Source organism: Ferrimonas balearica (assembly GCF_019802085.1).
GTDB lineage: Bacteria > Pseudomonadota > Gammaproteobacteria > Enterobacterales > Shewanellaceae > Ferrimonas > Ferrimonas balearica_B.
In genome coordinates, this window is sequence record NZ_JAHVHV010000005.1 from 56773 (window position 1) to 112278 (window position 55506).

52 protein-coding genes and 11 tRNA genes (2 of these 63 cut by a window edge) are annotated in these 55506 nt (G+C 64.6%); 35 read left to right on the top strand and 28 right to left on the bottom strand.

From position 1 onward, the window contains the following. The 4 genes from tyrR to gltS form a co-directional block, all read left to right on the top strand. Positions 1-1448, top strand: the 3' portion of a protein-coding gene (gene tyrR / locus KUV81_RS16975; RefSeq protein ID WP_222545087.1) for a transcriptional regulator TyrR. It extends 103 nt beyond the left edge of the window; the window shows 1448 of its 1551 coding nt (coding positions 104-1551); its start codon lies beyond the left edge, outside the window; it ends in the stop codon at positions 1446-1448. A 166-nt stretch (positions 1449-1614) separates the two neighbouring features. Next, positions 1615-2691: a 4-hydroxyphenylpyruvate dioxygenase gene (gene hppD, locus KUV81_RS16980; protein WP_222545088.1), complete on the top strand. Its 1077-nt coding sequence runs from the start codon at positions 1615-1617 to the stop codon at positions 2689-2691. 217 nt (positions 2692-2908) lie between these two features. Beyond that, a complete protein-coding gene (gene maiA / locus KUV81_RS16985; RefSeq protein WP_222545089.1) occupies positions 2909-3550 on the top strand; it encodes a maleylacetoacetate isomerase in 642 nt (213 codons plus the stop codon). Positions 3551-3871: 321 nt separating this feature from the next. After that, the gene (gene gltS, locus KUV81_RS16990) at positions 3872-5068 is read left to right on the top strand and encodes a sodium/glutamate symporter (protein WP_222545090.1); all 1197 of its coding nucleotides are present in this window, start codon (positions 3872-3874) and stop codon (positions 5066-5068) included. On the opposite strand, the gene KUV81_RS16995 is transcribed toward gltS, so the two are convergent. From KUV81_RS16995 to KUV81_RS17005, 3 genes are all read right to left on the bottom strand, one after another. Beyond that, the gene (locus KUV81_RS16995) at positions 5069-5944 is read right to left on the bottom strand and encodes a LysR family transcriptional regulator (protein WP_222545091.1); all 876 of its coding nucleotides are present in this window, start codon (positions 5942-5944) and stop codon (positions 5069-5071) included. It abuts the gene before it with no gap. 102 nt (positions 5945-6046) lie between these two features. Continuing rightward, positions 6047-7255 carry an MFS transporter gene (locus KUV81_RS17000; RefSeq protein ID WP_222545092.1) on the bottom strand — a complete coding sequence of 403 codons (1209 nt, stop codon included), beginning with the start codon at positions 7253-7255 and terminating at the stop codon, positions 6047-6049. Positions 7256-7318: 63 nt separating this feature from the next. Next, positions 7319-7546, bottom strand: a complete 228-nt coding sequence (locus KUV81_RS17005) for a hypothetical protein (RefSeq protein ID WP_222545093.1) — start codon at positions 7544-7546, stop codon at positions 7319-7321. A 183-nt stretch (positions 7547-7729) separates the two neighbouring features. Here KUV81_RS17005 and gltX point away from each other — a divergent pair, with 183 nt between their 5' ends. The 12 genes from gltX (at position 7730) to KUV81_RS17065 (ending at position 10441) form a co-directional block, all read left to right on the top strand. Next, positions 7730-9142 carry a glutamate--tRNA ligase gene (gltX, locus tag KUV81_RS17010; RefSeq protein ID WP_222545094.1) on the top strand — a complete coding sequence of 471 codons (1413 nt, stop codon included), beginning with the start codon at positions 7730-7732 and terminating at the stop codon, positions 9140-9142. An 83-nt stretch (positions 9143-9225) separates the two neighbouring features. Then, positions 9226-9301: transfer RNA gene (locus KUV81_RS17015), tRNA-Ala, on the top strand. A 42-nt stretch (positions 9302-9343) separates the two neighbouring features. Beyond that, positions 9344-9419: transfer RNA gene (locus KUV81_RS17020), tRNA-Glu, on the top strand. Between the two features lie 43 nt (positions 9420-9462). Next, positions 9463-9538 (top strand) — tRNA-Val (locus KUV81_RS17025). Positions 9539-9576: 38 nt separating this feature from the next. Continuing rightward, positions 9577-9652, top strand: a tRNA-Glu gene (locus KUV81_RS17030). A 42-nt stretch (positions 9653-9694) separates the two neighbouring features. After that, a tRNA-Val gene (locus KUV81_RS17035) sits at positions 9695-9770 on the top strand. 8 nt (positions 9771-9778) lie between these two features. Continuing rightward, positions 9779-9854, top strand: a tRNA-Ala gene (locus KUV81_RS17040). A gap of 57 nt (positions 9855-9911) precedes the next feature. Further along, positions 9912-9987: transfer RNA gene (locus tag KUV81_RS17045), tRNA-Glu, on the top strand. Between the two features lie 47 nt (positions 9988-10034). After that, positions 10035-10110 (top strand) — tRNA-Val (locus tag KUV81_RS17050). A gap of 8 nt (positions 10111-10118) precedes the next feature. Further along, positions 10119-10194 (top strand) — tRNA-Ala (locus KUV81_RS17055). Between the two features lie 57 nt (positions 10195-10251). Continuing rightward, positions 10252-10327, top strand: a tRNA-Glu gene (locus tag KUV81_RS17060). Positions 10328-10365: 38 nt separating this feature from the next. Then, a tRNA-Glu gene (locus tag KUV81_RS17065) sits at positions 10366-10441 on the top strand. 72 nt (positions 10442-10513) lie between these two features. On the opposite strand, the gene KUV81_RS17070 is transcribed toward KUV81_RS17065, so the two are convergent. After that, positions 10514-11116 (bottom strand): arylesterase, encoded by a 603-nt coding sequence (locus KUV81_RS17070; protein WP_222545095.1) that lies wholly within the window; start codon positions 11114-11116, stop codon positions 10514-10516. Between KUV81_RS17070 and KUV81_RS17075 the strand changes: the two genes are divergently transcribed. Together KUV81_RS17075 and KUV81_RS17080 are read left to right on the top strand one after the other, a co-directional pair. Further along, positions 11115-11813 carry an ABC transporter ATP-binding protein gene (locus tag KUV81_RS17075; RefSeq protein ID WP_222545096.1) on the top strand — a complete coding sequence of 233 codons (699 nt, stop codon included), beginning with the start codon at positions 11115-11117 and terminating at the stop codon, positions 11811-11813. The two genes, KUV81_RS17070 and KUV81_RS17075, sit on opposite strands and share 2 nt — an antisense overlap. Beyond that, positions 11810-14287 (top strand): ABC transporter permease, encoded by a 2478-nt coding sequence (locus KUV81_RS17080; RefSeq protein ID WP_261389470.1) that lies wholly within the window; start codon positions 11810-11812, stop codon positions 14285-14287. The genes KUV81_RS17075 and KUV81_RS17080 overlap by 4 nt, the downstream gene beginning before the upstream one ends. Here the strand turns inward: KUV81_RS17080 and KUV81_RS17085 are convergent. Then, entirely contained in the window at positions 14274-15176 is a 903-nt protein-coding gene (locus KUV81_RS17085; protein ID WP_222545097.1) for a TIGR01777 family oxidoreductase, read from the bottom strand. The genes KUV81_RS17080 and KUV81_RS17085 overlap by 14 nt on opposite strands. A 9-nt stretch (positions 15177-15185) precedes the next feature. Continuing rightward, the gene (folX, locus tag KUV81_RS17090; RefSeq protein ID WP_222545098.1) at positions 15186-15560 is read right to left on the bottom strand and encodes a dihydroneopterin triphosphate 2'-epimerase; all 375 of its coding nucleotides are present in this window, start codon (positions 15558-15560) and stop codon (positions 15186-15188) included. 50 nt (positions 15561-15610) lie between these two features. Here folX and KUV81_RS17095 point away from each other — a divergent pair, with 50 nt between their 5' ends. Together KUV81_RS17095 and KUV81_RS17100 are read left to right on the top strand one after the other, a co-directional pair. Next, complete coding sequence (locus KUV81_RS17095; protein WP_222545099.1) at positions 15611-16702, top strand: AI-2E family transporter; 1092 nt, start codon at positions 15611-15613, stop codon at positions 16700-16702. Further along, entirely contained in the window at positions 16699-17610 is a 912-nt protein-coding gene (locus tag KUV81_RS17100; protein ID WP_222545100.1) for a class I SAM-dependent methyltransferase, read from the top strand. The genes KUV81_RS17095 and KUV81_RS17100 overlap by 4 nt, the downstream gene beginning before the upstream one ends. Here KUV81_RS17100 and KUV81_RS17105 read toward each other — a convergent pair. Next, positions 17600-17821, bottom strand: a complete 222-nt coding sequence (locus tag KUV81_RS17105; RefSeq protein WP_222545101.1) for a hypothetical protein — start codon at positions 17819-17821, stop codon at positions 17600-17602. The genes KUV81_RS17100 and KUV81_RS17105 overlap by 11 nt on opposite strands. Before the next feature lie 523 nt (positions 17822-18344). Between KUV81_RS17105 and ggt the strand changes: the two genes are divergently transcribed. Continuing rightward, entirely contained in the window at positions 18345-20063 is a 1719-nt protein-coding gene (ggt, locus tag KUV81_RS17110) for a gamma-glutamyltransferase (RefSeq protein ID WP_261389471.1), read from the top strand. Between the two features lie 3 nt (positions 20064-20066). On the opposite strand, the gene KUV81_RS17115 is transcribed toward ggt, so the two are convergent. Next, the gene (locus KUV81_RS17115; RefSeq protein WP_222545102.1) at positions 20067-20495 is read right to left on the bottom strand and encodes a hypothetical protein; all 429 of its coding nucleotides are present in this window, start codon (positions 20493-20495) and stop codon (positions 20067-20069) included. A 142-nt stretch (positions 20496-20637) separates the two neighbouring features. On the opposite strand from KUV81_RS17115, the gene KUV81_RS17120 reads away from it, so the two are divergent. From KUV81_RS17120 to KUV81_RS17135, 4 genes are read left to right on the top strand one after another with little or no spacing between them, the layout of a single operon-like run. Next, positions 20638-21378, top strand: coding sequence for a DUF1538 domain-containing protein (locus KUV81_RS17120; protein WP_222545103.1), 741 nt, complete (start codon positions 20638-20640; stop codon positions 21376-21378). Beyond that, a complete protein-coding gene (locus KUV81_RS17125; RefSeq protein ID WP_222545104.1) occupies positions 21366-22124 on the top strand; it encodes a DUF1538 domain-containing protein in 759 nt (252 codons plus the stop codon). The genes KUV81_RS17120 and KUV81_RS17125 overlap by 13 nt, the downstream gene beginning before the upstream one ends. 3 nt (positions 22125-22127) lie before the next feature. Continuing rightward, a complete protein-coding gene (locus KUV81_RS17130) occupies positions 22128-22478 on the top strand; it encodes a P-II family nitrogen regulator (RefSeq protein ID WP_222545105.1) in 351 nt (116 codons plus the stop codon). Continuing rightward, the gene (locus tag KUV81_RS17135; RefSeq protein WP_222545106.1) at positions 22475-22867 is read left to right on the top strand and encodes a CBS domain-containing protein; all 393 of its coding nucleotides are present in this window, start codon (positions 22475-22477) and stop codon (positions 22865-22867) included. The genes KUV81_RS17130 and KUV81_RS17135 overlap by 4 nt, the downstream gene beginning before the upstream one ends. 147 nt (positions 22868-23014) lie before the next feature. Here KUV81_RS17135 and pta read toward each other — a convergent pair whose 3' ends face one another. Together pta and KUV81_RS17145 are read right to left on the bottom strand one after the other, a co-directional pair. Continuing rightward, positions 23015-25150 (bottom strand): phosphate acetyltransferase, encoded by a 2136-nt coding sequence (gene pta, locus KUV81_RS17140; RefSeq protein ID WP_222545107.1) that lies wholly within the window; start codon positions 25148-25150, stop codon positions 23015-23017. A 62-nt stretch (positions 25151-25212) separates the two neighbouring features. After that, entirely contained in the window at positions 25213-26406 is a 1194-nt protein-coding gene (locus KUV81_RS17145) for an acetate kinase (RefSeq protein WP_222545278.1), read from the bottom strand. Between the two features lie 265 nt (positions 26407-26671). On the opposite strand from KUV81_RS17145, the gene yfbV reads away from it, so the two are divergent. After that, a complete protein-coding gene (yfbV, locus tag KUV81_RS17150; RefSeq protein WP_222545108.1) occupies positions 26672-27109 on the top strand; it encodes a terminus macrodomain insulation protein YfbV in 438 nt (145 codons plus the stop codon). A gap of 77 nt (positions 27110-27186) precedes the next feature. On the opposite strand, the gene KUV81_RS17155 is transcribed toward yfbV, so the two are convergent. The 3 genes from KUV81_RS17155 to pflB all read right to left on the bottom strand — a co-directional run bounded on the left by KUV81_RS17155 (position 27187) and on the right by pflB (position 31065). Then, positions 27187-27819: an energy-coupling factor ABC transporter permease gene (locus tag KUV81_RS17155; protein ID WP_222545109.1), complete on the bottom strand. Its 633-nt coding sequence runs from the start codon at positions 27817-27819 to the stop codon at positions 27187-27189. 142 nt (positions 27820-27961) lie between these two features. Beyond that, positions 27962-28702 carry a pyruvate formate lyase 1-activating protein gene (pflA, locus tag KUV81_RS17160; protein ID WP_222545110.1) on the bottom strand — a complete coding sequence of 247 codons (741 nt, stop codon included), beginning with the start codon at positions 28700-28702 and terminating at the stop codon, positions 27962-27964. Between the two features lie 80 nt (positions 28703-28782). Beyond that, positions 28783-31065 (bottom strand): formate C-acetyltransferase, encoded by a 2283-nt coding sequence (gene pflB, locus KUV81_RS17165; RefSeq protein ID WP_222545111.1) that lies wholly within the window; start codon positions 31063-31065, stop codon positions 28783-28785. 682 nt (positions 31066-31747) lie between these two features. Here pflB and KUV81_RS17170 point away from each other — a divergent pair. Together KUV81_RS17170 and panF are read left to right on the top strand one after the other, a co-directional pair. Then, positions 31748-31957, top strand: a complete 210-nt coding sequence (locus KUV81_RS17170; protein WP_222545112.1) for a hypothetical protein — start codon at positions 31748-31750, stop codon at positions 31955-31957. Next, positions 31950-33371: a sodium/pantothenate symporter gene (panF, locus tag KUV81_RS17175; RefSeq protein WP_222545113.1), complete on the top strand. Its 1422-nt coding sequence runs from the start codon at positions 31950-31952 to the stop codon at positions 33369-33371. Before KUV81_RS17170 ends, panF begins: the two co-directional genes overlap by 8 nt. Before the next feature lie 55 nt (positions 33372-33426). Here panF and KUV81_RS17180 read toward each other — a convergent pair whose 3' ends face one another. The 13 genes from KUV81_RS17180 to aroF form a co-directional block, all read right to left on the bottom strand. Further along, positions 33427-33756, bottom strand: a complete 330-nt coding sequence (locus KUV81_RS17180) for a hypothetical protein (protein ID WP_222545114.1) — start codon at positions 33754-33756, stop codon at positions 33427-33429. Between the two features lie 409 nt (positions 33757-34165). After that, positions 34166-34972, bottom strand: coding sequence for an exodeoxyribonuclease III (xthA, locus tag KUV81_RS17185; protein ID WP_222545115.1), 807 nt, complete (start codon positions 34970-34972; stop codon positions 34166-34168). Continuing rightward, complete coding sequence (locus KUV81_RS17190) at positions 34972-35271, bottom strand: YciI family protein (RefSeq protein WP_222545116.1); 300 nt, start codon at positions 35269-35271, stop codon at positions 34972-34974. The genes xthA and KUV81_RS17190 overlap by 1 nt, the downstream gene beginning before the upstream one ends. Positions 35272-35377: 106 nt before the next feature. Then, the gene (locus KUV81_RS17195; RefSeq protein WP_222545117.1) at positions 35378-36604 is read right to left on the bottom strand and encodes an OFA family MFS transporter; all 1227 of its coding nucleotides are present in this window, start codon (positions 36602-36604) and stop codon (positions 35378-35380) included. Between the two features lie 224 nt (positions 36605-36828). Then, entirely contained in the window at positions 36829-37371 is a 543-nt protein-coding gene (locus KUV81_RS17200; RefSeq protein ID WP_222545118.1) for a septation protein A, read from the bottom strand. 111 nt (positions 37372-37482) lie between these two features. Beyond that, a complete protein-coding gene (locus KUV81_RS17205) occupies positions 37483-38133 on the bottom strand; it encodes a CatB-related O-acetyltransferase (protein ID WP_222545119.1) in 651 nt (216 codons plus the stop codon). Between the two features lie 206 nt (positions 38134-38339). Next, positions 38340-39146, bottom strand: a complete 807-nt coding sequence (gene trpA / locus KUV81_RS17210) for a tryptophan synthase subunit alpha (RefSeq protein WP_222545120.1) — start codon at positions 39144-39146, stop codon at positions 38340-38342. Continuing rightward, the gene (trpB, locus tag KUV81_RS17215) at positions 39143-40330 is read right to left on the bottom strand and encodes a tryptophan synthase subunit beta (RefSeq protein WP_222545121.1); all 1188 of its coding nucleotides are present in this window, start codon (positions 40328-40330) and stop codon (positions 39143-39145) included. Before trpB ends, trpA begins: the two co-directional genes overlap by 4 nt. A gap of 28 nt (positions 40331-40358) precedes the next feature. Continuing rightward, positions 40359-41735, bottom strand: a complete 1377-nt coding sequence (gene trpCF / locus KUV81_RS17220) for a bifunctional indole-3-glycerol-phosphate synthase TrpC/phosphoribosylanthranilate isomerase TrpF (protein ID WP_222545122.1) — start codon at positions 41733-41735, stop codon at positions 40359-40361. Then, complete coding sequence (gene trpD, locus KUV81_RS17225) at positions 41732-42748, bottom strand: anthranilate phosphoribosyltransferase (protein ID WP_222545123.1); 1017 nt, start codon at positions 42746-42748, stop codon at positions 41732-41734. Before trpD ends, trpCF begins: the two co-directional genes overlap by 4 nt. Next, on the bottom strand, positions 42742-43338 hold the full coding sequence (locus KUV81_RS17230; RefSeq protein ID WP_222545124.1) for an aminodeoxychorismate/anthranilate synthase component II: 597 nt from the start codon (positions 43336-43338) through the stop codon (positions 42742-42744). Before KUV81_RS17230 ends, trpD begins: the two co-directional genes overlap by 7 nt. After that, a complete protein-coding gene (locus tag KUV81_RS17235) occupies positions 43335-44891 on the bottom strand; it encodes an anthranilate synthase component 1 (protein ID WP_222545125.1) in 1557 nt (518 codons plus the stop codon). Before KUV81_RS17235 ends, KUV81_RS17230 begins: the two co-directional genes overlap by 4 nt. After that, positions 44888-45901 (bottom strand): 3-deoxy-7-phosphoheptulonate synthase, encoded by a 1014-nt coding sequence (gene aroF / locus KUV81_RS17240; protein WP_222545126.1) that lies wholly within the window; start codon positions 45899-45901, stop codon positions 44888-44890. Before aroF ends, KUV81_RS17235 begins: the two co-directional genes overlap by 4 nt. A gap of 301 nt (positions 45902-46202) precedes the next feature. Here aroF and KUV81_RS17245 point away from each other — a divergent pair, with 301 nt between their 5' ends. The 5 genes from KUV81_RS17245 to rluB are packed head-to-tail and all read left to right on the top strand — an operon-like array spanning position 46203 to position 49981. After that, positions 46203-47030, top strand: a complete 828-nt coding sequence (locus tag KUV81_RS17245; protein ID WP_222545127.1) for a PHP domain-containing protein — start codon at positions 46203-46205, stop codon at positions 47028-47030. Between the two features lie 8 nt (positions 47031-47038). Continuing rightward, on the top strand, positions 47039-47659 hold the full coding sequence (locus tag KUV81_RS17250; protein ID WP_222545128.1) for an L-threonylcarbamoyladenylate synthase: 621 nt from the start codon (positions 47039-47041) through the stop codon (positions 47657-47659). A 56-nt stretch (positions 47660-47715) separates the two neighbouring features. After that, entirely contained in the window at positions 47716-48516 is an 801-nt protein-coding gene (locus tag KUV81_RS17255) for a segregation and condensation protein A (RefSeq protein ID WP_222545129.1), read from the top strand. Then, positions 48513-49097 carry an SMC-Scp complex subunit ScpB gene (gene scpB / locus KUV81_RS17260; RefSeq protein WP_222545130.1) on the top strand — a complete coding sequence of 195 codons (585 nt, stop codon included), beginning with the start codon at positions 48513-48515 and terminating at the stop codon, positions 49095-49097. Before KUV81_RS17255 ends, scpB begins: the two co-directional genes overlap by 4 nt. A gap of 11 nt (positions 49098-49108) precedes the next feature. Continuing rightward, positions 49109-49981, top strand: coding sequence for a 23S rRNA pseudouridine(2605) synthase RluB (gene rluB / locus KUV81_RS17265; RefSeq protein WP_222545131.1), 873 nt, complete (start codon positions 49109-49111; stop codon positions 49979-49981). 60 nt (positions 49982-50041) lie between these two features. On the opposite strand, the gene KUV81_RS17270 is transcribed toward rluB, so the two are convergent. After that, positions 50042-50788, bottom strand: a complete 747-nt coding sequence (locus KUV81_RS17270; protein WP_222545132.1) for a YciK family oxidoreductase — start codon at positions 50786-50788, stop codon at positions 50042-50044. A gap of 263 nt (positions 50789-51051) precedes the next feature. Between KUV81_RS17270 and KUV81_RS17275 the strand changes: the two genes are divergently transcribed. Continuing rightward, positions 51052-53553 (top strand): VolA/Pla-1 family phospholipase, encoded by a 2502-nt coding sequence (locus tag KUV81_RS17275; protein WP_222545133.1) that lies wholly within the window; start codon positions 51052-51054, stop codon positions 53551-53553. Between the two features lie 100 nt (positions 53554-53653). Beyond that, the gene (sohB, locus tag KUV81_RS17280) at positions 53654-54673 is read left to right on the top strand and encodes a protease SohB (protein ID WP_222545134.1); all 1020 of its coding nucleotides are present in this window, start codon (positions 53654-53656) and stop codon (positions 54671-54673) included. 249 nt (positions 54674-54922) lie between these two features. On the opposite strand, the gene KUV81_RS17285 is transcribed toward sohB, so the two are convergent. Then, positions 54923-55506 carry the end of a dicarboxylate/amino acid:cation symporter gene (locus KUV81_RS17285; RefSeq protein WP_222545135.1) on the bottom strand. The gene runs 730 nt beyond the window's last position, so only the last 584 of its 1314 coding nucleotides appear in the window; the start codon falls outside the window, past its right edge; the stop codon is at positions 54923-54925.

Genomic DNA, 55506 nt, shown 5'->3' on the forward strand with positions numbered 1-55506 from the left:
GCGAGGGGTACGTCTACCTGCAGATCCCCGCCCCCAGTTTTGAAGAGCTTCAAGTCCTGATGCCGATGATCCGCAAGATCCCCGGCGTCACCGACGTGCGTACCGTCCCCTATATGCCCTCGGAGCGTGAGCACTACGCCATGGAGGCGTTGCTGCGTACCCTGCCGGACCCCATCTTTGCCATCGATCTCAAAGGCCGCATCTCCATGGCCAACGACTCCATTCTCTCGGTGCTGGGGCTGCCCCGGGACCAGGTGCTGGAGGAGCCGGTGGCCAACTGGGTGCAGGGCTTCTCCTTCCTGCGCTGGCTGGGCATGGAGGAGGTGTTGCCCCAGGCGACCCGGGTCACCGTTCACGGCAGCCAGTACCTGGCAGAGGTGCTGCCCATTGACCTGCCGGACGAGGAGGGCACCAGCATCCTGGCCGGTGCCATGGTGCTGCTCAAATCCCCCGCCCGGGTGGGCAAGCAGTTCAACGCCCTGCGGGATCAGATCAGCGGTTTCGACACCCTGCTGGCGGAGAGCGACCGGATGAAGGCGCTGCTGGCGGAGGCCCGCCGCATGGCCCAGCTGGAGGCGCCATTGCTGATCACCGGCGAGACCGGTACCGGCAAGGAGCTGCTGGCCCGGGCCTGCCATGAGGCCAGCCTGCGCCATGAGAAGGGCTTTGTGGTGATCAACTGCGCCTCCTTGCCGGACAGCGTGGCGGAGAGCGAGCTCTTTGGCCTGTGCGCGGCTCCCGGCGAGGTGGTCAAGCGCGGGGTGATCGAGCAGGCCGACGGCGGCACCGTGTTCCTCGACGAGGTGGCGGACATGAGCCCCCAGCTGCAGGTCAAGCTGCTGCGCCTCATCCAGGACGGATGCTTTCGCCGGGTGGGGGACGACACCGAGATCCGGGTGGATCTGCGGGTGGTGTGCGCCAGCCAGAAAGACCTCTCCGAACTGTGCCAGCGTGGCGAGTTCCGGGAAGATCTCTACTACCGCATCAACGTGCTCAACCTGCACCTGCCGCCCCTGCGCGAGCGCAAGGCGGACATCGTGCCCCTGGCGGAGCTGTTCTTGGAGCACTACAGCCAGCAGCTGGCCAGCCCCTTGCGCCAGCTCTCCGCAGAGTGTCGTGACTTCATCAAGGGCTACGCCTGGCCCGGCAACGTGCGTCAGCTGAAAAACGCCATCTTCCGCGCCGTCTCCATGGCGGACGAGCGGGGCGAGCTGACCCCGGAGCAGCTGCGCCTGCCCGCCTGGACCGAGGGGTTCGGCTACTTTGACCAGGAGTTCGAGGGCACCCTGGATGAGGCGGTCAAACAGTTCGAAGCCAGTTTGCTGCGCCGTCTGTATCCGGCCTATCCCTCCACCCGCCAGTTGGCCCGCAAGCTGGGGGTGTCCCACACCGCCATCGCCAACAAGTTGCGCGAGCACGGCATCGGGAAAACCCGAAAGCAAAACTAAGTGCATGAAATAAAAGGGGATGACATCCAATGTAAAGCCTGGATGACATCCCCTTTGCTGATCCCTGGGGGCGTGATCTGCGTCACGCTATTTATTCTTGCCGCCGCATTGTTTAAACAGACTACCTGACATAACAACAAAGCAACGCAACTAGGGAGAAGTGAAGATGGCCCATACCGAACAGCAGGATTGGAATCCGCTGGGTACCGACGGGTTCGAGTTCGTCGAGTACACCGCCCCGGACGAAGCGGGCATTGCCGCTCTGAAAAACTTGTTCAGCCTGCTGGGCTTTGCCGAGATCGCCAAGCATCGCTCCAAGTCCGCCTGGCTCTTCCGCCAGGGCGACATCAATTTCATTATCAACGCCCAGCCCCACAGCCAGGCGGCCGAGTTCGCCAAGCTGCACGGCCCCTCGGTCTGTGGCATGGCCTGGCGGGTCAAGGACGCCGCGGCGGCCCTAACCAACGCCCTGGAGAACGGCGCCACCGAGTTTGAGGGCAACATCGGCCCGATGGAGCTCAACATCCCCGCCGTTCACGGCATCGGCGACTCCACCCTCTACTTCGTGGACCGCTATGGCGATCAGAGCATCTACGACGTCGATTTTGTCTTCTACGACGATTTCGCCGAGCGCCTCAAGAGTGCCGACAAGGGGCTCTATGAAATTGACCACCTCACCCACAACGTATTCCAGGGCAACATGGACAAGTGGGCCGGGTTCTACGAGCGCATCGGCAACTTCCGCGAGATCCGCTACTTCGACATCGAGGGCAAGCTGACCGGCCTGGTGAGCCGTGCCATGACCGGCCCCTGTGGCAAGATCCGCATCCCGATCAACGAGTCCTCCGACGACAAGAGCCAGATTGAGGAGTACCTGCGGGAGTACAACGGTGAGGGGATCCAGCACATCGCCCTGACCACCGACAACATCTACGAGTCGGTGCGGGCCCTGCGCGCTGGCGGCATGGATTTCATGCCCACCCCGGACACCTACTACGACAAGGTGGACGCCCGGGTGGAAGGCCACGGTGAAGACCTGGCGGCGATGCGGGACCTGCGCATCCTGATCGACGGTGCGCCGATGAAAGACGGCATTCTGCTGCAGATCTTCACCCAGACGGTGATTGGCCCGGTGTTCTTCGAGATCATCCAGCGCAAAGGCAACGAGGGGTTCGGCGAGGGCAACTTCAAAGCCCTGTTCGAGTCCATCGAAGAGGATCAGATCCGCCGCGGCGTGATTTAAGCCAGCCAAGCCCTGCTCCGGCAGGGCTTTTTTCTTCCCTTAGCGCCCCCGGCAGCAGAACCGCCAAGCCCGGGGCCCTATCGCCACCCGGTACTGTCGCCCCCGCCCTGGTGGCCCCCGAAGTCGGGGCTCTCTCCCCGGGCAAAATGGTGCTACGTTAGGACTGGGGCGCGGTATCCCCACAACCGTTCGGTCCATCAGACAACACGGAAAGTTAATGCTCACACTCTACGGTTACTGGCGCTCCAGCGCCGCATATCGGGTTCGCATCGCCTGCCACCACAAAGGCCTGGCCTTTGAGCACCGCTCGGTGCACCTGGTTCGCGATGGCGGCGAGCAGCACCACCCCGCCTACGGGGTGCTAAACCCCAACCACCTGGTGCCCACCTTGGTGGACGGCGATCTTATCCTCAACCAGTCCCTGGCCATCATGGAGTACCTGGACGAGGCCTACCCCGAGCCGGCCCTGTTGCCGGAGGGCCCGGTGGCCCGGGCCAAGGTGCGGGCGCTGTCCCAGAACATCGCCAGCGACTGCCATCCGCTCAATAACCTGCGGGTGCTCAAGTACCTCAGCGGCGAGCTGAAAGTCTCCGAAGCGCAGAAAACCGCCTGGTATCACCACTGGATCAAGACCGCGTTTGAGGGCCTGGAGCTGCAGTTGGAGCAGACCGCCGGCGACTTCTGCGTGGGCGACGAGGTCACCATGGCGGATCTGTGCCTGGTGCCCCAGGTGTACAACGCCGAGCGCTTCAAGGTGCCCCTGGACGAGTATCCGCTCATCCGTGCCATCACCGCCCGTTGTCGTGCGCTGAGCGCCTTCGAACAGGCCGCCCCGGAGCGCCAGCCGGACGCCAGCTGATCTTGGCCTTTTCCCGGGTGGGCCTCGGCCACACCCGGGAGAACGCGCCCACACTGCGCGTTTTTCCATCAAAAGCACCCGCCGGCTCCTATACTTTCCCTTCCTGCACCCCCGAGCCGTTAAGTCCGCAAAAGTAATTGGGATACAGCCAGTTGTGTGTCCCCACCTCGGCCGTGCAGCGCGGCAACCGGCCCGCCCCCGGAGCGGAGTGAGCAAAGAATCGCCGCAATCGATTTGTTTTCGCCTTCGGGCAGGGGGTAGTATCGCCCGCCGGTTTTCACTCCGGTGCCCAGGCACCGGCATGCGGTAAAGGTGTTGATTATGGAGTTATCCCTGCGAGAGACGGTGTTGGCCGCCATCGTAGTCCTGCTGATGGGACGAGCGCTGACCCACTACGTTGGGGTACTGAGACGCTACAACATCCCCCAACCGGTCAGCGGTGGCCTGTTCGCCTCGCTGCTGGCCCTGCTGGCCCACCAGTTCTGGGGGCTGGAACTGCACTTCGACATGGCCCTGCGCGACGCCCTGCTGCTGGCCTTTTTCACCACCATCGGTCTCTCCGCACGGCTCGATACCCTGAGCAAGGGGGGCCGTCCTCTGGCGGTGCTGATGGTGTTCTGCGTCGGCGGGGTGATCCTGCAGAACCTGGTGGGGCTGGGGATGGCCCAGGCCACCGGGCTGGAGCCGGTGGAGGGGCTGCTGCTCGGTTCGGTTTCCCTGTTCGGTGGCCACGGCACCTCGGTGGCCTGGGCCGGGGTGTTTGAATCCCAGGCCGGGGTCACTAACGCCCTGGAGATCGGCATCGGCAGCGCCACCCTGGGGTTGGTGATGGGGGGCATTGTCGGCGGACCCATGGCCCAGCGCCTGATTGAGAAACACGGACTCAAGTCGGTGGAGCCGGTGCTCGACAGCAAACCCCGGGGGGAGAGCAGCAAGCGGCGCATCGACAGCCAGGGGATGTTTGTGGTGCTGATGTACGTCAGCGCCGGGATGATCATCGGCAGCGCCGTTTCCGACTGGGCCGGGACCCATGGGGTCAACCTGCCGGAGTTTCTCGCCTGTTTGCTAGCCGGTCTGGTGCTGACCAACACCCTGCCGCGACTGGTGCCTCGGTTGGAAGCGCCCAGTGAAGGGCAGTCCCTGCCACTGCTGTCGGAGATCACCCTGGGGCTGTTCCTGTCGATGTCGCTGATGGGGATGCAGTTGTGGACCCTGGTGGACCTGGCCCTGCCGATGCTGCTGACCGTGGTGGCCCAGGTGCTGGCGATGCTGGTGATGGTGCGCTTTTTGCTCTTCCCCTTGCTGGGACGCAGCTACGACAGCGCGGTGCTCTGTGCCGGTTACATGGGGATGGGGCTGGGGGCGCTGCCCAATGCCATGGCCAATATGAACGCCCTGGTGGCGCGATACGGCGCGGCGCCGCTGGCCTTTATGATCCTGCCCCTGGCCAACGCCTTCTTTGTGGACATCTCCAACGCCCTGGTGCTGCAGTTGATGCTCAACACCCTGCTGCCCTGATCAGCGGGGATTCTGCTCCAGCAGGAAGTCCAGGAAAGTGCGGTCCGCCTGGGTCAGGGCACGGCCGGATTTCCAGCCCACGTGCAGGTCCATATGGAGGGGGTCCTTGAAGGGGATCGCCTTGATGTCCGGATCCTGGTCCACCACCATCTTGAGCACCGTGGTGATGGCGAAACCCTGACGCACGATGCTGCGGATCAGCTCAATCAGGTTGGTCTCAAAAGCGATGTCCGGGGTGACGCCCAGGTGCTTGGCCAGGTTGTTGATGAGCTCCCGGTGGTAGTAGCCGGGCTTGAACATCACCAGCTCGTGCTGGAAGAAGGTGTCGAGATCGATCTTCTCCTCGTTGGCCAGCGGGTGGTCCAGCCCCACCGCTACGATCATCTCCTGGCGGGTCAGGGGCACGGTTTCCAGCCCCTGATCGGCGGTGGGTTCGATGATGATGCCGATGTCCACCTCGTCCCGCTCCAGCATTCCCTGGATCTCCCGGGTGCCCGCCTCACACAAAGACAGCTTCAGATCCGGGTAGCGGTGGTGAAACGCCATCAGCAGGGCCGGGAAGTAGTAGGAGCCGATCATCCCCGGCAGGGCGATGCGCACCTCGCCGCGGTCCAGGTCCCGCAGCCGGGCCATCGCCTGACTGGCCTGCTCCACCCGCTCCAGGATCGCCTTGGCGTGGGGCAGCAGTTCGTTGCCCTCGGCGGTCAACTGCACCCGCTTATCCTGGCGGTGCAGCAGCACCAGCCCCAGATCGGTTTCCAGTTTCTTGATGGCGGTGCTGACCGCCGGTTGGGCCACCCCCAGGACGCGGGCGGCGCGGGTGAAGCTGGCGTGTTCAGCCACCATGACAAAGTTGCGAAGCTGACGAAGATCCATAGGCGGTGTGTCTGTCCGGGCGAATCGGGGGGCGGTTCAATTACTATGCCAGCATTAAAAACAAATACAAAGACTTATAAACCGCCTGCGGTGGCTTCCGGCTCAGGACTGGCCCTCGGCCTGGGCCGGTGCTGGCCAGGTGTTGAGCCGGTAGTGGTGACGGGAAAACTGCCAGGCGGCGGCCAGGCCCAGTAACCCCGACAGGGAGAGAACGTAACGGGTGTCCAGCAGCGCCAGTACCGAACCGCCCAAGGCCATCAATACGTTGCCCAGGCAGAAGGTGGTGGTCATCAGCCCCATCAGCTGCCCCTGGCCGTGGTCGCCCCCGCGCTCGGCCAGGTAGGTGGGCAGCATGGCGTTGTAGATGGCGATGCCGGCCCCCATGGCGATAAAGGGCAGCACGTAGTGGCCGCCGCCCAGGGGCAGCAGCGCCAGGGCGAGGCTGAACAGCCCCATTCCCAGCAGCGCCGAGGGGGCCAGCCCCAAGCGGCGCTTCAGCACCATGCTGGCGGTGGTGGCCACCAGGATCATCGCCGAGGTGAGCAGCACCGTTGCCTGGGCGATGGCGATGCTGTCGAAACCCCGGTACTCCACCAGCCACACCGGGTAGAACTCGTAAAACCCGTTGGTGGCCAGCATCAGCAAAAGGTAGAGCCCAAAGAAGGGACGGATCTTGGGATCCGCCACCAGCGCCAGGCTGTGGCGGCCACCGCCGGGTTTGGCGACCGGCTTATCCCGGGGCAGGCTGAGGCTGATCACCCCCACCGCCACCAGGCAGGCCCCGGCGCCCACCCAGAAGGCCACCGAGGCCCCCAACGGCAGCAGCAGCCCGCCCACCACCGGGCCCACCAGGTACCCGGCGTAGGTGGTGGCACTGAGCAATGAGAAGGCCCGAGTGCGGTCGATTTTGGGGTGAAGGTCGGCGGCGATGGCCCGGGCCACGCTCAGGTTGCCTTCGCATACCCCGGTCAACAACCGGCTGAGGGCAAACAGGGCGAAATCACCGCGGCTGACCGCCCAGGCGGAGAGGGCGTAGCCCAAAGTGGTGCCCAACATGGTCCACTGCAGCACCTTGCGCCGCCCGGCCCGGTCAGACCAGGCGCCGATGACGTTACTGCCCAGCAGGATGCCCAGGGGGTAGATGGCCAGGATGGCGCCCAGCAGCAGCTTGGGGGGGATCCCGTAAAACACGCTGATGGGGTGGCCCATCTCCAGAAACAGTGGGGCCAGGATGGGGTAGGGCAGGGCGATGCCGCTGACGCTGATCAGGGTGACCAGCAGTGTGGCGGCGAGGACGCGGTGGGGGCTCATCCCGAGTATCCAATAAATAAACCAATGTGTTTATTTATAGCGCTGCTCGGGACGCAGGTAAAGCTATTTGTTGCCCAGACGGCTCAGCACATCGTCGGTGGGGATGAGATCCAGGTGACCCTGCTCGTCGAAATACCAGCCACGGATGTAGCCTAGACGCTGCATCTTGCGAAACTCCTCCACCACCGTCTGGGCCTCACTCTGAGCCCGGGCGAGGTCGTAGCCGTGGATCTGTTTCAGGTACAGCGCGATGCTCTCCACGGGCGCCGATTGGGAAATGTTGTAAGGCATCTGCTCGCCTCCAAACCGCCGTCTTTTGCCAAGGGTAGATCACGCTGGTCGATTCGCCCGTTCCGGCGCAACAACGGGTGCGATTTGCCGGAGCGAGATCATTGGTGCGCCGTCTCAGGGCTGCTAAACTAGCGGGCTTACTGGCCGACCGGCCGTCGATCTTTTTGGAACATCGAGAAGGACATGACCGTTAAGACCCGATTTGCTCCCAGTCCGACTGGCTTTCTCCACGTGGGCGGCGCCCGCACCGCACTCTACTCCTGGCTCTACGCCCGCAACCAGGGCGGCCAGTTCGTGCTGCGCATCGAAGACACCGATCTGGAGCGCTCCACCCAGGAGGCCATCGACGCCATCATCGAGGGGATGGAGTGGCTCGGACTCAACTGGGAAGAGGGCCCCTACTACCAGACCCAGCGCTTCGATCGCTACAACCAACTGATCGACCAGCTGCTGGCCGAGGGCAAGGCCTACAAGTGCTACTGCTCCAAGGAGCGGGTGGATGCCCTGCGCGAGCAGCAGATGGCCAACGGTGAAAAGGCCCGTTACGACGGCCACTGCCGCAACGGCAACCCGGATCACGCCGAGGACGCGCCCTTCGTCATCCGCTTCAAGAACCCCACCGAGGGCAGCGTGGTGTTTGACGACCACGTCCGCGGCCGCATCGCCATCGACAACCGCGAGCTGGACGATCTCATCATCCGTCGCAGCGACGGCTCCCCCACCTACAACTTCTGTGTGGTGGTGGACGACTGGGACATGGGGATCACTCAGGTGGTCCGCGGTGAGGACCACATCAACAACACCCCTCGCCAGATCAACATCTACCAGGCCCTGGGGGCCCCGGTGCCGGAGTTCGCTCACGTCTCCATGATCCTCGGCGACGACGGGGCCAAGCTGTCCAAGCGCCACGGTGCGGTCAGCGTCATGCAGTACCGCGACGACGGCTACCTGCCCGAGGCGCTGCTCAACTACCTGGTGCGCCTGGGCTGGTCCCACGGTGACCAGGAGATCTTCTCCGTGGCGGAGATGATTGAGCTGTTCAGCCTCAAGGCGATCAACAAGTCCGCCTCGGCGTTCAACACCGAGAAGCTGTTGTGGCTGAACCAGCACTACATGAAGCAGCTGCCGGTGGCCGAGGTGGCCAAGCACCTGGCCTGGCACTTTGACGATCAGAAGATCGACGCCAGCAACGGCCCCAGCCTGGAAGCACTGATCCCGGTGATGGCCGAGCGCAGCCAGACCCTCAAGGAGCTGGCGGCCAGCAGCCGCTACTACTACGAGGACTTTGCCGACTTCGACGAAGCCGCCGCCAAGAAGCACCTGCGCCCCGTGGCCCAGGCGCCCCTGGCCCTGGTACAGGAGAAGCTGGCGGCCCTGACCGACTGGAGCGCCGAGGCGATCCACGAGTGCATCAAGTCCACCGCCGAAGAGCTTGAGCTTGGCATGGGCAAAGTGGGCATGCCGCTGCGGGTGGCGGTGACCGGCGCAGGCCAGTCTCCGAGCCTGGATTTGACCCTGTTGTTGATTGGGCAAGCGCGTTCCGTCGAGAGAATCGGCAAAGCGGTGGAATTTGTAGCAAACAGGGCGAATTCCTGAAAAACGTGTTGACTCTTTTGGGCCGGAATCCCTAAAATGCGCCTCGCACTGACGGGGACACCCCCGAAAGAGCCAACCAAAGTGGGGCTATAGCTCAGCTGGGAGAGCGCTTGCATGGCATGCAAGAGGTCCGCGGTTCGATCCCGCGTAGCTCCACCACTTTTTCAATAAAGGGCCGCCGAGCGGCCTTTTATGTCCGGGGTCCCCTTCGTCTAGAGGCCTAGGACACCGCCCTTTCACGGCGGTAACAGGGGTTCGAATCCCCTAGGGGACGCCACTTATTCGGTTATCAGTTTCGACTGGTCACCACCCAGGTTTTGGGGCGATTAGCTCAGTTGGGAGAGCACCTGCCTTACAAGCAGGGGGTCACTGGTTCAAGCCCGGTATCGCCCACCACCTTCTCTTGTCACCGGAGATGAAACGGTGAGTCCGGGGTCCCCTTCGTCTAGAGGCCTAGGACACCGCCCTTTCACGGCGGTAACAGGGGTTCGAATCCCCTAGGGGACGCCACTGTTTCTTTTGTTCGTTTATAACGAGCAAAACCAAAGATTTGGGCGATTAGCTCAGTTGGGAGAGCACCTGCCTTACAAGCAGGGGGTCACTGGTTCAAGCCCGGTATCGCCCACCAAATCTTTCGGGGCTATAGCTCAGCTGGGAGAGCGCTTGCATGGCATGCAAGAGGTCCGCGGTTCGATCCCGCGTAGCTCCACCACTTTTGATTGTTTCGGCAGTCAATCTCCGATCACCAGAGACAAAACGGTGAAACGACGTCCCGTTCGTCTAGAGGCCTAGGACTCCGCCCTTTCACGGCGGCAACAGGGGTTCGAATCCCCTACGGGATGCCATTTTTGATGTGACGCACTAGGCCTGCGGCGCATCAACCAAAAGATTTGGGCGATTAGCTCAGTTGGGAGAGCACCTGCCTTACAAGCAGGGGGTCACTGGTTCAAGCCCGGTATCGCCCACCAAATCTTTCGGGGCTATAGCTCAGCTGGGAGAGCGCTTGCATGGCATGCAAGAGGTCCGCGGTTCGATCCCGCGTAGCTCCACCACTTTTGATTGCTTCGGCAATCAATCTCCGGTCACCAGAGACAAAACGGTGAAACGACGTCCCGTTCGTCTAGAGGCCTAGGACTCCGCCCTTTCACGGCGGCAACAGGGGTTCGAATCCCCTACGGGATGCCATTTTCTCTTGTCACCAGAGTTGAAACGGTGAGTCCGGGGTCCCCTTCGTCTAGAGGCCTAGGACACCGCCCTTTCACGGCGGTAACAGGGGTTCGAATCCCCTAGGGGACGCCACGCATTACACAAAAAAAAGCCACCCAATCGGGTGGCTTTTTTTGTGCTCGGACAACCCGGTCTGGCGGCACCTCACTCCGCCACCGCCTGCTCAAACCAGGGTTTCAGAAAGGCGGCGATCTTCTCCTGGGCCGCCCGGTTGGGGTGGATGCCGTCCCGCTGCATCAGGCTGGGATCCGTGGCGATCTCCGTCATAAAAAACGGCACCAGGGCCACGTCGTGGGCCTCGGCCAGGCTGGGGTAGATCCCCTGGAACAGCTCGGCGTAGCGGCGACCGTAGTTGGGCGGCACCATCACCTCCGACAGCAACACCCCGGCCCCGGCGGCCTGACTGAGCTCAATCAACTGGGCCAGGTTCTGCTGGGTAAGGGCAGGCTGGAACCCCCGCAAACCGTCGTTGCCCCCCAGCTCGATAAACACCCAGTCCGGCTGGTGCTGGGCCAGCAAACCCGGCAGGCGACGCAGGCCGCCGTCGCTGGTCTCACCGCTGACTGAGGCGTTAATCAGCTGAATGTCAGGTAAATTTTGTTGCAATTTTCTGACCCAACCGTCCGCCTCGTCCATGCCATAGCTTGCGCTTAAGCTGTCACCCAGTATTAGAATGGAAGTCTGGTTTGCCCACACCCAGGGTGAACACAACCACAAAATCACTATCAGCAGGGAACGCCGCACCATGTCCACTCCGTTATCCTCCGTCTCTTCCGAACAGGCCATCGTGGTTCGTCAACTTCGACGTGATGTCGATACGCTAGATGGCTCGCTTTCGATCCTCAAAGGGGTGGACCTGGAAGTCAAGCAGGGTGAATCCCTGGCGGTCACCGGTCCCTCGGGAGCGGGCAAGTCCACCCTATTGGCCCTGCTGGCGGGGCTGGACCGCGCCTCCAGCGGCGAGATCTGGCTGGCGGGGGCGCCCCTGCACCAGCTGGACGAGGAGCAGCGGGCGGCGCTGCGGGGCCAGAAGGTGGGCTTTATCTTCCAGTCCTTCATGCTGGTGGACAGCCTCACGGCGCTGGAGAACGTCATGCTGCCGTTGGAGCTGGCGGGCCAGGAGGGGGCCAAGGCACTGGCGGAGCAGCTGCTCGAGCGGGTGGGCCTGAGCGCGCGTCTGGACCATTTCCCCAACCAGCTCTCCGGCGGTGAACAGCAGCGGGTGGCCATCGCCCGGGCCTTTGCCACTCAGCCGGCGATCCTGTTCGCCGATGAGCCCACCGGCAACCTGGACCACACCAACAGCGACACCGTGGAGGACCTGCTGTTCGAGCTGAACCGGGAGCAGGGCACCACCCTGGTGCTGGTCACCCACGACCTGGAGCTGGCCAAGCGCTGCCAGCGTCAGGTGGCGATGAACGCCGGCCGTCTGGAGGCGTTATGATCACCTGGCCCTTAGCCTGGCGACTCTTTCGCCGCGAACTGGCCCGGGGTCAGCTGCGCCTGATCGCCTCGGCGCTCATCCTGGCGGTCACCGCCGTGACCGGACTGGGCCTGGTCTCCGACCGGCTCAAGCGGGCCATCGATCACCAGGCCGCCTCCTTCCTGGCGGCGGACCGCATCCTCAGCTCCCCCCAGGCGGTGGACTCCCAATGGCTGCAGCAGGCCCGGGAGATGGGGCTGGAAGTGGCCAGCACCCTGGAGTTCCAATCGATGATCTTCGCCGGTGACCAGCTGCAGCTGGTCACCGTCAAGGCGGTGTCCGACAGCTACCCCCTGCGGGGCAGCATCGATCTGATGGCCCCGTCGGCCCATCCTCTGCCTCCCGAGGGCAGCCTCTGGCTGGACCGGCGGCTGGCGGCCTGGCTGGATGAGGCGCAGGTGGCGGAGATTGGCGATGCCCAGTTCCGCCTCGATGCCGCCATCGACCGTTTGCCGGACGCCGGTTTCAACGTCTTTGCCTCGGCGCCTGTGGTGCTTATGCGCCTGGAGGAGGTGGAGCGTACCGGCGTGGTGCAGCCGGGCAGCCGTCTGCAGTGGCGCTACCAGTTTGCCGGCCGGGAGTCGGCCATCGCCGAGCTGGAGGCCTATCTGACGCCCCGACTGACCACCTCCCAGCGGCTGGTGGACGTGCGCTCTCAGGAGTCGCCCCTGGCCCGGGCCATCGGCCGGGCGGAGCAGTTCCTGCTGCTCTCGGCGCTGCTGGGCATTGCCCTGGCCTGCGCCGCCATCGGGGTGGCGGCCCGCCGTTACTGCCAGCGCCACTACGACGTGGTGGCCATGTTTAAGACCCTGGGGGCCAGCCACGGCCAGGTGCGGGGGATCTTCATCCTTCACCTGACCCTGGTGACCCTGCTCAGCCTGGCGGTGGGCCTGGCGCTGGGGGCCCTGGCGGCCCGGGGGCTGATCACCCTGCTGCCGGCCCAATTCGGCAGCGAAGCGATGGACGTCGTGCCCTGGCGGCCCCTGGCCCTGGGGGCCGGCACCGGGTTGATCGCCGGCTTCGGCTTCACCCTCTATCCGCTGTTGCGCCTGCTGTCGGTGCCGCCGATGCGGGTGCTGCGCCAGGACATCGGCCCCGCTCGCTGGGGCGCCTGGCTGAACGGCCTGATGGCGGTGGGTGCCCTGGCGCTGTTGGCGTGGCTCTACAGCGGCAGCCTGCGCATGACGGTGGTGTTGCTGGTGGGGGCAGGGGCCCTGGCCGGCTTGCTGGCCCTGGTGGGCTTTGTGCTGCTCTCCAGCGGCCGCCAACTGGGGATGGCCACCAGCAGTCCCCTGAAGCTGGCCCTGGCCGGCTTGCGCCGTCGCTCCAGTGATAACGCCCTGCAGCTGGTGGGCTTCTCCGTGGCCCTGATGCTGCTGCTGACCATCCTGGCGCTGCGCCAGGACCTGCTCAGCGACTGGCAGGATCAGCTGCCCGCCAACACGCCGGACCATTTCCTGGTGAACATCGCGCCCCAGGACACCCAGGCCCTGTCCCAGTTTCTGGCCGAGCGCCAGGTGGACGCCACGGATCTCTACCCGGTGATCCGCGGCCGTCTGTCGTCGGTCAATGGTGAGACGGTGCGCAAGCCGGTGACCAAGGAGTCGGAGGAGAACGCCCCCCGTGGCCCCCGTGGCATTGGCCGGGAGCTGAACCTGACCTACCGAGCCACGCTGCCCCCCAATAACCCGGTGGTGGCGGGCCAGTGGTTTGCCCCCGATGCCGTGGGGGAGGTGTCAGTGGAGGCCCAGGTGGCGGAGCGGCTCGAGGTGGGGCTGGGGGATGAGCTGACCTTCACCATCGACGGGCGTGAGGTGGTGGCCACCATCACCAGCCTGCGCCAGGTGAACTGGGAAACCATGCAGCCCAACTTCTTCATGATCTTCCCGCCGGAGACCATGGCCCCCTTCGTGGCCACCTACATCGCCAGCTTCCACCACCCGCCGGGTCAGGAGACCCTGGTGAACGAGCTGATCCGGCAGTTCCCCACGGTGTCGGTGATCGACGTGGGGGCCTTGATCGATCAGCTGCGTGGGGTGATTGACCAGGTCTCACTGGCCTTGAGCCTGGTGCTGCTGGTGGTGGTGGTGGCGTCCGCCATGGTGCTGCTGGCCCAGACCGAGGCGGGGATGGCATCAAGACGCCAGGAGCTGGCGATCATGCGCACCCTGGGGGCACCGGGTCGGCTGCTGCGCAGCGCGGTGAACTGGGAGTTTCTGATCCTGGGGGCCCTGGCGGGCCTGCTGGCGGTGGTGGTGGCGGAGCTGACCCTCTACCTGCTCAAGACCCAGGTGTTCAACCTGGTGGTCAAGGCGCACTGGCTGTGGTGGGCGGTGATCCCGGTGCTCGGGGCGCTGCTGATTGGCCTGATGGGCCGCTTCGCCTGCCGTCGCCTGCTGGCCAACAACTGCGCCGCCCTGCTCAGGGGCGACTGAGCAGCTGGTCGAGGGCCGAAGCGAGCTGTGGATACTGGAAAGTAAAGCCGGCGGCTTCGGCCGCCTTGGGCAGCACCGCCTGGCCGGTGAGTAACAGCTCACTCATCTCGCCAAACAGCAGCTTGAGTACCGGCGCCGGCATCGGCAGCACCGCCGGCCGCCCCAGGGCCTGGCCCAGGGCCTGGCTGAACCCCCGGTTGGAGACCGGGTGGGGGGCGGTGCCGTTGAACACCCCCTCGCACTCGGGGTGGGTCAGCAGGTGATGGATCAGGGCCACCAGGTCGTCCCGGTGGATCCAGGACATCATCTGCTCGCCACTGCCGATGGGCCCGCCCAGACCGAAACGAAACGCCGGCAGCATCTTTTTCAGCGCCCCCCCGTCCGGGTGCAGCACCAGGCCGATGCGCAGGATACACTGTCGGGTGGCCTGGGTGGCCGCCCGGCGGGCGATCCCCTCCCAGCGCTCGCACACCTGCTCGGCAAAGCTCATGGGGCTGACCGGGGTGGACTCGTCCACCGGTTGGGCGTCCCGGGCGCCGTAGATCCCGATGGCCGAGGCGTTGATCCACACCGACGGGGGCTTAGCGCTGGTGTTGCACAGCCTGACCAGAGACTCGGTGATCTGCCAGCGGCTGTCGCAGATGGCCCGCTTCTTGGCCATGGTCCAGCGCCCCTCGGCGATGGGCTCGCCGGCCAGGTTGATCACGCCATCGAAGCCGTCCAGGTTGTGCAGGGTGGCCAGGGAGCGTTGCAGGGTGACGCCACCGCCCAGTTGCCGGGTGGCCCGTTCCGGGTCCCGGGTCAGCACGGTGATCTCATGCTCGTCCTGAAGGCGGGCGATCAGGGCCCGGCCGATAAAGCCGGTGCCGCCGGTGACAAGAAGCTTCACGGTTAAACCTTAGCGGTTGATTTCTTTCTCAAAGCTTAGCTGCAGTGAGACCGAATCGGCAAAGCGCAAGGCGTGGGGCTTATCGACCTCTACCCGAGCGTACTCGACCCAGGGGTGCTCCGAGGCGATGGCCAGCACGTCGCCGGTGAGTTTTTCCAGCAGCGAGAAGCGGTTCATCTCCACCAGCTTGATCACTTTCTTGGTGATGGTGCGGTAGTTGAGGGCGTCGTCCATGTCGTCGCTGTTGCGGGCCTTGTCGGCGCAGTAATGGATCTCGGCGTTGATGATCACGTCCTGTTTGTTTTGCACCTCATCGTCGTTGATGCCGATGTAGGTGCGAAGACGCAGGTTTTTAATACGGATAACCGCTTGGTTTTGCTTCATAATGGCTCTGATTTCCCTGAGAGTTTTGACCGAATTATAGGATCACACTAATGGTACCCGCTCCACTGAATCAAGGATCTGTGGCCCTGCGCACGGCGCTGTTCCTGGCCTCGATGATGGTGATCTTCGCCGGCATCAAGGCCGCCAGCGCCATCGTGGTGCCCTTTTTGCTGTCGCTGTTCATCGCCATCATCTGCAGTCCCATGGTCACGGCGCTGATGCGCCTCAAGCTGCCCCGGGGCCTGGCCATCCTGGTGGTGATGGTGGTGGTGATCATGCTGGGCACCTGGATCGCCACCCTGGTGGGCAGCTCCATCAACGACTTCACCCGGCAGCTGCCGGAGTACCGTGCCCAGCTCAGCGACACCTTCGCCGGCCTGGTGGAGAAAGCGGGTCAGTTCAACCTCTCTACGGCGCAGATCAAGGAGCAGTTTGATCCCAGCGGTTTGATGAGCGTCGCCACCAACATCGTCTCAAGCCTTGGGGCGCTGATGACCAACACCCTGCTGATTGTGCTGACCGTGGTGTTCATGCTGTTTGAAAGCTCCGGGCTCAGCCGCAAGCTGCACTACGCCCTGGACGATCCCCAGATGCGCCTGAAGCAGATCGACCGCTTCCTGGAGTCGGTCAATCGTTACCTGGCGATCAAGACGGTGGTCAGCCTGGGCACCGGGGTGATCTGCGGCTTCGGCCTCTACCTGCTTGGGGTCGACTACTTCCTGCTGTGGGGTCTGGTGGCTTTCCTGTTCAACTACATCCCCAACATCGGCTCCATCATCGCCGCGGTGCCGCCGGTGGCTCTGGCCTTTTTGCAGTTGGGCCTGGGGCCCGCCGCCGGGGTGGCCGGCCTCTACGTGGGGGTCAACATGGTGATGGGCAACATGGTGGAGCCGCGCCTGATGGGGCGCAGCCTGGGGCTCTCCACCCTGGTGGTGTTCCTGAGCTTGGTGTTCTGGGGCTGGCTGCTCGGTTCCGTGGGGATGCTGCTGTCGGTGCCCCTGACCATGATCGTCAAGATTGCGTTGGAGTCCTCCGAGGGGGGGCGCTGGGCCGCGATGCTGCTGGAGGGAGACCCCCAGGTGGTGAGCCAGCCCATGGTTGCCCAGGCGGACGGTGAGGCCAAGTCTCCGGAGGAGTCGTGACGCTGCTCGAACACCTGCCCCCCGAGCTGCCCGGCCCCGAGGCGCAGCGGCTGTTCCACGGCCGTGGCCAGTGTTACCCCGGCCTGAACCACCTCACCCTGGACTGGCTGGCTCCGGCGCTGCTGGTCACCCAGTTCGGCCCGGTCAGCGAGGCCGAGCGCCAGGCCCTGGTGGCCGAACTCAACCTGTGGTGGCAGCAGCTTGGCGGCGAACCCCCGGCCCTGGTGTGGCAGGACCGCAGCCAGAGCCCGGCGCACACCACCCTGGTGCAGGGCAGCCTGCCCAGCCCCCACTGGGTCAGCGAGGGGGGATTGTGGTTCGAGCTGAACCTGCTCAAGGGGCAGAACCACGGTCTGTTTCTCGACATGGCCGCCGGGCGTCAGTGGGTGCGGGCGCACAGCCAGGGGCGGAGGGTGCTCAACCTCTTTGCCTACACCTGTGCCTTCTCGGTGTTTGCCAAGGCCGGCGGTGCCCAGGAGGTGGTCAACCTGGACATGAGCAAACCGGCGCTCAACCAGGGCCAGCGCAACCATGCCAAGAATGGCCTGGAAGCGGGGGTGCGCTACCTGGGGCACGACCTGTTCAAGACCTTTGGCAAGCTGCGCAAGTTGGGGCCCTACGATATGGTGGTGGTGGATCCCCCCAGTTTTCAGCAGGGGAGCTTTATCGCCACCAAGGACTACCCTCGGTTGCTGCGCCGCTTGGCCGAGTTGATGGTACCCGGCGGCGAGGCACTGCTGTGCCTCAACGCACCGGAGCTGGGGCTGGATTTTCTGAAGGAGCAGATCGCCGAACACGCGCCGGAACTTCGGTTCGTCGAGCGGTTGGCCAATCCGCCGGTGTTTCGCGAGCGGGACCCCCAGCGGGGCCTCAAGGTGCTCCGTTACCGAAAGTCGGTCAGCGGCTGATCTGATCTGGCAGCACGCTGATGCCGTGCTGCTCGATCACCTGGGCCAGGGCGTTGCGATCCCGCCGGCGCAGCTTGCTCACCTCGGACAGAATGCTGTCCTGAACATCCAGCGGCATGTGCATGGTTTCCATGAACATCCGTGCCGCCAGGGGATCGGACTCCAACAACTGTTCCAGTCGTGCGGCTTCGTACTCAACAAGCGTATTCATGGCCACCTCTTGGTATGGGGTCAATTCTGACTCTACGCCAAGGGGGCCGGGCCCCTTAGATTGTTTTGCTGGCCTTGACCGTTTTTGGAAACCCTTTGGTCTATCCAGGGGCATTTTGTTGCTGAATTTCGTAACTCAGCCATCAAAACCACCGGAGGGTAGAAAAAGATCAGCGGCTTGCAGAGTTTTGTTTGAAATAATACATCTTTCCTTTGAAAACAAGCACTTAGTGGATCCGGGCCTGCGTCGGTGGTACACTTTGCCTATCTGCACAGGGCAGAGTTGCCATTGAACGAGAGGTTGTTGATGGAAGTTCAAGATTATCAGGACGCCTACTACCAGCTTCAGGATGAAGTCGCCGATGAACTGCCGGTGGACCTGGACGAGGACGCGTACCTCGACTGAGGTAAACTGAGCGATCATCAGCAGAAACAGCGGCCTTGGGCCGCTGTTTTTGTTTGGGTTTGCAAGTGCCCGGCACTCCGGCGACACTGGGCGCCGTCACTTGGAAACGGAGTCCCCTATGCCCCTGCTCGCCCGCCTGAGCCTGCTTTCGCTGCTGAGCCTGCCCGCCTGGGCCGCCCCGGAGCCGGAAGCCCCCACCGGCTTCGTCCTGGAGTCCAGCGTCTCGGCCCCCCACTACCTGGCGGCCACCGCCAACCCCCACGCCACCGAAGCGGCCCGCGCCACCCTGGCCCGGGGCGGCAGCGCCCTGGATGCGGCGGTAGCAGCCCAGATGGTGCTGACCCTGACCGAACCCCAGTCCTCCGGCATCGGAGGCGGCCTGTTTTTGCTCTACTGGGACGCCGAGGCCCAGCAGCTGGTGAGCCTGGACGGTCGGGAAACCGCCCCGGCCCGCGCGCACCCCGAGCTGTTCCTAGGGCCCGATGGCGAACCCCTCTCCTGGTTGGAGGCGGTGGTCGGCGGCCGGTCGGTGGGGGTGCCTGGCGCAGTGGCGGCGCTCTACGAGGGGCACCGGCGCTACGGCACCTTGCCCTGGGCCAGCCTGATGGAACCGGCCATCACATTGGCGGAGCAGGGTTTCGAAGTCTCGCCCCGCCTGGCGGGCCTGCTGGCCCGGGAGCTCAATCCCGGCCTGTTGCGCCCCGGCGCGGCACGGGATTACTTCTACCCCGGGGGACAGTCCTTAAGCGCCGGCACCCTGCTGAAAAACCCCGCCCTGGCCGACAGCTTGAAGCGGATCGCCGCGCAGGGGCCGGAGGGCTTCTACCGGGGCCCCCTGGCCAAGGCGATGGTCACGGCAGTGGCCAACGATCTGGACCGACCCGGCCTGCTCAGTGAAGCGGACCTGGCGGCCTACCGGCCCAAATGGCGGGCGCCGGTGTGCGGGCCCTACCGGGCCTACCAGGTGTGCGGCATGGGCCCGCCCAGCTCCGGTGGCCCGGCGGTGGCCCAGATCCTGGGGCTGATGAGCGGTTTCGATGTGGCCTCCATGGCCCCCAACTCCGTTGAGTTTCTGCATCTGTTCAGTCAGGCCTCCCGCCTGGCCTACGCCGATCGTAACCATTACCTGGCGGACAACGACCATGTCAGCGTGCCCCTTGAGGCGATGCTCGCACCAGAGTACCTGGCCCAGCGACGCCAGCTGATCCCGCCGCTGAAGGACGCTGGCCCGGCCCAGCCCGGCGATCTGTCCCGGCCCGTCGGGGCGGATGCCACCGCGGATCTGCCCTCCACCACCCACCTGGTGATGGCGGACCGTGAGGGCAACCTGCTCAGCATGACCAGCAGCATCGAGATGGGGTTTGGCTCCAGCATCATGGTGGGGGGCTTTCTGCTCAATAACCAGCTGACGGACTTCTCCCGCCATCCGGGCCCGGCCAGCGCGCCGGCGGCCAACCGGGTGGAGGGGGGCAAGCGACCGCGCTCCTCCATGGCCCCGACCATAGTGCTGGATGCTAAGGGGCAACCGCTGCTGGCCATCGGCTCCCCCGGGGGCAGCCGCATCATCAGTTACGTGGCCCAGACCACCATCGCCATCCTCGACTGGCAGCTGCCCCTGGAGCGCGCCATGGCGCTGCCCAGGGTAAGCCACCGCAACGACTACCTGGCCCTGGAAGCGGATCGCCCCTGGGGTGGGGCCCTGGAGGCGATGGCTGAGCGGGGCTACCGGGTCAAGTCGGTGCCCCTGAACAGTGGCGTGCAGGTGATCATGAAAACCGAGAAGGGTTGGCAGGGGGCCGCGGATCCCCGCCGCGAAGGGCGGGCCGCCGGAGGCTGAAGCTCAGCCGTTGGTCTTGAAGGGATCGCTGTAGAGGTGGGTGATGATCCAGCGCTCGCCCACCCGTTCCAGGCGCACCAGGCGGTCATCCCGCATCACGCGGCCCCCTTTGTGCCCCTGGAACTGGATCAACACCTCCACCCGGTTGCTGTTGCGGCGGAAGAAATCGATGTCCACCTCCGCCACCGACAGCTCCACGTCGGTCATCGCCAGGCCGATGATGTTGCGCTGGATCTGGCTGGCCAACCGGTAGTGGGCCATCAGCTCCCCCAGCTCCTCATCCACCAGCTGCATCGCCCGGGTGGCGTCGTTGCGGTTATAGAGGGCATCAAAGAAATCCAGGGCCACGGATTCGGGGCGGGCCTGATCCGGGTGGGGGCTGCAGGCGGTCAGCAGGGCTGCCGCCAGCAAGAGCATCATCAATCTGTTCATGGGGTCTCCGGGTGGGTCTGTTCGTGGTATCGGCCGGCCACTCCATAAGTTGAGCCTGCCCACTCCTTGATCCGGATCATCCCAGGCCACTGACGCTTCATGCTTTAATTGTTGCAACAATGTAAACGATAAGGCAGGGCGCGTGGAGTTACGAGGGGTGGCCAAGACCTTGCTGGACAGCGCCCGGGATCTGCTTCCCATCGTGCTGGTGGTGGGGTTTTTCCAACTGGTGGTGCTGGGCCAGCCGCTGCCCAACCTGGCGGACATCCTGGTGGGCCTGACCCTGGTGATCCTGGGGCTGACCCTCTTCGTCTATGGCCTGGAGCTGGCGCTCTTTCCCCTGGGGGAGAGCCTGGCCCGGGCCTTTGCCCGCAAGGGCTCGCTGTTCTGGTTGTTGAGCTTTGCCTTCCTGCTCGGCTTTGGCACCACGGTGGCGGAGCCGGCCCTCATCGCCGTATCGGAGGAGGCCGCCGAGGTGGCGGCCGAGGCGGGGGTGATCGCCCGGGACATGGCGGCCCAGGAACGCTACGCCGATCAGCTGCGGCTGACCGTCGCCCTGTCGGTGGGGGTGGCCATTTTGCTGGGGGTGCTGCGGATCTTGCTGGGCTGGCCCCTGCACCGGCTCATCATCAGCGGCTACCTCATCGTTATGGTGCTCACGGTGTTCGCTCCGGCGGACATCATCGGCATCGCCTACGACTCCGGCGGCGTCACCACCTCCACCATCACCGTGCCCCTGGTTACGGCCCTGGGGGTTGGCCTGGCCACCAGCCTGGAGGGGCGCAACCCCCTGCTGGACGGCTTTGGTCTTATCGCCTTCGCGTCCCTATTGCCCATCATCTTCGTGCTCTGCTTCGGAATTCTGCGCCCATGGCTTGGCTGACGGCGTTCTGGCTTACGCTGACCGACACCCTGGCGGACGTGGTGCCCATCGTGGCGGTGCTGTTCGGCTTCCAACTGGGGGTGCTGCGCCAAAAGATCGCCCAGTGGCGACCGCTGCTGCTGGGCCTGGTGTGCGTGGTGCTGGGCCTGGCGCTGTTTCTGGTGGGGCTGGAGGGGGCCCTGTTCCCCTTGGGAGAGCTGATGGCCCGGCAGCTGACGGCTCCGGACTTCCTGCCCGGTGACGGCCAGTGGTGGCACTACTACTGGGTCTACCTGTTCGCCTTCGCGGTGGGTTTCGCCACCACCATTGCCGAGCCCTCGCTCATCGCCGTGGCCATCAAGGCCAGCGAGGTCAGCGGCAACGCCATCCGGCCCTGGGGGCTGCGCATCGCCGTGGCCCTGGGGGTGGCCATCGGCATCGCCCTGGGCAGCTATCGCATCGTGGTGGGGGATCCGCTGCACTGGTACATCCTGGCGGGCTACCTGCTGGTGGTGATCCAGACCCGCTTCGCCCCCAAGATGATCATCCCCCTGGCCTACGACTCCGGCGGCGTCACCACCTCCACGGTGACGGTGCCCCTGGTGGCGGCCCTGGGGCTGGGGCTGGCCAGCGCCATCCCCGGCCGCAGCCCCCTTCTAGACGGTTTTGGCCTTATTGCCTTTGCCAGCCTGTTTCCCATTATCACGGTCATGAGCTATGCCCAGCTGACGCTCTGGCTGCACGAACGCAATCAACGGATGAGGTGATCCATGCGCTTCAAGTTAATCATCGCCTTTGTCGACGACCGCCAGTCCCAGGAGCTGGTGGACGCTGCCCGGGCCGCGGGGGCCACCGGGGTGACCCTCATCAACCACGCCCGGGGCGAGGGGCTCAAGCCCCGTAAAACCTTCTTTGGCCTCAACCTGGAGTTGCAGCGGGATGTGCTGCTGTTCGTGGTGGAGGAGCACCTGGCCCGGGAGATCCTGGAAACCATCGCCCGGGTGGGGGAGTTTGACCACACCCCGGGCACCGGGATCGCCCTGCAGCTGGATGTGGAGGACGTGGTGGGGGTGGCCCACCAAATCGAGTCGCTGAGTGACAAACTGGAGGATCGGTTATGAGCAAGCCAAGGACCACGGTGCGGCAGGTGATGACCGAACGCTTCGTCCTGATGGAGGGGATCCGCACCGTTGCCGAGGGGGTGGCCCAGCTGCGAGCGGCGTCCGCCGAGGCTTTGGTGATCGACAAGCGGGACCCGGGGGACGAATTTGGCCTGGTGCTGCTGTCGGACATCGGTAAGCAGGTGGTGGCCCGGGACAGAGCCGCGGGGCGGGTCAACCTCTACGAGGTGATGAGCAAGCCGGTGCTCAGCATCTCCCCGGAGATGGACATCCGCTACTGTGCCCGATTGTTTGAGCGCTTTGGCATCAACCAGGCGCCGGTGGAGCAGGGCGGGACCATCATCGGCCTGGTGAGCTATCGTGACCTGGTGTTACGTGGTCTGGAGTAGGTTATCCACAGAATCTGTGGACAAGCCTGTTAAAAGGCCAGGCCAATTTTTCTAAGTGTCTATATTTAAAGACTATTTGTTAGGGGTCAGTTTTCCGACAAGAGTCAAAAAAGCCCGCCGGATGGCGGGCTTTTTCTGTCAGTGAACTCAGGCGTGGGCCTGAATCGCCGTCAACGCGATGGTATAGACAATGTCTTCCACCAGGGCGCCACGGGACAGATCGTTCACCGGCTTGCGCATGCCCTGCAGCATCGGACCGATGGAGATCAGATCTGCGGAGCGCTGCACCGCCTTGTAGGTGGTGTTGCCGGTGTTCAGGTCCGGGAAGACGAACACCGTGGCCTTGCCGGCCACCGGGCTGTTGGGGGCCTTGGAGGCCGCCACATTGGGCATCACCGCGGCGTCGTACTGCAGCGGACCGTCGATCATCAGGTCCGGACGCTTCTCCTGGGCCAGGCGGGTGGCCTCGCGCACCTTCTCCACGTCGGCACCGGCGCCGGAGCTGCCGGTGGAGTAGGAGATCATGGCGACGCGGGGCTCGATGCCGAAGGCCTTGGCGGAGTCCGCCGACTGAATGGCGATCTCCGCCAGCTGCTCGGCGTTCGGATCCGGGTTGATGGCACAGTCACCGTACACCAGCACCTGATCCGGCAGCAGCATGAAGAACACCGAGGAGACCAGGGAGGAGCCCGGGGCGGTCTTGATCAGCTGCAGCGGCGGACGGATGGTGTTGGCGGTGGTGTGCACGGCACCGGAGACCAGGCCGTCGACCTCGTCCTGGGCCAGCATCATGGTGCCCAGTACCACGGTGTCCTGCAGCTGCTCGCGGGCCACCACTTCGGTCAGGCCCTTGTTCTTGCGCAGCTCGCACATGGGGGCCACGTAGTTCTCGATCACCTCGGCGGGGTTGACGATCTCGATCCCCTCGCCCAAGGTCACGCCCTGCAGCTCCGCTACGCGGCGGATCTCATCCGGGTTGCCCAGCAGCACACAGTTGGCGATGCCACGCTCGGCACAGATGGCGGCGGCCTTGATGGTGCGCGGCTCGTCGCCCTCCGGCAGCACCACGCGCTTGCCGGCCTGGCGGGCCAGCTCGGTCAGCTGGTAGCGGAAGGCCGGCGGGCTCAGGCGGCGCTCGCGGGTGGAGTTGTCGGACAGGCTCTCGATGAACTTGCGATCGATGTGGGAGGCGACAAAGTTCTGCACCTCTTCGATCCGCTCCATGTCATCCAGGGGCACTTCGTGGTTGAAGTTCTGGATGTTCAGCGCGGTCTGCCAGGTGTTGGTGTCCACCACCAGCACCGGCAGGCCGGTGTCGAAGGCCTGCTGACACAGGCGCTGCACCTGCTCGTCCAGCTCGTAGCCACCGGTCAGCAGCAGGGCGCCCAGCTTCATGCCGTTCATCGCCGCCAGACAGACGGAGACCACCACGTCTTCGCGGTCGGCGGAGGTCACCAGCAGGGAGTCGGCCTGCAGGTGGCCAATCATGTTGGGGATGGAGCGGGCACAGAAGCTGACCCGGCGCAGGCGGCGGCTGTGCATGTCGCCGGCGTTGACCAGGCGGGCACCCAGGTGCTTGGCCAGATCGGAAGCACGGGGGGACACCAGGCCCAGGTTGTAGGGGATGGCACCGAGGATCGGCACCGGGCTGTTGGCGGACAGCTGGAACATCTCCGCCTGGCTGCCACGCACCACGCCCTCGTGGTCAAACACCTCGGACAGGTCCGGACGGGCGCGGCCGCGCTCGTCCACCGGGGCGCCAATCTTGTTGACGATGGCACCCAGGATCCGCTTGTTGCCCTTGCCACCGAAGTTGTTGACGGCCACTTCCAGGCGGTTCTGCACCTGGGCGGCGGTGTCGGCACCGGGGTTGATCACCAGCACGATGTCGGCGTCCAGGGCCTTGGCGATGTTGGCGTTGAGGGTGTTGGCGAAGGGGTGGCTGCGGGTGGGCACCAGGCCCTCGACCACCATCACCTCGGTGTCGGCTTCCACCGGCTTGACCGCGGCGACGATCTCTTCGAGCAGCACGTCGGTGTCCCCGGCGCTGATCACCTGCTCGGCGAACTCCATCGCCAGCGGCTCCGGCGGGTTGATGTTCGGGGAAGTGCTGAGAATGGTGCTGGAACGCTCCGGGCCGGTGTCCCCCGGACGCTGCTGGGCGATGGGCTTGAAGAAGTTCACCTTCACACCCTGGCGCTCCAGGGCGCGCACCATACCCATGCTGACGGAGGTCAGGCCAACCCCGGTACCGACCGGGACCAACATAATAGAACGGGACATATAATTCCTCGCGAATAACGAACTCGGGCCCCGCCGTTGCGGAGCCCGAGTGGTCTACGAAATCAGATCAGAGCCAGCGCGTCGGAGGCGATGACGAACTCTTCGTTGGTGGGGATCACCATGGCAATGGGGCTGCCGGCCTGGGTGATCACCCCTTCGTTGCCGAAGCGGGCGGCGGTGTTGGCCGCGTCGTCCACCTGGTAACCGAAGATGGCCAGGTGATCCAGCACCTTCTTGCGGATCAGATCGGAGTTCTCGCCGATGCCGCCGGTGAAGATGATGGCGTCAACGCGCTTCAGGGGCACGGTGTAGGAGGCTACGTACTTGGCCAGGCGGTAGCAGAACACTTCCATGGCCAGGGTGCAGCCTTTCTGGCCATCCGCGTAACCCTCTTCGATGCCGCGGCAGTCGTTGGTCACCTCGGACAGGCCCAGCAGACCGGACTGCTTGTTCAGCATGTTGTTCACCTCTTCCAGGGTGTAGCCCAGGTTGTCCACCAGGTGGAAGATGATGGCCGGGTCCAGATCACCGGAGCGGGTGCCCATGACGATGCCTTCCAGCGGGGTCAGGCCCATGGAGGTGTCGACGGATTTGCCGCCGCGTACGGCGGTCACGGAGCCGCCGTTGCCCAGGTGGCAGGTGATGACGTTGGTGTCATCGACGGCTTTGTTCAGGGCCTTGGCCGCTTCACGGGAAACGTACAGGTGGCTGGTGCCGTGCATGCCGTAGCGACGGATGCCGTGCTCGCGGTACAGCTTCTGAGGGATGGCGTAGGCGTAGGCTTGCTTGGGCATGGACTGGTGGAAGGCGGTGTCAAACACGGCCACCTGGGGCAGGGCCGCGAAAGAGGCCTGGGCGGCACGGATGCCGATCAGGGCCGCCGGGTTGTGCAGCGGGGCCAGGGAGGCGCACTCTTCGATGCCGTGCACCACCTCGTCGGTGATCAGCATGGAGCGGGTGTACTTCTCGCCACCGTGAACCACGCGGTGACCCACGGCCACCAGCTGGTCCGCCAGGTCCGGCTTGCTGGCCAGGATGGTGTTGACCATGAAATCCAGGGCTTCGCGGTGGGCGGCGCCAGCGCCCAGGTCCGCTTGGTCCTTGTTGCCGTCCATCTTCCACTTGATGCGCGCGTCCACCAGGTTGAAGCATTCGGCCAGACCGGACAGATGCTCGTCGCCGGTTTGTGCGTCGATGACGGCGAATTTCAAAGAGGAGCTGCCACAGTTTAGAACCAGTACAAGTTTGCTCATTATATCAACACCTAAGCGATAGATTGTTCGTGAACGCGTTCGCTCTCGAGACGCATTCGCGTGGGTAATCCTGACGAAGTTTACAGTATAGCCGGGGCCCCCAGCGGGACCGGGTCACGAACTGACGTTCCGCTGCGACGCTGTCGCTGTGTCGAGTTGTCCGACTAGGTCTGACCATTTTACCCAATTACAGGGCCGGTTGAATTGTGCTAACGTGAAGGAGAGGTTGAAACGTGAAGCACATCACTAACTGATTGGCGTGGTATCGATGAGGTTGATTTCCCGGCTGCGTGAAGGCAGCCGTTACATGCAAAACTGGCCGCTGAACCGACACTTGGCTGCCCACTTCCCGGAATACCGGGTGATCAAGGCCACTCGCATGGCCATCACCTGGATGCCGGTGGTGGCCGCCGTGAGTCTGATGGTGCAGTTGAGCCAACTGGGCAGCGACATTTTGCCGCTGGCCCTGGCCCAGGCGGCACTCATCCTCAGTTTGCCGCTGCAGGGGCTATACTGGTTAGGATGGCGGTCGGCTCAGCCGCTGCCATTGCCACTACTCCACTGGTGTACGGAGGTAAGAGAGCGACTGGTCGAATCCGGTTGCCATGTGGCGCCGATTGCGCCACATTCACAGTATCAGCACATGGCGTGCCTGTTGAAACGAGCGTACGAACGCCTCGACTCCGCCTTTTGGCGTGACCTGTAAGACCGCCGTGCTGTGACTCGACGCCGCCCAATCGGGCGGCGCTCCTTTTTGGGGCCCACTATTTCTTATGGGGCCCGCTATTTCGGTCCGGTCAGGTACTCCCGCTCGTTCCAGGTGGCCAGCCAGTTGGGCTTGTAGACCACCATCATGGTGGTGGAGAAGCCGTTGAGCATCGCCTCTGGGAAGATGAACAGCGGGATCAGGATAAGGTAGTTGTCCATCAGTAGCGGCCAGTCGTACTGACCGCTGTACCACAGTCCCAACCCCAAGGTGCGCAGGGCGAAGATCAGCGCCCCATTCATAAAGGCGCCGACGAACACGTAGACCCAAAGGTTGCGCGGCAGCAGGTTGTGGCACAGGGTCAGCCAGGCGAAGCTGCCCATCACCGGCAGGGCCACCCCCAGCCAGAACAGCCCGGCGGCGTTCTCCCACTGGTCCACCCCCAGCAGCAGCAACCCCCCCTGGGCCAGAGAGGCCAGCAGCAGCGCCGAGCGCCAACCGAACATCAGGGTGAGCACCGTCAGGCCGAGAAAATGCAGGTCCAGCCCCTCGTAGATCCCGGCTCGGACTCGCCACAGGGCGAGGATCCCCACGGCACACAGGGCGGCCAGGTTGAGGTAGCGGCTGTCACGCCAGCGCTGAGCCAGGGCACTGGCTTTGAAGGTCCAGGCGAGGAGGGCGAAAAAGGCCAAGCAGAGCAGCAGGTTCAAAACTCATCCAGGTTGAGACAATGTGAATAGGGTTATTGTCGCCTGTGAACGGCAAACTGCAAAGCGTCCGGTGCCGACGAAGTTCGCTGGTGTCGTAAAGCGGGGGGCGAAAAAACGCCGGCACAAGGCCGGCGTTTGGGGATCAGTAGACGGCGTTGACGCCGTGGGACTGGAAGACCGCCTTGAGGCGCTCCATAGTCTCCTTGGGCGGTGGGCTGACGCCATCCAGGGGGTAGGCTTCGCCCAGGGCTTCCCACTTGTGCTTGCCCAACTCGTGGTAGGGCAGCATCTCCACCTTCTCCACGTTCTTCATCGGCGCCAGGAATCGGGCCAATTGCTCGGCGGAGGCGTCGTCGTCGGTAAAGCCGGGCACCACCACGTAACGGATCCAGGTTTTCTGGCCCCGCTTGGCCAGGTACTGGGCAAACTCCAGCGGCCGCTTATTGGAGACGCCCACCAGGTTCTGATGCACGTCGTCGTCCATCTGTTTGATGTCGAGCATCACCAGATCGGTGGCGTCCAGCATCTGGTCGACGATGGGGGTGTACTTGCGGATCAAACCGTTGGTGTCCAGGCAGGTGTGGATCCCTTCCGCCTTGCAGGCGGCGAACCATTCCTGGACAAACTCCATCTGCAGCACCGCTTCGCCGCCGCTGGCGGTCACGCCGCCGCCACTGGCTTCGAAGAAGTGGCGGTAACTGAGCACCTGCTCCATCAACTGGGCAACGGTGACCTCCTTGCCGCCCTCCAGGTCCCAGGTGTCGCGGTTGTGACAGTACTGGCAGCGCATCAGGCAGCCCTGCAGGAAGGCGATGAATCGGATCCCCGGCCCATCAACGGTGCCGCAGGTCTCCCAGGAGTGTACGCGTCCGATGACGCCCATAAACCTCTCCAATCTAATACAGAAAAAGGGCCCGCCGCGGATGCGGGCAGGCCCCTAGTCTAGCGCGTTGCGCCGGGTGCTTACATGGACTGGGTGAAAGTCCGGGTAATCACGTCCTGCTGCTGTTCCGGGGTCAGCGCGTTGAAGCGCACGGCGTAGCCGGAGACCCGGATGGTCAACTGCGGGTACTTCTCAGGGTGCTTGACCGCGTCTTCCAGCATGTCACGGTTCATCACGTTGACGTTCAGGTGCTGACCGCCTTCGCGAGACTCGGTGTGCTTGAAGTAACCGTCCATCAGCGCCGCCAGGTTGGCACGACGACCGTTCTCATCTTTGCCCAGGGCGCCGGGCACGATGGAGAAGGTGTAGGAGATCCCGTCTTTGGCGTGGGCGAAGGGCAGCTTGGCCACGGAGGTCAGGGACGCCACGGCACCGGACTCGTCACGACCGTGCATCGGGTTGGCACCCGGTGCGAAGGGCTGACCGGCACGACGGCCGTCCGGGGTGTTACCGGTCTTCTTGCCGTACACCACGTTGGAGGTGATGGTCAGTACGGACTGGGTCGGCACGGCGTTGCGGTAGGTTTTCAGAGAGCGGATCTTGGTCATGAAGCTCTCAACCAGCTCACAGGCGATGTCGTCCACGCGCGGGTCGTTGTTGCCGAATTTCGGGTAGTCGCCCTCGATCTCGAAGTCGGTGGCGATGCCGTCTTCGTCACGCACCGGCTTCACCTTGGCGTACTTGATGGCGGCCAGGGAGTCGGCGGTGATGGACAGACCGGCGATGCCGCAAGCCATGGTGCGCATCACGTCACGATCGTGCAGCGCCATCAGGGCGGCTTCGTAGCTGTACTTGTCGTGCATGAAGTGGATGGTGTTCAGCGCGGTGACGTACTGCTGAGCCAGCCAGTCCATAAAGGTGTCCAGCTTGCCGTAGACGGTATCGAAGTCCAGCACGTCGTCGGTGATCGGGGTGTCTTTCGGACCCACCTGGGCCTTGGACTTCTCGTCCACGCCGCCGTTGATTGCGTACAGCAGGGTCTTGGCCAGGTTGGCGCGGGCGCCGAAGAACTGCATGTGCTTACCGATGATCATCGGGGACACACAGCAGGCGATGCCGTAGTCGTCGGACTGGAAGTCCGGACGCATCAGGTCGTCGTTCTCGTACTGGATGGAGGAGGTGTCGATGGAGACCTTGGCACAGTACTTCTTGAAGCCTTCCGGCAGGTGCTCGGACCACAGTACGGTGATGTTCGGCTCCGGGGAGGGGCCCATGGTGTACTGGGTGTTCAGGAAGCGGAAGCTGGTCTTGCTCACCAGGGTACGACCGTCCACGCCCATACCGGCAACGGATTCGGTGGCCCAGATGGGGTCGCCGGAGAACAGCTCATCGTACTCGGGGGTCCGCAGGAAGCGCACCATGCGCAGCTTCATCACGAAGTGGTCAACCATCTCCTGGGCCTGCTCTTCGGTGATGATGCCGGCTTGCAGGTCACGCTCGATGTAGACGTCCAGGAAGGTGGACACGCGGCCCAGGGACATGGCGGCGCCGTTCTGGGACTTGATGGCGGCCAGGTAGGCGAAGTAGGTCCACTGGATCGCCTCTTGGGCGTTCTTGGCCGGACCGGCGATGTCGAAGCCGTACTTGGCGGCCATCTCTTTCATCTGACCCAGGGCGCGGTGCTGCTCGGCGATCTCTTCACGCAGACGAATGACGTCGTCCAGGTTCTCACCGGCTTCCAGGTCCGCTTGCAGGGAGTGGAACTGGTTCAGCTTGTCCTGCATCAGGAAGTCGATGCCGTACAGGGCCACACGACGGTAGTCACCGATGATACGACCACGGCCGTAGGCGTCCGGCAGACCGGTCAGGACACCGGACTTACGGCAGCGCAGGATGTCCGGAGTGTAGACATCGAAAACGCCGGCGTTGTGGGTCTTGCGGTAGTCGGAGTAGATGGTCTTGATGGTCGGGTCCAGCTCACGGTTGTAAGCCTTGATGCCGCCCTCAACCATGCGGATGCCGCCGTTGGGGATGATGGCACGCTTGAGCGGGGCGTCGGTCTGCAGACCCACGATGGTCTCCAGATCCTTGTTGATGTAGCCCGCGTCGTGAGAGGTGATGGTGGACACTTTGTCGGTGTCGAAGTCCACCGGGGCGTGGGTGCTGTTCTCGACCTTGATCCCTTCCATTACCTTGGCCCACAGGCTGTCGGTGGCGTCGGTGGCGCCGGCCAGGAAGGACTCGTCACCCTCGTAGGGGGTGTAGTTTTTCTGGATAAAGTCCCGCACGTTGACTTCGGTTTTCCAGTCACCGGCGGTAAAGCCATTCCAGGCTTGGGAGAACAGTTCGGTGTTATCAGTCATGACAGTTACCTTCACGTTAGGATCCGAGAAAATTCGGCTGTGGCCGCGCAGCGCGGCCGGAAGTGGTCATCTCCTGCTCCGGAGGGAGCAGGACAAAGGCCAATGTCCGCGGTGCGGCCATCGGTGAGTTCGGTTGGGGGAGGGGGCGGGCAATGTGGCTGGGGCGCACGACCGCCGGGCGCCGAGCGCTGGGGCACGGTGTCGGGAGGTCGAGTTGAAACAAACGGGTCATTCGGGTCATGGAACCTGGGTCCGTCGTCGCCAATATTGCCTTCGCTAGCGAAATTATATCGCCACTGTCGGATTGCGGTGGGCCCTTTGGGGGCGCCGCGCCAACTTTTTGGATAACCGGTCGCCGGTCAGCGACTTAATTGGTCATACCAAATAACATGCCGAGAGGTTAGCACAGGGGTCTTGGGCTGTATTGAAACCGGTGGTGAAATTGCAGTCACCCCAACAAATCCGTAGAAACTGTGAGCAGAGTCATGGGTCGAGGGGGGTGGGCGTGATCCGGATCGACCAAACTTCGAACGGCGATCCCGAGTCGAACGGCGCAAAATGCCGCGGCGACGGCGCGAAAACCAATGGTAATACCAATTTACTATTTGCGACGACGCCTTGGCAATCCCGGTGCGATTGCTTAGGATCCCGGCTTTGCGTTATTGCTTGGGATGATCCGCCAATGATGGACAGCTCACTGGGCCGAAAACTGGCCCTGGGTGCGACGGCCCTGACGGGGCTCTATTTTCTGCTGTGGCTCGCCGGCCCCCTGTGGTTGGCCGAGGCCGGCAGCTGGCAGGGCCTGCCGTTGTGGTTCTGGTTCTCCTGCGTCGCCGCACCCTTGGTGCTGGTGGCGCTGCTGCTGATCTGGCTGGGGGGACGCCGTGGGTAACCTCAGCCTGCTGATCCCGATCTTCCTCTATCTGTTTGCCACCCTGGCGCTGGCGCGCTGGGCAGCCTCCCGCAAGCCCAGCCAGGGCAGCTTTACCCAGCGCTACTTCCTCGGCGGGCAGTTTATGGGGGGCACCCTGCTGGCGCTGGCGCTGGTGACCACCTACACCAGTGCCTCCTCCTTTATTGGCGGGCCCGGGGCCGCCTACCAGTTTGGCCTGGGCTGGGTGCTGCTGGCCATGGTACAGGTGCCGGTGGCACTGCTGACCCTGGGGGTACTGGGACCCAAGCTGTGGCGCCTGGCCAAGGAGAGCGGGGCGGTCACCATCCTGGATGTGCTGGAACAGCGCTACCGCAGCCCCTGGCTGTTGACCCTGGCGGGGGTGAGCCTGCTGGCGGCCTTTGTCGGCATGGTGGTGGTGCAGTTTACCGGCGGCGCGCGTCTGCTCTCGGTGATGGCCGGGGTGGATTACAGCGTGGCATTGGCGATGTTCGTCGGTACCGTGCTGCTCTACACCCTGTGGGGCGGCTTCCGGGCGGTAAGCTACACCGACGCCCTGCAGGGGCTGGTGATGATCTTCGGCATGCTGGCGCTCTTTGTCGGCCTGCTTTATCAAGGCGGCGGGCTGAGCGCCCTGACCGGGGAGCTGGCGGCCATCGAGCCGGGGCTGCTGGAACCCCACGGTCCCGACCACTTCCTCTCCTGGTCCTTTTTGATGTCCTTCTGGGTACTGGTGTGCCTGGGCACCCTGGGGTTGCCCCACACGGTGCTGCGCACCATGGCAGTTAAAGACATGGCGGCCCTGCGCCGGGCCATGGTGCTGGGCACCGCGGTGGCCTCGGTGGTGATCCTGCTGCCGCACTTAAGTGGCGTATTGGGCCGAGCGCTGCTGCCGGAACTGAGCAGCCCCGATGAGGTGATGCCCACCCTGATGGTGACCCTATTTCCGCCGCTGGTGGCGGGGCTCTTACTGGCCGCCCCCATGGCGGCGGTGATGTCCTCGGTGGACTCCATGCTGCTGCAGGCCGGCTCCACCCTGGTGCGGGACCTGGTGCAGCGGCGTCGCCCGCTGAGCGAGCCGGCCCAGAAGCGCTTCAGCTACGCCACCACCGTCGGCCTGGCGCTGTTGTGCGGCCTGCTGGCCCTGGACCCGCCGAAGATGATCGTCTGGCTCAACCTGGCGTCCCTGGGGGCGCTGCAGGTGGTCTTCCTCTGGCCTTTGGTGCTGGGCCTGTTCTGGCCCAGGGCCACGGCGGTGGGCGCCATGGGGGCCATGCTGAGCGGCCTGGCCCTGTTCCTCTACTGGACCTTTGCCGGCATCAAGCCCCTGGGGCTGCACGCCATCGTACCGTCGCTGGTGCTCAGCGGCGGCCTGTTCTGGGCCCTCAGCCTCTGGGGGCCTCAGCGGCGCTGAATCTCAGGCACAAAAAAGGCAGGCCCGGGGGCCTGCCTTTTTCGTTTTTGGCGCATCAGTGCATCAGGGTCGCCAGGCGATCGCGGATCTCACGGCCGCGTTCGGTCAGGAAGGCCCGCTTGATGCGGTAGTCCTGCTCGTCCACTCGCAGCTCCACCAAGCCCAGTCCGTTGCGACCGGAGTGAACCCGGTCGGACAACAGGCGGGCATTGCGGCTGGCGCTGGCCTGGGACATCTCAAATCGCTCCTGCAGCTCCTTGATGGAACAGCCCTCTTCCTGACAAACCTGCATAAACATAAGGCAGGTTTGGGGCGGGATCTCACTGTAGACCTCACGGAAGATCTCCACACACTGCATGATCTTGTGCAATTGAGCGTGACTCATAATTGTATTTTTCCTTTGCTCAACGTTATTGGGGCCCGAAGGGTACGGCGCTCAGCTCCGCACTCACACTTGCGGAACTAAGCGGTTGATATTGATATCAGTAGCGTCTAATTCCTGCCAGTGACACTGGGGAAAACTATGATCTGGCGCACAGACAATTCGAAAAGGATCCGAACTCTGATCCAAAACTTACATAAACGACTGCCAAGGTGTTAAAAAGCATCGGAAAATGCTGATGGATAGTGAAGGTCTCGGCGAAAATGTTGCTCATGCGACAAACTCGCTCGCGGAACATGACTCGCTTGTGGCTGGAGTGGCGCCAAGTGGCCGGAACGGGCCGTAACTGAGTTTCAGAAATCGGGGACAGAATGAAAGGAAATGACAGGCCGCCGGAGCGGCCTGTGAGGGATCAATCGATGGTGGTCCAGATGGGGGCGTGATCCGAGGGCTTTTCGATGCCCCGCAGTTCGTAGTCTACGCCGGCCTCCTGCAGCCGCTCGGTCAGCGCCGCGCTGGTGAGGATCACATCGATGCGCAGACCGCGGTTGTCATCGAATCCGCGGGAGCGGTAATCGAACCAGCTGTAGGTTTGCGCCTCTTCCGGGTTGAGATGACGGAAGCTGTCGGTCAGGCCCCAATCGAGCAGAGTGGCGAGCCACTCCCGCTCCTCCGGCAAGAAGGAGCACTTGCCGGTGCGCAGCCAGCGCTTGGCGTTGGCCTCGCCGATGCCGATGTCCCGGTCCGTGGGGCTGATGTTGATGTCCCCCATCACCACCACCTGTTCCTCAGACTGGCGGTGGCCCTTGAGGTGGGTCATCAGATCGGCATAGAAGCGGCGCTTGGCGGGGAACTTGGTTTCGTGGTCCCGGTTCTCCCCCTGGGGGAAGTAGCCGTTCAGCACGTGCACCGGCTGCCCCTTGGCGTCCGCCACCGTCACCATGATCATCCGGCGCTGGGCGTCCGCTTCGTCGGTGTCGAACCCCTTTTGCACCGCCAGCGGCGCCTGCTTGGTCAGCATGGCGACCCCGTAGTGCCCCTTCTGGCCATGGAAGACCACGTGGTACCCCATGGCTTCCACCGCCTCGAGGGGAAACTGGGGGTCGTCCACCTTGGTCTCCTGGAGGCCGATGACGTCCGGTTGATGCTTGTCGATCAGCGCCTGCAGCTGGTGCAGGCGCGCCCTCAGTCCATTGATGTTGAAGGAGACGAATTTCATCAGCCGAACACTTTCTTGAACGGCTTGATGACGGAGCCGGAGTAGACGCCGGCGTCGATGTAGGGATCCGCGGCGGACCAGGCCTTGGCGTCCTCCAGGGAGTCAAACTGGGCCACCACCAAGGAGCCGGTGAAGCCGGCGGCGCCGGGGTCTTCGCTGTCAATGGCGGGCAGGGGGCCGGCGGTGAACAGGCGACCCTCGTCCTGCAGCTGCTGCAGGCGGGCCAGGTGGGCGGGACGGGCGGCCAGACGTTTTTCCAGGCTGTTTTCCACGTCGGTGGAGCAGATCATATACCACATGATGTCGTTTCCAGTTGGCTTGAGTGCGGATGACCTTATCACGGTCCAACGGCGGCTCCAAGGCACAAAAAAGCCCGCCGATGGCGGGCTTTTTCCGAGTCACGGATCAGGCGGCGACCGGGGTGGCCTCGGTGACTTCGGGCTCGCTTTTGATCGGCTTAATCACCAGCGCCAGCACGGCGGCCACGGCCAGCATCACCGCGGAGACGGTGTAGGCGATGGCGTAGGAGCCGTAGGCCCCGGCCACGTAGCCGGCGATCACCGGGCCGATAAAGCCGCTGACGCCCCAGGCGGTGTAGAGCACGCCGAAGTTGGAGCCGTAGTTTTTCAGGCCGTAGTAGTCGGCGGTGATGGAGGGGAACACCGACAGCAGCGCACCGTAGCCGATCCCCGCCAGGGCGGCGCCCAGCACAAAGCCCCACTCGGTGGTCAGGGTGGGGAACAGCAGCATGTTGCCCCCCTGGATCAGGAACACCAGCAGCAGGGTTTGGCTGCGACCGATCTTGTCGGAGAGGATTCCCATGACGATGCGGCCCAGGGTGTTGAAGATCGCCAGCACCACCACCAGGAAGGCGGCGTTGGCCAGGTTGCCCTGGACGGCGGCGATGCTGGTGATGTTGCCGATCAGCATCAGGCCGGCGGAGGAGGCGAAGCAGAACATCACCCACAGCATGTAGAACTGGGGCGTGGACAGCATCTGGCGCCAGCTCATGTCGGCGTTGGCCGGGGCCTTGGCCTGGCCCGCCAGCTTGGCGGGGACCGCCGGGGTGTAGCCCGCCGGCGGGTTGACGATGGTGAAGGCCAGGGGGACGGCGATCAGCAGCGCGCCGGCACCGAGGAACAGAAAGGCGTTGTTGATGCCGTAGAGATCAATCAGTTCGGTGGTCAGGGGCGCCAGGTAGAGGGGCGCCATGCCGAAACCGCCGGCGATCAGGCCGTTGACCAGCCCCTTCTTGGAGGGGTGGAACCACTTCATGGCGGAGGGGCTCAGGCAGGCGTAGCCGAAGCCGATCCCCGCCCCCACCAGGACGCCGAAGGTCAGCACCAGCATCAGCGGGGTGGTGGCGAAGGAGGAGAGCAGCAGCCCGGTGGCCACCATGGAGCAGCCCAGGATCACCATCCGGCGCGGTCCCATGCGGTCCTGCAGGATGCCGGACACCAGCAGGCTGGCGGCAAACACCATGACCGCCACGGAGTAGGGCATGCCGGCGTCGACGCTGGACCAGCCCAGCTCGGTTTGCAGGGCTTTGGAGAAGATGCTCCAGGCGTACAGGACGCCCATAACGAGGTTGATGCAGACACCTGCAATCAGGATCTTTACGGCACGGTTCATGGCGACGCTCGCGGCTTTGGGGCGGGGGAGCCCGGACAAAGGGTTAAATGGTCAGGCCAATTAGGCGGCGCGTACTATAGAGCGGCGGTCACAAAGAGACCAGAGCGGCGGGCGGGCGTGGGGCGCTTTTTTTGCAAACTGGCGACGGGATCCGCCCTTGGGTTTGGGCGAGGGTGATCCGGATCACGGTGAAAAAAACGGCGCCTCCAGGGCGCCGTTTTCGGTTATTTCGAGGGGGTGTCCTCTTTGGGCAGGTGCTTGTAGAGGTAGGCGATGGTGGCCACGATAAAGGCCAACGTCATGCCCATCAGGCCGAACACCTTGAAGTTGACCCAGGTCTCCTGGGGCAGGGTAAAGGCGATGTAGAGGTTCAGCACGGCACAGAAGGTGAAGAACAGCGCCCAGGCGTAGCTCAGGGTGGTCCAGACTCGGTCCGGCAGGGTGATCTCTTTGCCCAGCATCGACTTGATCACCGGCTTTTTCATCCACTGGCTTACCAGCAGCACCGCGGTGAACAGACCGTAGACGATGGTCACCTTCCACTTGATGAAGGCGTCATCGTGGAACAGCACCGTGGCGCCGCCGAACACCAGCAGCAGGCCAAAGGTGATGAGGTGCATCTTCTCCACCTTGCGGTAGAGGGCGTACATCAACAGCAGTTGCACGGCGGTGGCCACCACGATGGCGCCGGTGGCGGCAAAGATGCCGTAGAACTTGTATACCGCGAAAAACACCAACAGCGGCAGGAAATCGATCAGTTGCTTCATTCGTCTCTACTTACGGGGAGCCTAGGGGTCACAGTCTACTCAAGCGGCGGGCGTTTGTCTGTGATTGACGCCCGCCGCAGCTTGGTCATTGGCTCGCCGAAAAGGTTCCGTTCAATCCGCCGAGGGCCGGTGGCTGGCCCGGTAGGCGGCCAGGGCCCTTTGGAGCGCCGGCAGGTCCTGACTGCACAGATGGGGCCGAAGGGCCGCCAGCTGCGCCTCGGGCCAGTCGTAGATCTTCATGGCCAGCAGTGCCTTGATGGTGGCCTCATCGAAGCGGGTCCGGATGGGGCGGGCCGGATTGCCGCCCACCAGGGTGTAGGGGGGCACGTCCCGGGTGACGATGGCACCGGCGGCCACCACCGCCCCTTCGCCCAGGGTGACGCCGGGCATCAGCATGGCGCGCATGCCGACCCAACAGCCGTCCCCCAGATGGGTATCGCCCCGGCCCTGGTAGGCCGCCTCGATGTGCTCCATAAAGGGGTAGAGGGCGAACCAGTCGGTGCGGTGGGTGTGGTTGCCCCCCATCAGGATCACCGCCTCGGCGCCGATGCAGACGTAATCGCCGATGTAAAGCTGGTCCACCGGCCAGCGCGGGGGCCGATCCCGGGTTTGGTCATCGCCATGGAGGTAGCGCACCACAGAGCGTTCGAAGCCCTGATCCCAGGCGTCGCTGTAGTAGCTGTGGGTGCCCTTGATGTGGATGTTGGGGTTGGTGACGCTCAGGTGCAGCCGCTCGGTGCGGGTCCAGTGTTTGTTGGTCATCTCATGACTCCGTATCGGGTTACAGGCAGTCACGGAACGCTGGGGGTTCCGGACGAAACAGGGCGTTCAGGCTGTTTCGTCGCTCAGGCGATCCAGGGTTGGCGCAGTCTTGGTATGGGCATGGGGGCCTCCTCGGTGGCCTGCAGGGTAGGGCAAAGCACAAAAAAAGGCCACCGCATTCGGTGGCCTTGGGCGCGGGCACACGCTCAGGGGCGGGTGGCCGCTTTCATCCGCTGGACAAACTCGGTCAGGGCGGCGACCAGGGTAGGCAGCTGCTGATGGTGCTGGGCGATGAGCTTCACCACAGCGGAGCCGGAGATCGCACCGGCGGCTCCGGCGGCGATGGCGCTGCGCACCTGCTCGGGCTGGGCGATGCCAAAGCCCAGCACCGCCGGCGGTGCATTGTGGCGCTTGAGCCCCTCCAGCAGGTGATCCACCGGCATGCCGGCGGCGGTTTCGGTGCCGGTCACCCCGGCCCGGGAGAGCAGGTAGGTGTAGCCTTCACCGGCGTCGGCCACCGCCTTCAAGGTGGCGTCATCGGCGTTGGGCGGAGCGATAAAGATGGGGGCCACACCGGCGGCCTTGGCGGCGGCGATAAAGGGCGCGGCCTCCTGGACCGGCACGTCTGCCACCAGCACCGAGTCGACCCCGACCTCGGCGCAGCGGCCATAGAAGGTCTCCAGGCCCGGGGAGAACACCAGGTTGGCGTACACCAGCAGGCCGATGGGCAGGTCCGGGTGACGCTCACGGATCTGGGCCAGCAGCGCGAAGCAGTGATCCGGGGTGGTGCCGGCGGCCAGGGCGCGCACGTTGGCGTCCTGGATGGTGGGGCCATCGGCGGCGGGATCGGAGAAGGGGAAACCCAGCTCCAGGGCGTCGGCGCCACCGGCCACCAGGGCTTCGACGATGGCCAGGCTGTCGCCAGGGTTGGGATCCCCCAGGGTGACAAAGGGAACGAAGGCGCCTTCGCCGCGGGCGTTCAGGGCGTCAAACAGGCGTTGGTAGCGGCTCATAGCTTGCCTTCCTCCTCGAGGATCTTGTGAACGGTAAAGATGTCCTTGTCGCCGCGGCCGGAGAGGTTGACCACCAGCAGGGTCTCCTCGGTGGCCGCTTCCGCCATCTTGTAGGCCTGGGCCAAAGCGTGGGCGGACTCCAGGGCGGGGATGATCCCCTCGCTGCGGGCCAGCAGCTGGAACGCCTCCAGGGCCTCATCGTCGGTGATGGAGGGGTACTGGGCCCGGCCGGTGGCGGCCAGGTGGGCGTGCTGGGGGCCTACGGAGGGGAAATCCAGGCCGGCGGAGACCGAGTAGGACTCCTCAATCTGGCCGTGGGGGTCCTGCATCAGTGGGGCCTTCATGCCGAAAAAGATCCCCAGCTTGCCGTGGGCCAGGGGGGCGCCGTGCTCGCCGCTGTCGATGCCGTGGCCCGCCGGCTCAACGCCGATCAGCTGCACCTCGGTCTCGTCGATAAAGTCGGCAAACATGCCGATGGCGTTGGAGCCGCCGCCGACGCAGGCGATCACCGCGTCCGGTAGACGTCCCTCTTTCTCCAGCAGCTGCGCCTTGGTCTCCTCGCCGATCATCCGTTGGAACTCCCGGACGATGGTGGGGAAGGGGTGGGGGCCGGCGGCGGTGCCCAGCAGGTAGTGGGCGCTGTCGTAGTTGGCGCTCCAGTCCCGCAGGGCCTCGTTGCAGGCGTCCTTCAAGGTGGCGGAGCCGGAGTGCACCGGGATCACCTCGGCGCCCATCAGGCGCATGCGGAACACGTTGGGGCTCTGGCGCTCCACGTCCTTGGCACCCATGTAGACCCGGCACTTGAGGCCCAGCAGGGCACAGGCCAGGGCGGATGCCACCCCGTGCTGCCCGGCACCGGTCTCGGCGATGATCTCCTTTTTGCCCATCCGCTTGGCCAGCAGCGCCTGGCCCAGAACCTGGTTGGTCTTGTGGGCGCCACCGTGGAGCAGATCCTCCCGCTTGAGGTAGATTTTCACCTTCGGGTTGGGGCTGAAGTTGCGGGTCAGGGTAAGGGCGGTGGGGCGACCGGCGTACTCCATCAGCAGCTCGGTAAACTCACGCTGGAACTCGGGATCCTGCTGGGCTTCGACAAAGGCCGACTCCAGCTGTTCCAGGGCCGGCATCAGGATCTGCGACACGTACTGGCCGCCGAACTCGCCGAAATAGGGGTTGAGAATGGTCATTCTTGGCTCTCTTTCACTGTTGCCCGGCTCAGTACTGTCGTACCGCCGCCAGGCAGGATTGGATCTTGTCGGCATCCTTGATGCCCGCGGATTGCTCGACGCCGGAGTTCAGGTCCAGGCCGTAGAAGCCGGCCTGGGCCGCGTCGGCCACGTTATCGGGCCCCAGGCCCCCGGCCAGCATCGCCTCGGCCCGTTCGCTGCCCACCAGGGTCCAGTCGAACACGCTGCCGGTGCCGCCAAACTGGCCCGCTTTGGCGCTGTCGAACAGGATGCGATCGGCGTTGCGCACACTGTGGCTGCCGTCGGGTTTGACCGCTTTCCAGATCTGAGTCTCGCCGATCTGGCGGCGCAGTGCCTCGACGTAGGCCTCATCTTCGCTGCCGTGCAGCTGCACTGCGAAAAGATCCAGGCGCTGGGCCAGCTGGGCCACCCGCTCGATGGTGTCGTTGACGAACACCCCCACGTAGCGCAGATCCGCCGCGGCGCGCACCGTATCGGCCTGCTCAGGGGTGACGCAGCGGGGGGACTTGGCGGCGAAGATGAGCCCGCCGTAGCTGCCACCGGCCTGGGCCACCGCCTGGGCGTCCTCGGGGCGGGTCAGGCCGCACACCTTGACCGGGCCAAAGATAAGCTGGCGACAGGCCAGGTCGACGTTGTCCTGCTCGGTCAGGCTGGAGCCCACCAGGAAGGCGTCGGCGTGGGGAGCCAGGCGGCGCACCTGGGCGTGGGTGTAGATCCCGGACTCGCTGATCACCACCCGGTCGTCCGGCACCTGACCGGCCAGGCGCTCGGTGGTGGCCAGATCGATGGAGAGATCCCGCAGGTCGCGGTTGTTGATGCCGATGATCTTGGCCCCCAGGGCGATGGCCCGGGTCATCTCCGCCTGGTTGCTCACCTCGGTCAGCACGTCCAGACCCAGGGCATCCGCTTCCTCGGCCAGGGTGCGGTAGAGGGTGTCGTCCAGCACCGAGAGCATCAGCAGGGCAGCGTCGGCCCCCAGATGGCGTGCCAGGCGCAGCTGGCGGACGTCGATGATGAAATCCTTGCACAGCACCGGTACCGAGACCGCCTCGCGCACCGCCTTGAGGTACTCGAAGTCCCCCTGGAAGAACTCCTCATCGGTGAGCACCGAGATGCCGGCGGCGTAGCGGTCATAGACGGTGCCGATGGCCACCGGATCAAAGTCGGCGCGGATCAGGCCCTTGGAGGGGCTGGCTTTCTTACACTCGAGGATGAAGCCGGTGGGCTTCGCCTTCAGGGCCTCGAACAGGCTGCGCTCCGAGGGGGCCGCTCGCGTCTCAAGCATCTCACCGTAGCGCTCGCTCAACCGGGCGATCTGCGCCGGTTTGGTGGCGACGATGCGATCCAGCACGGTGTCGGTGTGTTGAACGCCGGTGACACTCATTGGCTGGCCTCCGCGAAGGCGCTCAGCAGCTGAAGCCCCTTGCCGCTGTCCAGGGTGGCCAGGGCCAGCTCGGTGCCGCCGCGCAGGCTGTCCGTCTGGCCGGCCAGGTAGAGAGCGGCCCCAGCGTTGACCGCCACCGCCGCGCGCTGGGCTTCGGTGCCACCGCCGCCCAGCAGGGCTTCGGAGATAGCCCTGTTCTCCTCCGGCTCACCGCCGCGGATGGCGGAGAGTTCGAAGCGCTGGACTCCCAGGTCCTCCGGGGTGTAGCGCTGCTCGGTCAGGGTGCCCTCTTTGAGCTCCACCGCCAGGGTGTCGCCGTGGATCGCCAGCTCATCGAGCCCGGAACCGTGCACCACCAGGGCGCGCTCCACCCCCAGCGCCTGGATCACCTCGGCGATGGGACGCACCAGGGCGGCGTCGTAGACCCCCAGCAGCATCTGGTTGGGGCGGGCCGGGTTGATAAGGGGGCCCAGCAGGTTGAACAGGGTGCGGGTCTTCATCACCTGACGCACCGGCACCGCGTGGCGCATGCCGGCGTGGTAATGGGGGGCGAATAGGAAGGTGACCCCCAGGCTGTCCAGGCACTGGGCGGACTGCTCGGGGCTCATGGTCAGGTTGACGCCGAACTGGGTCAGCAGATCCGAGGCGCCGGATTTGGAGGAGACGCTGCGGCTGCCGTGTTTGGCCACCTTGGCGCCGGCGGCGGCGGCCACGAAGGTGGCGGTGGTGGAGATGTTGATGGTGTTGGCGCCGTCTCCCCCGGTACCGACGATGTCGATAAGGTCGCCCTCGGGACGGGGGAAGGGCTTGGCGGCGGCCCGCAGGGCCTCAGCGGCCCCGGCGATCTCCTCGATGCTTTCGCCGCGCAGCTTCATGGCGGTGAGGATGCAGGCCAGCTCCACCTCACTGACCTGGCCGGTGACGATGTAGCCAAACAGGGTCTTGGCCTGGTAGCGGTTCAGGGGTTGGCCATCGAACAGTTGCGCCATCATTTTTTGGATCGGGGTCAGCATAGGGGGGTGTCCTGGGTCAAAAGCTCTAGGGTCTGGGTCAGCAGGGTGGCGCCCTGCTCCGTCAGTATGGATTCGGGGTGGAACTGGTAGCCCACCGCCCGGTGCTCCGGGTGCACCACCGCCATTGCCATACCGTCCACGGTGGCGGGCACGCGCAGGGCCTCGGGGATCCGATGGCCTACCAGGGAGTGGTAGCGGGCCACGCTCAGGGGGTTGGGCAGGCCGGCAAAGAGCGCCGAGCCGTCGTGGGTCATGGCGCTGGCCTTGCCGTGCATCACCTGCTCGGCTCGGCCCACTTTGCCGCCGTAGTGCTCAATCAGCGCCTGGTGGCCCAGGCAGATCCCGAGGATCGGCAGGCGACCGGCCAGCTTCTCCAGCAGCGCCATCATGCAACCGGCTTCGTGGGGGGCGCCGGGGCCGGGGGAGAGCACCAGCACGCCACTGTCGTCCTGGTTCAGTAGCTTGTCCGCCAGCACAGCGGCGTCGATGTCGTTGCGGTAGACGGTGACCGGGTGGCCACCGGCGCGGAACTGGTCCACCAGGTTCCAGGTGAAGGAGTCGAAGTTGTCCAGCAGGGTTACCGGGGTCATGCGTCACCTCCAATGGCACGCAGTACCGCCTGCGCCTTGTTGCGGGTTTCGTCGGCTTCCGCCTGGGGATCGGAGTCGTACACCACCCCGGCGCCGGCCTGAACGTGGGCCACACCCTCTGCCACCAGGGCGGAGCGGATGACGATGCAGGTGTCCATGTCGCCGCGACCGTTAAGGTAGCCCACGGCCCCGCCGTAACTGCCGCGACGCTCGCCCTCGGCCTGGCGCAGCAGTTGGGCGGCCTTGACCTTGGGGGCGCCGGTAAGGGTGCCCATGTTCATGCAGGCCTGGTAGGCGTGCAGGGCGTCCAGGTCATCCCGCAGTTGGCCGGTGACCCGGGAGACCAGGTGCATCACGTGGCTGTAGCGGTCCACCTTTAAAAGATCCGCCACCTTGCGGGTGCCGGGCTGGCTGATCCGGGCCACGTCATTGCGGGCCAGGTCCACCAGCATCAGGTGCTCCGACAGCTCCTTCTGGTCCTGGCGCAGGCCGAGCTCGATGCGGCTGTCCAGATCGTGGTCGATGCTGCCGTCCGCCTTCTTGCCCCGCTTGCGGGTGCCGGCGATGGGGTAGATCTCCACCTGGTTGGTGAGCCGGTCGTACTTCAGGGCGCTCTCCGGCGAGGCGCCGAACAGGGTAAAGCCCTCCGCCTGCATAAAGAACATGTAGGGGCTGGGGTTCAGGGTACGCAGCCGGCCGTAGGCGGCCAGGGGGGAGGGGCAGGGCAGGGAGAAGCGGCGGGCGGGCACCACCTGGAAGATGTCACCGGCGCGCACGTGCTCCTTAAGATCCTCCACCACGGCACGAAACTCGGCGTCGCTCTGGTTGACGCTCACCGGGTGGGCCTGGGGGGTCTCCACCGGCAGTGGCGCCAGGGGCTGCTCCAGGCGGTTGACCAGGGCGCCGAGGCGCTGTCGCTTGTCGTTGGCCACCTCGTCGGCGCGCTCGCCGCCGAACACCGAGCCGATCAGTCGCGCGGTGCGGTTCTGGTGATCCAGCACCAGGGCGGTCTCCGACAGGTAGAACAGGTAATCGGGACAGGTGTTGGCGCCGTCCTTCACCGCCGGCAGGGGCTCGACGCTGGCCACCAGATCGAAGGCAAAGCTGCCCACCAGCAGCACCGATTCCGCCAGCGCGTCGTCGGAGCGGATCGACTGCTGGACGGTGCGCAGCACGGTCAGGGGGGAGGGGGCCTTAAGGCGGCTGTCCTCGTCCAGTCCCGCCGGCAGAGTGGGCAGGGTAACGGTCAGGGACCGCTCGGCCGATTCGGGGGCAAACTCCGCCAGCTGCTCGGCCAGGTAGGGCAGCAGGTGCTCACCGTTGACCGACAGGGCGGTCAGGGTGACGGTGCGGCCGGTGCAGCGCAGCGACAGGGCGGCGTCCACCAGCAGCAGGCTTTTTAGTCCCGCCTTGGAGTCGATCTCCGCCGACTCCAGCAGCAGGGTGTGGGGACGCTGGCCACACAGGGCCTGGAACACCTGGGCCGGCTCGCTGTGGTAGCGGGCCGCGGTGGTCAGGGTGCGGGCCTGGCCCGCGGACAATGGCACATTCACAGTTGTTTTCCTGCCGCTTCGACAAAGGGACGCAGGCCGGTCATCAGATCGGCAAACTGCTCGGCGTTGAGCGCCTGGTGACCGTCGGAGAGGGCCTCCGCCGGCTTCATGTGGGCCTCAACGATGATGCCGTCCGCTCCCACCGCCGCACTGGCGTAAGAGAGGGGGGCGATCAGCTCCCGCACACCGGTGCCGTGGCTGGGATCCACCAGCACCGGAAGATGGGTCTTGCGCTTAAGATAGGCCACGGCGTTCAAGTCCAGGGTGTTGCGGGTGGCGGTTTCGAAGGTGCGGATCCCGCGCTCGCACAGGATAACATTGGGGTTGCCCGCATTGACGATGTACTCGGCGGCGAGCAAAAGCTCCTCGATGGTGGCGCTCATGCCCCGCTTGAGCAGCACCGGCAGCCCCAGTTTGCCCACCGCTTCGAGCAGGCGGAAGTTTTGCATGTTGCGGGCGCCGATCTGCAGGCAGTCCACGTACTGGGCCATCAGCTCGGCGTCGGCGGCGTCCACCACCTCGGAGACCGTGGGCAGGCCAGTCTCAGCGTTGGCCTCCTTAAGCAGCTTGAGGCCCTCCTCTCCCAGGCCCTGGAAGCTGTAGGGGCTGGTGCGTGGCTTGAAGGCGCCGCCGCGCAGGGCGGTGACCCCGTGACCGCGGACCATCTCGGCCACACTCAGCAGCTGCTCCCGGCTCTCCACGCCGCAGGGGCCGGCGATCACCGTGAAGCGGCCACCCCCCACCACCTGGTTGCCCAGCATCACATGACTGTCCACCGGGTTGAGCTCCCGGGAGACCAGCTTGTACTTGGAGAGGATGGGCTTGATCTCATCCACCCGGGGGTCGCTGTCCAGGCGCAGGGACTGCAGCACCCGCTCGTCGCCGATGGCGCCCAGTACGGTGCGCTCCACCCCGGGCATGTAGAGGGGCTTCAGGCCGGTGGACTCGATTTTGTGGACCAGTTCCTTGGCGTCCTGTTCGCTGACGCCGGGCTTCAAGATGATGATCATGTTCGTTTTTCCCCAAGACATGAAAAAACCCGCTTTCGTTGGGTCGAAAGCGGGTTTTGAAAATTTGGTTTTTTCTCTAGGTACAGCTGTTTGCACCCCCGCTATGTTTGGGAGCGCCACCACCATGCAATGTGCTGAGCGGAACGGTGTGTCATGCTGTAAACCTGTACCTGTAAGTTGACGTTTTGACTTTACAGCGCAAGGCTACCGAGTCGGGCCCCGGGGTGTCAAGGGCGAATTTTGCACCACCGGACATTCGCTTGCCGGTGCAGTACAATGGCCCCCTGAATCCGGGAGCCCCATGAAAATCGATCTTCACTGTCACACCCGTGCCTCCGACGGCACTTTGACCCCCACCGAACTGGTGCAGCGGGCCGCGCTGCAGCAGGTGGCCATCCTGGCCATCACCGACCACGACACCACCGATGGCCTGGCGGAGGCCCGCAGCGAGGCGGACCGTCAGGGGATCCAGCTGGTCAACGGCGTGGAGATCTCCACCCGCTGGCACAGCTTCGAGATCCACGTGGTCGGGCTGGGGTTTGACCCCGAGTCGGACGCACTGAGCACGCTGCTGGCCCAGCAACAGGCCAGCCGGGAAGCTCGCGCCCGGGCCATCGGTGACAAGCTGGCCAAGCGGGGCATTGAGGACGCTTACGCCCGAGCGAAGGCGCTCTGCGGAACGGGCACCCTGGGACGGGGCCACTTTGCCCGGCTGCTGGTGGAGCAGGGTCTGGTGCGCCACACCCAGGCGGCGTTCGACAAGTACCTGGGCAAGGGGCAGAGCGCCTACGTCGCCACCCCCTGGTGCACTATTGCTGAGGCGGTGGCCGCCATTCACCGGGCCGGCGGTGTTTCCGTTCTGGCCCACCCAGGGAAATATTCGCTTTCCAACAAGTGGTTGCGTAAATTATTGGGAAGCTTTGTGGAAGCGGACGGGATGGCGATGGAAGCCCTGGGCTGCCAGCAATCGCCGGATCAGCGCCGCTTCCTGCTGAGCCTGGCCGAGGAGCACCAGCTGCTGATCTCCGCCGGCTCCGATTTTCACCAGCCCGGTCGCTGGATTGAGCTGGGGCGCGGACTGCAGCGCCCCGAGCAGACCGGGGTCTGGCATCACTTCGGTTGGACCTGAGGACACAGATGAGCCAGTTTTTCTACCTGCACCCGGAGACCCCCCAGTCCCGACTGATCAACCAGGCGGTGGCGATGATCCACAAAGGCGGCGTCATAGTCTATCCCACCGATTCCGGCTACGCCCTGGGCTGCCACATCGGTGACAAGTCGGCCCTGGAGCGGATCTGCCGCATCCGACGGTTGGATGAGCGGCACAACTTCACCCTGATGTGCCGCGACCTGTCCGAGCTGTCGCTCTACGCCCGGGTGGACAACGCCGCCTTTCGGTTGCTCAAGAACAACACCCCCGGCCCCTACACCTTTATCTTCAAGGGCACCAAAGAGGTGCCGCGTCGGCTGCTGAACGCCAAGCGCAAGACCATCGGCATCCGGGTGCCGCAGAACAACATCGCCCTGGCGCTGCTCGAAGCGCTGGGGGAGCCGCTGATGTCCACCTCGCTGATCCTCCCCGGGGAGACTCTGGCGGAGTCGGACCCGGACGAGATCCGCGACAAACTGGAGCACCAGGTGGATCTCATCCTCCACGGCGGATACCTGGGGGAGAGCCCCACCACGGTGGTGGATTTCTCCGAGGGTGACGGTGAGGTGCTGCGGGTGGGCGGCGGCGATCCCACTCCCTTTGAATAAGCCCTGACATTGCAAGGACGGCCCCCTATAATGTCGCGTTTTTGTCCGGGAAGATGATGGACCCCTCGCCCCAGATCCAACAGCCGCTGCCCCTGGCGGTGGTGCGTGGCGAACCGGTGCTGCAGCTGCCGGCGGATCTCTTCATCCCCCCGGAAGCGCTGGAAGTGTTCCTGGAGGCGTTTGAGGGGCCGCTGGATCTGCTGCTCTACCTCATCCGCAAGCAGAAGCTCGACATCCTGGATCTGCCGGTGGTCACCATCACCCGCCAGTACATGGACTACATCGGCCTGATGGAGACCATGAAGTTCGAGCTGGCGGCGGAGTACCTGGTGATGGCCGCCACGCTGGCGGAGATCAAATCCCGACTGCTGCTGCCCCGCCAGCAGGAGGAGGGCGAGGAGGAGGAGGATCCCCGGGCGCTGCTGATCAAGCAGCTTCAGGCCTACGAGGTGATCAAACACGCCGCCAGCGAGCTGGACGAACGCCCCCGGGAGGAGCGCGACATCTGGCGGGCCCGGGCGCAGAGGGCCGCCGAACTGGTGCCCGTGGTGGTGCCGCCGGAGGTGGAACTGGATGAGCTGATCCTCGCCCTGCGCGGGGTGTTGCAGCGCTCGGAGTTTTTCGAGCATCACCACATCGAGCGGGAGGTGCTCTCCACCCGGGAGCGGATGAGCCGCATCCTGGAAATGCTGAGCCCGGAGGCGTTTACCCCCTTCGATGCCCTGTTCACCCCCGAAGAGGGGCGGGCCGGGGTGGTGGTCAGTTTCCTGGCGATCCTGGAGCTGACCAAGGAACAGTTGATTGAACTTCAGCAGGCGGCCCCGGGCAGCCAGATCCATGTGAGGGCGAGGGCGTGAGCCGGGTCAGTGACGAACAACTCAAGCAGATCATCGAAGCGGCGCTTTTCGTGGCCGACGCCCCCTTAAGCGCCAAGGGCCTCAAGGAGACGGTGCTGTCGGAGTTTGCGGTCTCCACCGGCCGCATCAACGAGATGCTGGATGAACTGGAGCTGGATTACCGCCCCCGGGGGATCCAGCTGGTCCGGGTCGGTGGCGGCTACCGCTTCCAGACCCTGGAGAGCCTGAGCCCCTTCCTCGGCCACTTGTGGCAGGAGCGGGCGCCCCGGTACTCCCGGGCCCTGTTGGAGACCCTGGCGCTCATCGCCTATCGCCAGCCGGTCACCCGGGGGCAGATCGAGAAGGTGCGCGGGGTGTCGGTGAGTGCCAACATCATGCGCACCCTGCAGGACCGGGGATGGATCAAGGTGGTGGGTCATAAGGAGGTGCCGGGACGGCCCGCCCTCTATGCGACCACCGACACGTTTTTGCACTACTTTTGTTTGGACAGCCTGGCCAGTCTGCCGCCGCTGGACGAGGAGGGCGCCCTGGATGCCCTGCTCAGCGCCGGCCAGATTGAGGCTGAGCCACACGTACATTAAAGAAGACCTGAATGAGCGAAAAATTGCAGAAAGTATTGGCCCGAGCAGGCCATGGCTCCCGTCGTGAGATCGAGGCCATGATTGCCGCCGGGCGCGTCAGCGTCGATGGCCACGTGGCCAAACTGGGTGACCGGGTCGACGGCAACGCGGACATCAAGGTCCGCATCGATGGCCACTCGGTCTCCCTCAAGGCGGAAGAGGAGGTGATCTGCCGGGTGCTGGCTTACTACAAGCCCGAGGGGGAGCTGTGCTCCCGCTCCGATCCCCAGGGGCGGCCCACGGTGTTTGACCGCCTGCCCCGGGTTCGCGACAGCCGCTGGGTGGCGGTGGGCCGACTGGACATCAACACCTCCGGTCTTCTGCTGTTCACCACCGACGGGGAGCTGGCCAACCGGCTGATGCACCCCTCCAAAGAGGTGGAGCGGGAGTACGCCATCCGGGTGTTTGGCGAAGTCAGCGAGGGGATGCTGAAGAACCTGCGCACCGGCGTGCAGCTGGAAGACGGCATGGCCAAGTTCAAGCGTCTGGTCCCCGCCGGTGGTGAAGGGCTCAACACCTGGTACCACGGGGTGCTGAGTGAGGGGCGCAACCGTGAAGTGCGCCGCCTGTGGGAGAGCCAGGAGGTGCAGGTCAGCCGCCTGATGCGGATCCGTTACGGCGACATCACCCTGCCCAAGGGCCTGCCCCGGGGGGGCTGGATTGAGCTGCCCCTGGAGCAGGTGAACTACCTGCGGGAGCTGGTGGAGTTGCCGCGGGAAACCCGCACCCTGCTGGCCCAGGACAAACTGGGGGCTCGCCGCCAGAAGTCCCTGAAAACCAGTAAGATCCGCCGCGCGGTCAGCAAGCACCGCAGCCGTCCCCAGCAGAAGGGGCCGCGCAAGTAAGTCGGCTTTAGGACGCAAAAAGGGCACCCCAGGGTGCCCTTTTTTGATCGTGGGACGGGATCAGCGCTTGGGCTGGGCGTCCAGGCTCTGGCCGTTGACCTCCAGGCTGTCGTCGCCCATCAGGTAGAGGTAGGTGGGCATCAGATCCGTGGGGGTACGCAGGGACTGGGGATCCTCCGCCGGGAAGGCGGTAGCGCGCATGCCGGTGCGGGTGGCGCCGGGGTTGATGCAGTTGGCCCGGACACTGGAGCCGCTGAGCTCGTCCGCCAGGGTTTCCATCATGCCCTCGGTGGCAAACTTGGAGATGGCGTAGGCCCCCCAGAAGGCGCGGCCCTTGCGACCCACCCCGGAGGAGGTGAAGACGATGGAGCCGGAGGGGGCCTTTTTCAGCACCGGCAGCAGTGCCTTGGTCAGCAGGAACTGGGCGGTAACGTTCACCTGCATTACCTCGTCGAACATCGCTTTGCCAAGCTGTTCGAAGGGGGAGAGGGCGCCGAGCACCGCGGCGTTGTGCAACAGGCCGTCCAGACGACCGAACTGCTGCTCGATGGTTTCCGCCAGGTCCTGGTAGTTCTGCTCGGTGGCGCCCATGGCGTCCAGGGGCACGATGGCCGGCTCCGGGCCACCGGCGGCCACGATGGCGTCGTAGACCGCTTCGAGTTTCTTAACGGTGCGCCCCAACAGGATGACGGTGGCCCCGTGGGCGGCGTACTGCTGGGCCGCTTCCCGGCCGATGCCGTCGCCGGCGCCGGTCACCAGGATGACTTTGTTCTGAAGAAGATCCGATTTCGCTGAATATTCCAACATGCTGTGACTCAATTCAAACGCCACAAGCCCCGGTGTGCGGGGGTTGCCGCAAAGTTAAACTGTTGTTTTAAACAAATGGTTGTTCGTCGTCGTTTGTTGTGCTGCGGCAAGGTTGCAAAAGTGTAGCTAACCATAGGATTTTGCGTTACTTTGGCTAGTGTTGCCCGGTGTCGGAGGTGTGATCCTGCCCGACATTGCAGGCCCACATTGTGACCAAAAGTGGTCCGGAAGACAAAATAAAAGCAAAGGAATGGGGAGAGCCAATGAAACGATTGTTGCTCAGCGCTGCTGTGACGTCAGCCCTTGGGTTGGCTGGGTGTAGCGGCGACAGCTATCAGGAAACCGTCGAGAACACACCGACACCGGTGGCCTTTTCACGTATCGCGTTTGATCCCGGTGCGGGCGTAGTGCCTCTGCCGAACGATCTCCTCTTCTCCGGCACCTTCGATGGCACCCTGGTGATCCCCGGGGAAGCCGAAAGCGGTGACTACACCGATCCGCAGATCGCCCTTGGGGCTCTTGACGGCTGGTCTACTACGCAGCCCATCAGCATCGAGATGATCCCCGGCCAGAGCGACATCAGCCTGGACCCGGGCTCCGCCAGCGCCCCCGGTTCCGTCCGGGTGTTTGAAGTGGTGCTCGGTGGCCCCCTCTCCCCGGTCAGCGACTGTCAGGAACTGCCCTCCCTGAGCATCTGCCAGGTGGGCGAGGAGCTGATGTTCGGCGAGGACTTTGTCACCGTGCCCAGCGGAAACAGCATCAACGTGGTGCCCATCAAGCCCCTGATGCCCGTGTCCAGCTACGCGGTGATCACCACCACCCAGATCATGGACTCCGAGGGCCAGATGGTGATGCCCTCGACCACCTACGAGCTGCTGAAGCTCGACATCAACACCTCACCCCTGGTGACCCCGGACCAGCTGCTGCTGCAGGGTCTGGTGAACAACTACGAGAACTCCCTGGCCGCGGCCCACTCGGTGGACCCGGAAACCATCACCTACACCGGGGTGTTCACCACCCAATCGGTGGTGGACTCCGTCGCCACCCTGAGCCAGCTGATGGTTTCGCCGGATCCGGCTCACGCCCCCTTCCAGCCCGGCTTTGACAACCTGATGCCGGTGTACCGCGTCCCGGGCATGCCGCAGTTTGGCATCGCCACCGTGGCCGAGGCCCTGGGCCTCAAGGGCGGCGATCTGGACGGCGATGGCCTGCCGGATTGTGACCCGACAGACTTCACCTGCATCATCGCCGACCTGGCGGACATGTACAGCGCCGAGCTGACCCTGCCCTACTACCAGGCGATGCCGAGCCTGGCCAACGGCGGCGACATCAACGGTCGCTGGCTGGCCCTGGGTGACAGCCCGGTGTCGGTACTGCAGGCGGTGCAGGGCGGCCTGCTGAGCCAGGAAAGCTTTATCACTCAAGCGGTGGCCCAGGGCATTGACCCCAATGAAGCCCTGACCGATCCCAGCGTTCTGGTGGGCGCCAGCTTCGTCTATGATGACGGCTCCCCGGTGGATCCGGTGCGTCACATCACCCGCTTCAACCCGGTTCCGGCCCCCACTGAGCGGGTCACCATTCCGGTGCAGCTGACCATTCCGGACGCCGCCCGCGTGGCCGCCTTCTACGAAGCCCAGGGCGCGCCCTGGACGCCGCCCGTTATGGGCTGGCCGGTGGCCCTGGGGCTGCACGGTCTTGGCGGGGTGAAGGAGACTAACCTCATCGTGGCCGGCACCTACGCCGCCAAGGGGATCGCCACCGTCGCCATCGACATGCCGCTGCACGGCGCCCGTTCGGTGGATCTTAACGGTGACGGCATCTACGAGATCAGCGCCACGGATCCCAGCGTGGGCGACCTGCTGGGCACCGACGCCTTCCAAAACGGCAACCCCCTGGCCTTCGTCAACATCGCCAGCACCCTGACCACCCGCGACAACTTCCGTCAGGGCATTGTCGATAACCTGGGGCTGCGTCTGGCCCTCACCGGTCTGACCATGGCCCAGGTGGAAGCCGGTCAGATGCCGCTGTTCGACATGGAGAAGGTGAGCCTGCAGGGTCTGAGCCTCGGTGGCATCATCGGCACCTCCGCCAGCGCCTACACCACCCTGTGGAACCCGGAGCTGGGCCCCAACCCCTATGCGCTGAGCAACGTCTCCCTGGTGGCCCCGGCCGGTGGCCTGGCCGGTACCTTCGTCGGCTCCCCCACCTTCAATCCCATCCTGATGGTGACTTTGGTGGGTGAACTGGCGCCCCAGTGCATCGATCCGGACACCGGCGGCATCATCGACAGCCCCGAGTGTGCGGCGGTGGTGGAGCAGGTGAACAGCGAGGTGATCCCGCCCTTCGCCTTCGCGGTGCAAACCGCCATCGAGTCCATGGATCCCATCAACCACGCCGGGATCCTCGGTATGGCCAAGGACACCACCCCGGTGCACCTGATTGAGGTGGTGGGCAACCTGGATGAGGGTGGCAGCAACCCGCCGGATCTGGTCCTGCCCCCGACGGTGGAAGGCTTCCCGCTCTCCGGTACCGAGCCGCTGATCAGCGCCCTGGGCCTGCCGGGCATCACCCAGACCACCTCCGACTCCGCCGGTCGGGTCAGCGGTGCCGTGCGCTTCCGCATCGGTGCCCACAGCTCCCTGATCTCGCCGGATGCGGCGACCGCAGAGATGCAGACCCAGGTGGCGGACCACGCCCTGACCCAGGGCCGGACCATCACCATCGGTGACGGCTGCCTCATCAAGGGCGGCGCCTGTCCCCAGTAGGGACTGACCCGCTGAAATCCAAGGCCCGGCAACCGCCGGGCCTTTTTGTGTGCCCCAGAGCTGGTTACACTAGGGCCAAATACCTTTATGGGAGAAGACCTTGGAGTTTCTATACGAGTACGGCCTGTTTTTGGCCAAGGCGGTCACCCTGGTGGCGGCGGTGGTGGCCATCATCGTGGCCGCGGCCGCGGCGAACCGCGCCGGTAAGGGTCAGAAAGGGGAGCTGAAAATCCACAACCTGACGGACCGCTTCGAGCAGTACGAGGACAAGCTGGCCAACGAGCTGCTCAGCGAGTCCCAGTGGAAGGCCCGGGAGAAGGCCCGCAAGGCTGAACTCAAGGCCAAGGAGAAGCAGAGCAAGGATGAAGCGCGGGAAGGCCGCCTTTTCCTTATCGATTTCAAGGCCGGCATCGACGCCGCCCAGGTGGCCCAACTGCGGGAGGAGATCTCCGCGGTGTTGACGGTGGCTGAGGCGAAAGACGAGGTGCTGGTGCGGGTGGAGAGCGGCGGCGGCATGGTGCACGCCTACGGACTGGCCGCCAGTCAACTGGATCGCCTGCGCCAGGCCCAGATCCCCCTGACCATCAGCGTCGACAAGGTGGCCGCCTCCGGGGGCTACATGATGGCCTGTGTGGCGGATAAGATCCTGGCGGCCCCCTTTGCCATCGTCGGCTCCATCGGCGTCATCGCCCAGGTGCCCAACTTTAATAAGCTCCTGAAAAAGCACGACATCGACTTTGAGCAGCACACCGCCGGAGAGTTTAAGCGCACCCTGACCCTGTTCGGTGAGAACGACGATGCCGGGCGGGAGAAGTTCAAGGAGGAGCTGGAGCAGACCCACGAGCTGTTCAAGGCCTTTGTGCAGCGCTACCGGCCTGAGCTGGACCTGGCCAAGGTGGCCACCGGGGAGCACTGGTTTGGTCTGCAGGCCCAGGAACTGGGACTGGTGGACGCCATCCAGACATCGGACGACTACCTGATGGCCCAGGACAAAGAGATCCTGCAGCTGCAGTACGAGGAGAAGAAGAATCTGGCCAAGCGCTTTGGCCGGGCGGCAGAAAGTGCCATCGAACGGGGCAGCCTGAAGCTGGCGGAGCTGGGGCGCCGCCCCCTGGGCTAAGTCTTCTCTTCCCTCTAAAGCCGGCCCCTGTGGCCGGCTTTTTTGTGTCCGCGGCCCCTAAGTGCCCGGTGTCCCACGCCGGAAGGGCTCGGTCAGTCTGCAGGCTGGGTTTGGCTCACTGGGTTCGTTACGGGCCAAGGGGCTCAGCGGTGCCACGGCGTATGAACCCTCCAAGGGCGAGGTGCAGTCGGGGAAAGCGGGGATAAAAAAAGGCGAGCCCTGAGGCTCGCCTTTTCCATTGACTGAGGGTTACTGGCGGACGTGGGGTACCGCGTCCATATCCAGCTTGCTCTGGCCCGCCATGGGGTCGTCGTAGACCTCGCGGGAGAAGTCGCCTTCGGAGGAGGCCACCACCACGGAGACGGCGGCGTCGCCGGTCACGTTGACCGCGGTGCGCACCATGTCCAGCAGACGGTCGACACCCAGGATCAGGGCGATCCCTTCTACCGGCAGACCCACCTGCTGCAGCACCATGGCCAGCATGATCAGGCCCACACCGGGCACACCGGCGGTGCCGATGGACGCCAGGGTCGCGGTCAGGATCACCATCAGCATGTCGGTGACGCTCAGGTCGATGCCGAACACCTGGGCGATGAACACCGTGGCCACACCCTGCATGATGGCGGTGCCGTCCATGTTGACGGTGGCGCCCAGGGGCAGGGTGAAGGAGCTGACCCGGTTGTTGACCCCCAGACGGTAGTTGGCGTTCTCAATGGAGATCGGCAGGGTCGCGGCGGAGCTGGCGGTGGAGAAGGCGAACAGCTGAACGCTGCGCATCTTCTTCAGGAAGGTCATCGGGTTGAGCCCACTCAGGGTGCTTACCAGCAGGGGGT

What these genes read in the sequence shown, in the direction of transcription:
- KUV81_RS17250 (WP_222545128.1), top strand. Translation starts at nt 47,039, where the DNA reads ATGAGCCAGTTTTTCTACCTGCACCCGGAGACCCCCCAGTCCCGACTG.
- KUV81_RS17115 (WP_222545102.1), bottom strand. Translation starts at nt 20,495, where the DNA reads ATGAACAGATTGATGATGCTCTTGCTGGCGGCAGCCCTGCTGACCGCC.
- KUV81_RS17000 (WP_222545092.1), bottom strand. Translation starts at nt 7,255, where the DNA reads ATGAGCCCCCACCGCGTCCTCGCCGCCACACTGCTGGTCACCCTGATC.
- KUV81_RS17095 (WP_222545099.1), top strand. Translation starts at nt 15,611, where the DNA reads ATGGTACCCGCTCCACTGAATCAAGGATCTGTGGCCCTGCGCACGGCG.
- KUV81_RS17105 (WP_222545101.1), bottom strand. Translation starts at nt 17,821, where the DNA reads ATGAATACGCTTGTTGAGTACGAAGCCGCACGACTGGAACAGTTGTTG.
- KUV81_RS17075 (WP_222545096.1), top strand. Translation starts at nt 11,115, where the DNA reads ATGTCCACTCCGTTATCCTCCGTCTCTTCCGAACAGGCCATCGTGGTT.
- pflB (WP_222545111.1), bottom strand. Translation starts at nt 31,065, where the DNA reads ATGACTGATAACACCGAACTGTTCTCCCAAGCCTGGAATGGCTTTACC.
- folX (WP_222545098.1), bottom strand. Translation starts at nt 15,560, where the DNA reads ATGAAGCAAAACCAAGCGGTTATCCGTATTAAAAACCTGCGTCTTCGC.
- KUV81_RS17270 (WP_222545132.1), bottom strand. Translation starts at nt 50,788, where the DNA reads ATGTTGGAATATTCAGCGAAATCGGATCTTCTTCAGAACAAAGTCATC.
- KUV81_RS17125 (WP_222545104.1), top strand. Translation starts at nt 21,366, where the DNA reads ATGGCTTGGCTGACGGCGTTCTGGCTTACGCTGACCGACACCCTGGCG.
- KUV81_RS17080 (WP_261389470.1), top strand. Translation starts at nt 11,810, where the DNA reads ATGATCACCTGGCCCTTAGCCTGGCGACTCTTTCGCCGCGAACTGGCC.
- trpD (WP_222545123.1), bottom strand. Translation starts at nt 42,748, where the DNA reads ATGCTGACCCCGATCCAAAAAATGATGGCGCAACTGTTCGATGGCCAA.
- KUV81_RS17070 (WP_222545095.1), bottom strand. Translation starts at nt 11,116, where the DNA reads ATGGTGCGGCGTTCCCTGCTGATAGTGATTTTGTGGTTGTGTTCACCC.
- pflA (WP_222545110.1), bottom strand. Translation starts at nt 28,702, where the DNA reads ATGGGCGTCATCGGACGCGTACACTCCTGGGAGACCTGCGGCACCGTT.
- KUV81_RS17135 (WP_222545106.1), top strand. Translation starts at nt 22,475, where the DNA reads ATGAGCAAGCCAAGGACCACGGTGCGGCAGGTGATGACCGAACGCTTC.
- KUV81_RS17205 (WP_222545119.1), bottom strand. Translation starts at nt 38,133, where the DNA reads ATGACCAACAAACACTGGACCCGCACCGAGCGGCTGCACCTGAGCGTC.
- gltS (WP_222545090.1), top strand. Translation starts at nt 3,872, where the DNA reads ATGGAGTTATCCCTGCGAGAGACGGTGTTGGCCGCCATCGTAGTCCTG.
- KUV81_RS17200 (WP_222545118.1), bottom strand. Translation starts at nt 37,371, where the DNA reads ATGAAGCAACTGATCGATTTCCTGCCGCTGTTGGTGTTTTTCGCGGTA.
- KUV81_RS17275 (WP_222545133.1), top strand. Translation starts at nt 51,052, where the DNA reads ATGAAACGATTGTTGCTCAGCGCTGCTGTGACGTCAGCCCTTGGGTTG.
- KUV81_RS17130 (WP_222545105.1), top strand. Translation starts at nt 22,128, where the DNA reads ATGCGCTTCAAGTTAATCATCGCCTTTGTCGACGACCGCCAGTCCCAG.
- KUV81_RS17255 (WP_222545129.1), top strand. Translation starts at nt 47,716, where the DNA reads ATGGACCCCTCGCCCCAGATCCAACAGCCGCTGCCCCTGGCGGTGGTG.
- ggt (WP_261389471.1), top strand. Translation starts at nt 18,345, where the DNA reads ATGCCCCTGCTCGCCCGCCTGAGCCTGCTTTCGCTGCTGAGCCTGCCC.
- xthA (WP_222545115.1), bottom strand. Translation starts at nt 34,972, where the DNA reads ATGAAATTCGTCTCCTTCAACATCAATGGACTGAGGGCGCGCCTGCAC.
- pta (WP_222545107.1), bottom strand. Translation starts at nt 25,150, where the DNA reads ATGTCCCGTTCTATTATGTTGGTCCCGGTCGGTACCGGGGTTGGCCTG.
- trpB (WP_222545121.1), bottom strand. Translation starts at nt 40,330, where the DNA reads ATGACCATTCTCAACCCCTATTTCGGCGAGTTCGGCGGCCAGTACGTG.
- yfbV (WP_222545108.1), top strand. Translation starts at nt 26,672, where the DNA reads ATGAGGTTGATTTCCCGGCTGCGTGAAGGCAGCCGTTACATGCAAAAC.
- trpA (WP_222545120.1), bottom strand. Translation starts at nt 39,146, where the DNA reads ATGAGCCGCTACCAACGCCTGTTTGACGCCCTGAACGCCCGCGGCGAA.
- rluB (WP_222545131.1), top strand. Translation starts at nt 49,109, where the DNA reads ATGAGCGAAAAATTGCAGAAAGTATTGGCCCGAGCAGGCCATGGCTCC.
- maiA (WP_222545089.1), top strand. Translation starts at nt 2,909, where the DNA reads ATGCTCACACTCTACGGTTACTGGCGCTCCAGCGCCGCATATCGGGTT.
- trpCF (WP_222545122.1), bottom strand. Translation starts at nt 41,735, where the DNA reads ATGAGTGTCACCGGCGTTCAACACACCGACACCGTGCTGGATCGCATC.
- KUV81_RS17195 (WP_222545117.1), bottom strand. Translation starts at nt 36,604, where the DNA reads ATGAACCGTGCCGTAAAGATCCTGATTGCAGGTGTCTGCATCAACCTC.
- KUV81_RS17190 (WP_222545116.1), bottom strand. Translation starts at nt 35,271, where the DNA reads ATGTGGTATATGATCTGCTCCACCGACGTGGAAAACAGCCTGGAAAAA.
- KUV81_RS17245 (WP_222545127.1), top strand. Translation starts at nt 46,203, where the DNA reads ATGAAAATCGATCTTCACTGTCACACCCGTGCCTCCGACGGCACTTTG.
- KUV81_RS17170 (WP_222545112.1), top strand. Translation starts at nt 31,748, where the DNA reads ATGATGGACAGCTCACTGGGCCGAAAACTGGCCCTGGGTGCGACGGCC.
- hppD (WP_222545088.1), top strand. Translation starts at nt 1,615, where the DNA reads ATGGCCCATACCGAACAGCAGGATTGGAATCCGCTGGGTACCGACGGG.
- KUV81_RS17005 (WP_222545093.1), bottom strand. Translation starts at nt 7,546, where the DNA reads ATGCCTTACAACATTTCCCAATCGGCGCCCGTGGAGAGCATCGCGCTG.
- KUV81_RS16995 (WP_222545091.1), bottom strand. Translation starts at nt 5,944, where the DNA reads ATGGATCTTCGTCAGCTTCGCAACTTTGTCATGGTGGCTGAACACGCC.
- KUV81_RS17230 (WP_222545124.1), bottom strand. Translation starts at nt 43,338, where the DNA reads ATGACCCCGGTAACCCTGCTGGACAACTTCGACTCCTTCACCTGGAAC.
- gltX (WP_222545094.1), top strand. Translation starts at nt 7,730, where the DNA reads ATGACCGTTAAGACCCGATTTGCTCCCAGTCCGACTGGCTTTCTCCAC.
- aroF (WP_222545126.1), bottom strand. Translation starts at nt 45,901, where the DNA reads ATGATCATCATCTTGAAGCCCGGCGTCAGCGAACAGGACGCCAAGGAA.
- KUV81_RS17180 (WP_222545114.1), bottom strand. Translation starts at nt 33,756, where the DNA reads ATGAGTCACGCTCAATTGCACAAGATCATGCAGTGTGTGGAGATCTTC.